45 protein-coding genes (1 of these 45 running past the window's edge) are annotated in these 47,694 nt (G+C 62.0%); 18 read left to right on the forward strand and 27 right to left on the reverse strand.

Translation table 11 applies throughout. The features are described from left to right. Positions 1-745: the final stretch of a SulP family inorganic anion transporter gene (locus tag IFT57_RS24585; protein WP_192152983.1), read on the forward strand. The gene continues 785 nt to the left of window position 1, outside the view; the window shows 745 of its 1,530 coding nt (coding positions 786-1,530); the start codon falls outside the window, past its left edge; the stop codon is at positions 743-745. A 66-nt stretch (positions 746-811) separates the two neighbouring features. Here IFT57_RS24585 and IFT57_RS24590 read toward each other — a convergent pair whose 3' ends face one another. Further along, complete coding sequence (locus IFT57_RS24590; RefSeq protein ID WP_192152984.1) at positions 812-1,459, reverse strand: hypothetical protein; 648 nt, start codon at positions 1,457-1,459, stop codon at positions 812-814. Between the two features lie 174 nt (positions 1,460-1,633). Between IFT57_RS24590 and IFT57_RS24595 the strand changes: the two genes are divergently transcribed. Further along, positions 1,634-2,266, forward strand: a complete 633-nt coding sequence (locus IFT57_RS24595; RefSeq protein WP_122796632.1) for an SCO family protein — start codon at positions 1,634-1,636, stop codon at positions 2,264-2,266. 26 nt (positions 2,267-2,292) lie between these two features. Here IFT57_RS24595 and IFT57_RS24600 read toward each other — a convergent pair whose 3' ends face one another. Genes IFT57_RS24600 through IFT57_RS24610 form a run of 3 tightly spaced genes read right to left on the reverse strand, consistent with a single transcriptional unit; the run spans position 2,293 to position 4,785 of the window. Continuing rightward, positions 2,293-3,066: a MetQ/NlpA family ABC transporter substrate-binding protein gene (locus tag IFT57_RS24600; RefSeq protein WP_192152985.1), complete on the reverse strand. Its 774-nt coding sequence runs from the start codon at positions 3,064-3,066 to the stop codon at positions 2,293-2,295. A gap of 40 nt (positions 3,067-3,106) precedes the next feature. Next, positions 3,107-3,778 (reverse strand): methionine ABC transporter permease, encoded by a 672-nt coding sequence (locus IFT57_RS24605; protein ID WP_122796630.1) that lies wholly within the window; start codon positions 3,776-3,778, stop codon positions 3,107-3,109. Then, positions 3,778-4,785 carry an ATP-binding cassette domain-containing protein gene (locus tag IFT57_RS24610; RefSeq protein WP_192152986.1) on the reverse strand — a complete coding sequence of 336 codons (1,008 nt, stop codon included), beginning with the start codon at positions 4,783-4,785 and terminating at the stop codon, positions 3,778-3,780. The genes IFT57_RS24605 and IFT57_RS24610 overlap by 1 nt, the downstream gene beginning before the upstream one ends. 284 nt (positions 4,786-5,069) lie before the next feature. Here IFT57_RS24610 and katE point away from each other — a divergent pair, with 284 nt between their 5' ends. Then, a complete protein-coding gene (gene katE, locus IFT57_RS24615; protein ID WP_122714858.1) occupies positions 5,070-7,208 on the forward strand; it encodes a catalase HPII in 2,139 nt (712 codons plus the stop codon). Here katE and IFT57_RS24620 read toward each other — a convergent pair. The 4 genes from IFT57_RS24620 to IFT57_RS24635 all read right to left on the reverse strand — a co-directional run bounded on the left by IFT57_RS24620 (position 7,205) and on the right by IFT57_RS24635 (position 10,127). Further along, complete coding sequence (locus tag IFT57_RS24620) at positions 7,205-7,912, reverse strand: PA5502 family lipoprotein (RefSeq protein ID WP_192152987.1); 708 nt, start codon at positions 7,910-7,912, stop codon at positions 7,205-7,207. The two genes, katE and IFT57_RS24620, sit on opposite strands and share 4 nt — an antisense overlap. Before the next feature lie 187 nt (positions 7,913-8,099). Continuing rightward, positions 8,100-8,882 carry a zinc ABC transporter permease subunit ZnuB gene (gene znuB, locus IFT57_RS24625; RefSeq protein ID WP_122796627.1) on the reverse strand — a complete coding sequence of 261 codons (783 nt, stop codon included), beginning with the start codon at positions 8,880-8,882 and terminating at the stop codon, positions 8,100-8,102. Then, positions 8,875-9,645 (reverse strand): zinc ABC transporter ATP-binding protein ZnuC, encoded by a 771-nt coding sequence (gene znuC / locus IFT57_RS24630; protein WP_192152988.1) that lies wholly within the window; start codon positions 9,643-9,645, stop codon positions 8,875-8,877. Before znuC ends, znuB begins: the two co-directional genes overlap by 8 nt. Then, on the reverse strand, positions 9,645-10,127 hold the full coding sequence (locus IFT57_RS24635) for a Fur family transcriptional regulator (RefSeq protein WP_122480095.1): 483 nt from the start codon (positions 10,125-10,127) through the stop codon (positions 9,645-9,647). Before IFT57_RS24635 ends, znuC begins: the two co-directional genes overlap by 1 nt. A 111-nt stretch (positions 10,128-10,238) precedes the next feature. Between IFT57_RS24635 and IFT57_RS24640 the strand changes: the two genes are divergently transcribed. After that, positions 10,239-11,114 (forward strand): zinc ABC transporter substrate-binding protein, encoded by an 876-nt coding sequence (locus IFT57_RS24640; protein ID WP_244657426.1) that lies wholly within the window; start codon positions 10,239-10,241, stop codon positions 11,112-11,114. Positions 11,115-11,257: 143 nt separating this feature from the next. On the opposite strand, the gene IFT57_RS24645 is transcribed toward IFT57_RS24640, so the two are convergent. Together IFT57_RS24645 and IFT57_RS24650 are read right to left on the reverse strand one after the other, a co-directional pair. Then, the gene (locus IFT57_RS24645; RefSeq protein WP_192152990.1) at positions 11,258-12,208 is read right to left on the reverse strand and encodes a homoserine kinase; all 951 of its coding nucleotides are present in this window, start codon (positions 12,206-12,208) and stop codon (positions 11,258-11,260) included. Positions 12,209-12,272: 64 nt separating this feature from the next. After that, a complete protein-coding gene (locus IFT57_RS24650) occupies positions 12,273-12,560 on the reverse strand; it encodes a DUF2782 domain-containing protein (protein WP_122480096.1) in 288 nt (95 codons plus the stop codon). An 89-nt stretch (positions 12,561-12,649) separates the two neighbouring features. Here IFT57_RS24650 and polA point away from each other — a divergent pair, with 89 nt between their 5' ends. Continuing rightward, on the forward strand, positions 12,650-15,415 hold the full coding sequence (gene polA / locus IFT57_RS24655; protein ID WP_192152991.1) for a DNA polymerase I: 2,766 nt from the start codon (positions 12,650-12,652) through the stop codon (positions 15,413-15,415). A 416-nt stretch (positions 15,416-15,831) separates the two neighbouring features. Here polA and yihA read toward each other — a convergent pair whose 3' ends face one another. Further along, positions 15,832-16,470, reverse strand: coding sequence for a ribosome biogenesis GTP-binding protein YihA/YsxC (gene yihA, locus IFT57_RS24660; protein ID WP_122480098.1), 639 nt, complete (start codon positions 16,468-16,470; stop codon positions 15,832-15,834). A 178-nt stretch (positions 16,471-16,648) separates the two neighbouring features. Here yihA and IFT57_RS24665 point away from each other — a divergent pair, with 178 nt between their 5' ends. From IFT57_RS24665 to IFT57_RS24685, 5 genes are all read left to right on the forward strand, one after another. Continuing rightward, positions 16,649-17,254, forward strand: a complete 606-nt coding sequence (locus tag IFT57_RS24665; protein WP_192152992.1) for a c-type cytochrome — start codon at positions 16,649-16,651, stop codon at positions 17,252-17,254. Positions 17,255-17,466: 212 nt separating this feature from the next. Further along, on the forward strand, positions 17,467-18,102 hold the full coding sequence (locus tag IFT57_RS24670; RefSeq protein ID WP_122714865.1) for a thiol:disulfide interchange protein DsbA/DsbL: 636 nt from the start codon (positions 17,467-17,469) through the stop codon (positions 18,100-18,102). 83 nt (positions 18,103-18,185) lie between these two features. Continuing rightward, the gene (locus IFT57_RS24675) at positions 18,186-20,144 is read left to right on the forward strand and encodes a GGDEF domain-containing protein (RefSeq protein WP_192152993.1); all 1,959 of its coding nucleotides are present in this window, start codon (positions 18,186-18,188) and stop codon (positions 20,142-20,144) included. Between the two features lie 134 nt (positions 20,145-20,278). After that, the gene (locus tag IFT57_RS24680) at positions 20,279-21,052 is read left to right on the forward strand and encodes an N-acetylmuramoyl-L-alanine amidase (RefSeq protein WP_122480102.1); all 774 of its coding nucleotides are present in this window, start codon (positions 20,279-20,281) and stop codon (positions 21,050-21,052) included. An 88-nt stretch (positions 21,053-21,140) separates the two neighbouring features. Beyond that, on the forward strand, positions 21,141-22,760 hold the full coding sequence (locus IFT57_RS24685; protein ID WP_192152994.1) for an EAL domain-containing protein: 1,620 nt from the start codon (positions 21,141-21,143) through the stop codon (positions 22,758-22,760). 26 nt (positions 22,761-22,786) lie between these two features. Here IFT57_RS24685 and IFT57_RS24690 read toward each other — a convergent pair whose 3' ends face one another. Both IFT57_RS24690 and algB read right to left on the reverse strand, forming a co-directional pair. Beyond that, positions 22,787-24,574, reverse strand: a complete 1,788-nt coding sequence (locus tag IFT57_RS24690; protein WP_192152995.1) for a KinB sensor domain-containing domain — start codon at positions 24,572-24,574, stop codon at positions 22,787-22,789. Further along, complete coding sequence (gene algB, locus IFT57_RS24695; RefSeq protein WP_049860524.1) at positions 24,571-25,917, reverse strand: sigma-54-dependent response regulator transcription factor AlgB; 1,347 nt, start codon at positions 25,915-25,917, stop codon at positions 24,571-24,573. The genes IFT57_RS24690 and algB overlap by 4 nt, the downstream gene beginning before the upstream one ends. A 210-nt stretch (positions 25,918-26,127) precedes the next feature. Here algB and IFT57_RS24700 point away from each other — a divergent pair, with 210 nt between their 5' ends. The 6 genes from IFT57_RS24700 to IFT57_RS24725 all read left to right on the forward strand — a co-directional run bounded on the left by IFT57_RS24700 (position 26,128) and on the right by IFT57_RS24725 (position 31,560). Further along, positions 26,128-27,003 carry a BON domain-containing protein gene (locus tag IFT57_RS24700; RefSeq protein ID WP_192152996.1) on the forward strand — a complete coding sequence of 292 codons (876 nt, stop codon included), beginning with the start codon at positions 26,128-26,130 and terminating at the stop codon, positions 27,001-27,003. 182 nt (positions 27,004-27,185) lie between these two features. Then, the gene (locus IFT57_RS24705) at positions 27,186-27,470 is read left to right on the forward strand and encodes a hypothetical protein (protein ID WP_122714871.1); all 285 of its coding nucleotides are present in this window, start codon (positions 27,186-27,188) and stop codon (positions 27,468-27,470) included. 60 nt (positions 27,471-27,530) lie between these two features. After that, positions 27,531-27,695: a DUF1328 domain-containing protein gene (locus tag IFT57_RS24710; protein WP_043191899.1), complete on the forward strand. Its 165-nt coding sequence runs from the start codon at positions 27,531-27,533 to the stop codon at positions 27,693-27,695. A gap of 2 nt (positions 27,696-27,697) precedes the next feature. After that, on the forward strand, positions 27,698-28,168 hold the full coding sequence (locus IFT57_RS24715; RefSeq protein ID WP_192152997.1) for an inhibitor of vertebrate lysozyme family protein: 471 nt from the start codon (positions 27,698-27,700) through the stop codon (positions 28,166-28,168). Positions 28,169-28,789: 621 nt separating this feature from the next. Next, entirely contained in the window at positions 28,790-30,103 is a 1,314-nt protein-coding gene (gene gltP, locus IFT57_RS24720) for a glutamate/aspartate:proton symporter GltP (protein WP_122714873.1), read from the forward strand. A gap of 215 nt (positions 30,104-30,318) precedes the next feature. Then, on the forward strand, positions 30,319-31,560 hold the full coding sequence (locus IFT57_RS24725) for a nucleoside recognition domain-containing protein (RefSeq protein ID WP_122714874.1): 1,242 nt from the start codon (positions 30,319-30,321) through the stop codon (positions 31,558-31,560). On the opposite strand, the gene IFT57_RS24730 is transcribed toward IFT57_RS24725, so the two are convergent. The 13 genes from IFT57_RS24730 to gcvA all read right to left on the reverse strand — a co-directional run bounded on the left by IFT57_RS24730 (position 31,530) and on the right by gcvA (position 44,923). After that, complete coding sequence (locus IFT57_RS24730; protein ID WP_122714875.1) at positions 31,530-32,570, reverse strand: DUF5924 family protein; 1,041 nt, start codon at positions 32,568-32,570, stop codon at positions 31,530-31,532. The genes IFT57_RS24725 and IFT57_RS24730 overlap by 31 nt on opposite strands. A 57-nt stretch (positions 32,571-32,627) precedes the next feature. Continuing rightward, positions 32,628-34,061, reverse strand: a complete 1,434-nt coding sequence (locus tag IFT57_RS24735) for a M16 family metallopeptidase (protein WP_192152998.1) — start codon at positions 34,059-34,061, stop codon at positions 32,628-32,630. 119 nt (positions 34,062-34,180) lie between these two features. Next, a complete protein-coding gene (locus IFT57_RS24740; RefSeq protein ID WP_122480112.1) occupies positions 34,181-34,924 on the reverse strand; it encodes a TerC family protein in 744 nt (247 codons plus the stop codon). 107 nt (positions 34,925-35,031) lie between these two features. After that, on the reverse strand, positions 35,032-36,339 hold the full coding sequence (locus IFT57_RS24745) for a CitMHS family transporter (RefSeq protein WP_122480113.1): 1,308 nt from the start codon (positions 36,337-36,339) through the stop codon (positions 35,032-35,034). Between the two features lie 363 nt (positions 36,340-36,702). Then, positions 36,703-38,664, reverse strand: coding sequence for a DUF7844 domain-containing protein (locus IFT57_RS24750; RefSeq protein WP_192152999.1), 1,962 nt, complete (start codon positions 38,662-38,664; stop codon positions 36,703-36,705). Then, a complete protein-coding gene (locus tag IFT57_RS24755; RefSeq protein ID WP_122714879.1) occupies positions 38,661-38,981 on the reverse strand; it encodes a DUF2388 domain-containing protein in 321 nt (106 codons plus the stop codon). The genes IFT57_RS24750 and IFT57_RS24755 overlap by 4 nt, the downstream gene beginning before the upstream one ends. A gap of 25 nt (positions 38,982-39,006) precedes the next feature. Beyond that, entirely contained in the window at positions 39,007-39,294 is a 288-nt protein-coding gene (locus IFT57_RS24760; protein WP_192153000.1) for a DUF2388 domain-containing protein, read from the reverse strand. Positions 39,295-39,421: 127 nt separating this feature from the next. Then, on the reverse strand, positions 39,422-39,739 hold the full coding sequence (locus IFT57_RS24765; protein WP_122796611.1) for a DUF2388 domain-containing protein: 318 nt from the start codon (positions 39,737-39,739) through the stop codon (positions 39,422-39,424). Positions 39,740-39,992: 253 nt separating this feature from the next. Further along, entirely contained in the window at positions 39,993-40,205 is a 213-nt protein-coding gene (locus IFT57_RS24770) for a DUF1127 domain-containing protein (RefSeq protein ID WP_122714881.1), read from the reverse strand. A gap of 497 nt (positions 40,206-40,702) precedes the next feature. Continuing rightward, positions 40,703-42,136, reverse strand: a complete 1,434-nt coding sequence (locus tag IFT57_RS24775) for an NAD(P)(+) transhydrogenase (Re/Si-specific) subunit beta (RefSeq protein WP_122714882.1) — start codon at positions 42,134-42,136, stop codon at positions 40,703-40,705. After that, positions 42,133-42,459, reverse strand: coding sequence for an NAD(P) transhydrogenase subunit alpha (locus IFT57_RS24780; protein ID WP_122714883.1), 327 nt, complete (start codon positions 42,457-42,459; stop codon positions 42,133-42,135). Before IFT57_RS24780 ends, IFT57_RS24775 begins: the two co-directional genes overlap by 4 nt. Before the next feature lie 11 nt (positions 42,460-42,470). Then, the gene (locus IFT57_RS24785; RefSeq protein ID WP_192153001.1) at positions 42,471-43,592 is read right to left on the reverse strand and encodes a Re/Si-specific NAD(P)(+) transhydrogenase subunit alpha; all 1,122 of its coding nucleotides are present in this window, start codon (positions 43,590-43,592) and stop codon (positions 42,471-42,473) included. 407 nt (positions 43,593-43,999) lie between these two features. Then, positions 44,000-44,923, reverse strand: a complete 924-nt coding sequence (gcvA, locus tag IFT57_RS24790; protein WP_192153002.1) for a transcriptional regulator GcvA — start codon at positions 44,921-44,923, stop codon at positions 44,000-44,002. Positions 44,924-45,072: 149 nt separating this feature from the next. Between gcvA and IFT57_RS24795 the strand changes: the two genes are divergently transcribed. Both IFT57_RS24795 and IFT57_RS24800 read left to right on the forward strand, forming a co-directional pair. Then, positions 45,073-46,245 carry an acyl-CoA dehydrogenase gene (locus IFT57_RS24795; protein WP_192153003.1) on the forward strand — a complete coding sequence of 391 codons (1,173 nt, stop codon included), beginning with the start codon at positions 45,073-45,075 and terminating at the stop codon, positions 46,243-46,245. A gap of 12 nt (positions 46,246-46,257) precedes the next feature. Beyond that, positions 46,258-47,478, forward strand: a complete 1,221-nt coding sequence (locus IFT57_RS24800) for a CaiB/BaiF CoA transferase family protein (RefSeq protein ID WP_192153004.1) — start codon at positions 46,258-46,260, stop codon at positions 47,476-47,478. 9 nt (positions 47,479-47,487) lie between these two features. Here the strand turns inward: IFT57_RS24800 and IFT57_RS26880 are convergent. After that, the coding region (locus IFT57_RS26880) for a hypothetical protein (RefSeq protein WP_207106058.1) at positions 47,488-47,694 on the reverse strand (207 nt) is incomplete at its 5' end.

Raw genomic sequence — 47,694 nt, forward strand, 5'->3', positions numbered from 1 at the left:
GCTGTCGGCGGCTGCGGTCGACCGCATGCACAACGGCCAGCGCTCCGATTTCGACCGCGAGCTGTCGGCACAGGGCGTAGGCAACATGCTCTGCGGCATTCTGGGCGCGCTGCCCATGACTGGGGTAATCGTGCGCAGCTCGGCCAATGTCCAGGCCGGTGCACAAACCCGCATGTCGGCAATTCTGCACGGTGTCTGGCTGCTGGGGTTCGTGGTTCTGTTGTCCAGCCTGCTGCAGAGCATCCCGGTCGCAAGCCTGGCGGGTGTACTGGTCTTCACCGGCGTCAAGCTGGTCGATTTCAAGGCCTTCAAGGGCCTGGGTCGCTACGGTCGGATGCCGATGTTCACCTACGCAGCCACGGCGCTGGCGATCGTCTTCACCGACCTGCTCACCGGTGTGCTGCTGGGTTTCGCCCTGACCTTGCTGAAGCTGGCCTTCAAGGCCGCACGCCTGAAGATCACCCTGATCGACCAGGCACCGGGTGAAGTGGAACTGCGCATGGTGGGCTCGGCGACCTTTCTCAAGGTACCGGCCCTGACCAAGGCCCTGGCGAGCATTCCGGAAGGTACCACCGTGCACGTGCCACTGGCCGGGTTGAACTACATCGACCACTCGTGCCTGGAGCTGCTGGAAGACTGGGGTCGGGCGAACCAGAGCAAGGGTTCGCGAATGATCATCGAAAGCCGCGGGCTGAAGCGGCGTATCGAGGGTCGGCTGCGTACCACGGCAGGCTTCGGCAGCTAGCACGATAGCGCAGACCGGCTGCACGGGGCCTGGCGAAGAACGCTCGCCAAGCCCCGGCGCAGGCTCTCAGGAGCTGGCCGCGTTCAAGTCCAGGCCAATGCCCAGGCGTCGTGACATGCACGGCCATTGCTGCCAGGCCGCGCCGGTTTCAGGGCTGATCAGCTTGTCGCGATAGGCTTGCACCGACGGCAGCTCGAAGCGCTCGTCACAGAGCATCTGATCCACCGAATGATGCACCACCTCATCCAGCTGGTTGGCGAACGTTTCGCCGATCAACTGGTGAGCGATGAGGTTGGCCACGGTCATGTCCAACGGTATCAGCGGCTGGCCCAAATGGCGGATGTACAGGTCGTTGACTTCCTCGACCAGACGATGGGCCAGGTAAGCTTCGTCGAGCAGGCCATCCAGCCCCTCCTGGCCGGCCAGAATTTCGGGCGGTTGCAGGAAGTACTCTTCGGCTATCTTCAATACCGGCTTGATCTGCGACTCGATTCCGGCCTTGCCGGCGACTTCGCTGGCCGCATCGAGCAACTGCGGGACTTCCTCGATGTAGGCGCTGACGAAGCGCCACAAAGCGATACCGCCGCCCTCTGCCAGGTCGATGGCCGGGTGCAGCTGCGGCAATTGTTTTTCCAGACGTTGATGCAGGTGGCCGGTGGCGGCCTCGTGTTCGGTTGCACGTTGAATCTGCTCGCGCAATGCGGCGGTATTCATGAAGGCTCCAGGCGAGTGTCACGCAAGTGTAGTGGGAACGATAGCTGGCCCATCGGGAAGGCTAAGACGCATTTGTCATAGTAAGGACACATTTCATAACGGCGCGTGACCACTACCCTCCCGGGGATCGGCCTGCTAACGTCGCTCACTTCCACATGCACTGACCCCGAGCCCATGACCACAGCGCAGAAAATCGTCTTTACCGTTGCCGGTGCCCTTGCCTTGCTGATCGGATTGAGCGTTCATCACCTGCTCAAGGGGCAACCCCAGCCCGACCGCGCCGGGCTGGTCGATGCGGGCATCATCCTGTTGGCGCAGAGCCGGGCGATGCCAGTGCTGCAGATGACCGATCAGAACGGCTCGGTCGTCCACGTCGACCAGCTCGAAGGCAAGTGGTCGCTGCTGTTCTTCGGCTACACGTTCTGCCCGGATATCTGCCCGACCACGCTGGCCAATCTGCGCGATGTGCAGAACCAGCTACCGGACGCCACGCGCGAGCGCCTGCAGGTGGTGCTGATCAGTGTCGATCCGCACCGCGACACGCCCGAGCGGCTCAAGCAATACCTGGGTTATTTCAAGGCGGGATTCCAGGGGTGGGTGGCGCCGGTCGACACCTTGCAGACGCTGGCCAGCGCCATCAGCATCCCCTTCATTGCGGCCGACACGCGCAAGCCCAATTACCTGGTGGAACACAGCGCCAACCTGGCGTTGATCGGGCCGGATGGGCGACAGCGCGGGTTCATCCGCGGGCCCATCGACAATGCCAAGATGATCGCCCAGCTTCCGGGGCTGGTCGCGGGCGATTGAGGGGCGCGGGTCAAGCCGTCACTGGCCTAGAAGGCCGGCAATACCGCACCCTTGTACTTCTCGGTGATGAACTGCTTGAGCTCGGGGCTGTGCAGCGCGGCTGCCAGCTTCTGCATGGCAGGCGAGTCTTTGTTGTCAGGGCGTGCGACCAGAATGTTCACGTATGGTGAGTCGCTGCCTTCGATGAACAGTGCGTCCTTGGACGGATCCAGCTTGGCTTCCAGGGCATAGTTGGTGTTGATCAGGGCCAGGTCGACCTGGGTCAGCACGCGCGGGATGGTCGCTGCCTCCAGCTCACGGATCTTCAGGCCCTTGGGGTTCTCGACGATGTCCCTGGTGGTCGCCAGGATGTTGCTCTGGTCCTTGAGGCGAATCAGCCCGTACTTCTGCAACAGCAACAGCGCGCGGCCGCCGTTGGTGGCGTCGTTAGGCACCACCACGTTGGCACCGTTGGCCAGCTCGCCGAGCTCCTTGATCTTGCTCGAATAGGCGCCCAGCGGCTCCAGATGCACGCCGGTCACGGCGACCAGGCCGGCACCCTTGGCTTTGTTGAACTCATCCAGATATGGCTGGTGCTGGAAGAAATTGGCGTCCATTTTCTTCTGCTCGACCTGGACGTTGGGCTGAATGTAGTCGGTGAACACCTTGATGTTGAGGTCCACGCCCTGTTCGGCCAGCTGCGGCTTGACGAATTCGAGAATCTCCGCATGAGGCACCGCAGTGGCTGCCACGCTCAGGGTTTCGTTGGCCTGGGCGGACAGTGCAGCGACGGCGGCCATGGCGGCCAGTAGTCTTTTCATTTTCGATTTCCTTGTCGGCCCTCGGGAGCCTGACCTTGAATTATTTGCGCGAGAAGTGCACGACCAGACGGTCGCCGAGCATCTGCAGCAGTTGGACCATCAGAATCAGAATGATCACCGTGACGTACATCACGTTGTCCTGGAAGCGCTGGTAGCCGTAGCGAATCGCCAGGTCGCCCAGGCCTCCGGCGCCTACGACGCCGGCCATCGCGGTGTACGAGACCAGGGTGATGGTCGTCACGGTGATGGCTGCGATGATCCCCGGCATGGCCTCGGGCACCAGTGCCCGGGTGATGATCTGCCGCGTGGTCGCCCCCATGGCCTGGGTCGCCTCGATGATGCCGCGGTCGACCTCGCGCAGGGCGGTTTCCACCAGGCGCGCAAAGAACGGCACGGTGCCGATGACCAGTGGCGGAATCGCCCCGGCAACGCCCAGCGAGGTGCCCACCAACACCACCGTGGCGGGAATGAGCAGGATGATCAGGATGATGAACGGCAGCGAGCGCACCACGTTGACGATGAACGAGAGCACCGCATACAGCCGTGGCTTTTCGAACATCTGCCGTGGGCTGGTGAGAAACAGCAGGACACCCAGCGGCAGGCCCAAAAGGATGGTGAACAGCAGCGAAGCGCCCAGCATGACCAGCGTATCCAGGGTGGCCTGCCAGATTTCGCTCCAGTCGACGCTGGCAAAGAAGTTGATCAGGTCCATCAGCGCAGCACCTCCATGTGAACGTCCGCAGCGGTGAAGCGGGCGAAGGCCGCGTCCATGTCGCCGCCGGTGATAGCCAGGGTCAACTGGCCATAGGGGGTGTCCTTGATGCGGTCGATACGACCGGCCAGGATGCTGTAGTCGACACCGGTCTCGCGTGCCACCGTGCCCAGCAGAGGCGCATAGGTGGCCTCGCCCTGGAACGTCAGGCGCACAATGCGCCCCGCCACGTGGGCGAAGTCGCTGCGCTGTTCGTTCTCGTCCACCTGCTCGTCTTCCTGGACGAAGCGGCGCGTGGTCGGATGCTGCGGATGCAGAAACACATCGGCTACCGGGCCCTGTTCGACGATGCGCCCGGCGTCCATCACCGCGACCTGGTCGCAGACCCGACGGATCACGTCCATTTCATGGGTGATGAGCACGATGGTCAGCTGCAGTTCGCGGTTGATTTCCGCCAGCAGTTGCAGCACCGAGGCCGTGGTCTGCGGATCCAGGGCACTGGTGGCCTCGTCGCAGAGCAGGATTTTCGGGTTGGTCGACAGCGCGCGGGCGATGCCGACGCGCTGCTTCTGACCGCCCGACAGCTGCGCCGGGTACTTGCGTGCATGGTCGGATAGGCCGACGCGCTCGAGCAACTGGGCCACGCGCTGGTCGATCTCCCTGCGCGACAGGCGGCCGGCCAGGTTCAGCGGCATCGCCACGTTGTCGGCGACGGTCTTGGAGGCCAGCAGGTTGAAGTGCTGGAAGATCATGCCGACCTGCTGCCGGAAGCCGCGCAGGGCATCGGCATCGAACGCGGTGACGTCTTCGCCGTCGACGATGATGGTACCGCCGCTAGGGTTTTCCAGCCGGTTGATCAGGCGCAGCAGCGTGCTTTTGCCCGCGCCGGAGTGGCCGATGAGGCCGAACACCTGGCCTGCCGGCACGATGAGCCGGGTGGGGTGCAGCGCGGGAATCTCCCTACCGGCCACGCGGTAGGTCTTTTGGACATCTTGGAACTCGATCACGTAGCGAACCTTGTGGGGCGCATGAATGGGGGCAGCGGGTAGCCGGGCGCGCATTTTAGCCCAGCCGTCCAGCGGCATTTAGCATTTATTTTCGCAACGACCTGTCATTTGGCAATAACGCGACTAAAGGTTGGATGGACACACCGTTCGCGAAAAAAAAGGAACGCCCGTGCAATGTGTCCGGTCACTTGCTGAGTATCCCTGGCCCATGCCTGCCGTGATCAGGTGAGGGTACTTATCAAAGTCCGTGAACGGACTGCCGTAAACCAAGGAGTTAAGGCCCGATGAGCAACAAGACCCCCCCTACCGGCAAGAGCGAAGCCGCTGGCACCGATACGCCGGATCGTCAGAACACCAACGCCAAGCTCGAATCGCTCGAGCAGTTCCGTGCCGATGGCACCGGGCAGGCGCTGCGCACCAACCATGGTGTGAAAATCAGCGACAACCAGAACACGCTCAAGGCGGGTCCACGCGGTCCGTCGCTGCTCGAAGACTTCATCATGCGTGAGAAAATCACGCACTTCGACCACGAACGTATCCCGGAGCGTATCGTCCACGCCCGCGGCACTGCGGCCCATGGTTTCTTCGAAACCTACGAAGACCACTCGGCGCTGACCAAAGCCGGTTTCCTCCGTGACCCGTCGAAGAAGACCCCGGTCTTCGTGCGCTTTTCCACCGTGCAGGGCCCGCGTGGCTCGGGCGACACCGTGCGCGACGTGCGTGGTTTTGCGGTCAAGCTCTACACCGACGAAGGCAACTTCGATCTGGTCGGCAACAACATGCCGATCTTCTTCATCCAGGACGCGATCAAGTTTCCCGACTTCGTTCACGCCGTGAAGCCTGAGCCGCACAACGAGATCCCGACCGGCGGCTCCGCCCACGACACCTTCTGGGACTTTGTCTCGCTGGTGCCGGAATCGGCGCACATGGTGCTTTGGACCATGTCCGACCGGGCGATCCCGAAAAGCCTGCGCACCATGCAGGGTTTCGGTATCCATACCTTCCGCTTCGTCAATGGCGAGGGCAAAGGCACATTCGTCAAGTTCCACTGGAAGCCCAAGTTCGGTACCTGCTCGCTGGTCTGGGACGAGGCGCAGAAACTGGCCGGCAAGGACACCGATTTCCACCGCCGTGACCTGTGGGAGTCCATCGAGATGGGCGACTACCCGGAATGGGAACTGGGCGTGCAGATCGTGCCGGAAGAAGACGAGCACAAGTTCGAATTCGACCTGCTCGACCCGACCAAGATCATCCCTGAAGAGCTGGTCCCGGTCACCCCGCTGGGCCGCATGGTGCTGGACCGTAACCCGGACAACTACTTCGCCGAGACCGAACAGGTTGCGTTCTGCCCAGGCCACATCGTGCCCGGCATCGACTTCAGCAACGACCCACTGCTGCAGGGCCGTCTGTTCTCCTACACCGATACCCAGATCAGTCGTCTCGGCGGGCCGAACTTCCACGAGATCCCGATCAACCGTCCGATCGCGCCGAACCACAACGGTCAGCGCGATGCCCAGCATCGCACCCGTATCGACAAGGGCCGTGCTTCCTACGAGCCGAACTCGATCGACGGCGGCTGGCCGAAGGAAACCCCATCGGCACCGATCGATGGCGGCTTCGAGACCTACCCGGAGCGCGTCGATGCGCACAAGGTCCGCGAGCGCAGCGAATCGTTCTCCGACCACTTCTCCCAGGCCACGCTGTTCTTCAACAGCATGAGCCATGCCGAGAAAGAGCACATCATCGCGGCCTACAGCTTCGAATTGGGCAAGGTCGAGCGCGAGTACATCCGTGCCCGTCAGGTCAACGAGATTCTGGCCAACATCGATCTGGAACTTGCTTCGCGCGTTGCGGCCAACCTGGGTCTGCCGGCGCCTGCCAAGGGCACCGTATCGGTCAAGCCTTCCTCGCTGAAGGAATCGCCTGCGCTGAGCCAGATGAACCTGCTGTCCGGTGACATCAAGAGCCGCAAGGTGGCCATTCTGGTTGCCAACGGCGTGGACGGCAATGCGGTTGCTGCGCTGCAGAAGGCCCTCAAGGCCGAAGGCGCGCATGCCAAGGTGCTGGGCCCTACCAGCGCACCGGTCAAGACGGCTGATGGCAAGACTCTGGCCGTCGACGCATCCCAGGAAGGCCTGCCTTCGGTGGCCTTCGACGCAGTATGGGTACCGGGTGGTGCCGATTCGATCAAGGCATTGAGCGCCGATGGCGTGGCACTGCACTACCTGCTCGAGGCCTACAAGCACCTCAAGGCAATCGGTATCAGCAAGGATGGCAAGGCGCTGCTCGAAGCGCTGCGCCTGAAGGAAGATGCCGGCCTGCTGGTGGGTGACGATGACAGCACCATCAAGGCGTTCATCGCCGCCATCGCCAAGCACCGCGTGTGGGATCGCGAGCCGGCCGCCAAAGCCATTCCGGCTTAACGGCGCGGTATAAGCACCATCTGGGTCGGTTGTCCGTGGACCACACGGCGACCGACCTTCAGTTGCATTTCCGGCAACTGTTCGCTGACGCGCTGCTTGAGCAGCGCTTCCAGCCGGCGATACTCGCCCGGTTGGGCCACCTGAATGATCACATCGCATTGGTAATGAACGACGTCGGTCGCGATGTCGTGCATTTGTGCGCGCAGCTGTGGCGCGCTGTGCATCTTCAACGGCACCGCTGAAACGCTGGCGTTCGGATCCAGCACCAAGGCCTTGGGTCGGGCTTCGGCAGCTTTAAGGGCGGCTTCGGCTTTTTCCAGTTCGGCCTTGCGGGCCTGGGCGATGGCGCCATTGACGCCACCGGTGAGCGCCGGTGCCTGGGGCATCAGCACGCGGGCACGGCCCAGCGCAGTGGCAGCCGCGTTGACGTCACCTTTCTGCAGCATCACCTGGCTGCGCTGCAGGTAGGCTTCGGCCAGCTGCCGCTGCGCCTCGGTGAGGCGTGGATCCTGCGGTGCCTGCGCCTGCAGCTTGACCAGTTGATCCTCGGCCGTGGCCAGTTCACTGCTGGCAATGTTTGTTTCCAGCTGCTGCCAGGCATCCGGACCCGCATCAGCGGCGTGGTCGGCCGGTGAGGTCTGGCAAGCGGTCAACACCAGGGAAAGTGTGGCAAGTAGCAGGTAACGGGAGACGAACGGCTTCATTGCTACGACTCTCTATTTGCCCAAAAAACGGCCAAGTCTACACCGTGGGGGGGTCGGCGAAAATATGGACGCCGAAAATCGCTGAAGCCACCACTCTTTGCCCGAGGAAAGCGGGGTCTGTGCCTGTCCACAGCTGGGCGATCGACGCGAGGTGTACAGATAACAGCGACTCGCGCCAGACACTCCACTACCGCTTGGGCAACGCAAAACTCAGCAGAAACAACACCGCCGCACTGACCACGATCGAAGGCCCGGCCGGCGTGTCCTTGAACCACGAGAGCGCCAACCCGGCACACACCGCGATCACCCCCAGCACACTGGCGCCCAGCGCCATCTGCTCGGGCGAGCGCGCATGCCGTTGTGCGGCGGCTGCCGGAATGATCAGCAATGAGGTGATCAGCAACACCCCGACGATCTTCATTGCCACCGCGATCACCACCGCAATCAGCAGCATCAAGGCCATGCGCAGCCCCACCACGGGCAGGCCTTCGATCCGTGCCAGCTCTTCGTGAACGGTGATCGCCAGCAGCGGCCGCCACAAGGCGATCAACAGCGCCAGCACCGCCACGCTGCCACCGATGATCCAATACAAATCGGTCGGGCTGATCGCCAGCAGATCACCAAACAGATAACCCATCAGGTCGATGCGCACGTCGTGCATGAAGCTCAGTACCACCAGACCCAGCGACAGGGTGCTGGGGGCGAGAATCCCCAACAGGGTGTCCGAGGCCAGCGGCTGGCGTTGTTGCAGGGTCACCAGCAGGATCGCCAGCAGCAGGCAGCCTACCGTGACTGCCAGTGCCGGGCTGATGTCGAGTACGAAGCCCAGGGCCACGCCCAGCAAGGCCGCATGGGACAAGGTATCGCCAAAATAGGCCATGCGCCGCCACACCACGAACGAGCCCAGCGGTCCCGCCACCACTGCCAGGGAAAGCCCCGCCAGCAAGGCATACAGTAAAAAATCAGCCATGCTTGCAGCTGTCTCCGTGTACATGAGTGTCACTGACCACGCTGCCGTGCAGGTCATGGGCGTGATCGTGATGGTGGTGATAGATGGCCAGGCTGGGAGCGTGGCTGCCGAACAGCTCGACGAATGCGGGATCACCGCTGACCTGCGCAGGGTGCCCGGAGCAGCACACATGCCGGTTCAGGCAGACCACCTGGTCGGTGGTGCTCATGACCAGATGCAGGTCGTGGGACACCATCAGCACACCGCAGCCGTGGCGTTCGCGCAGGCGCGTGATCAGGGCATACAGTTCGGCCTGGCCGGCCACGTCGACGCCTTGCACCGGCTCGTCGAGCACCAGCAGTTCAGGCTCGCGCAACAGTGCCCGCGCCAGCAGTACGCGCTGCATCTCACCGCCGGACACCGTCTGGATCGGGCTGTCGATGGTCTGCGCGGCGCCGACCTCTTCCAGCGCCGCCAGAGCCCGGGCGCGGTCCACACCTGGCATCAGGCGCAAAAAGCGCAGGACCGACAGCGGCAGGGTCGGATCGACGTGCAACTTCTGCGGCATGTAGCCGATGCGCAGCCGCGGCTTGCGCCAGACGCTCCCCGAATCGGGCTTGAGCAACCCGAGCACGGCACGCACCAGGGTGGTCTTGCCGGCGCCATTGGGGCCGATCAACGTCACGATTTCGCCGGGCTGCACGCACAGGTGGATGTCATCGAGCACTCGCTGGCCGGCGAACGCCACCGTGACCTGGTCCAGGCGGATCAAGGCTTCGCTCATCACGCCCCCTGACAGGCCGCGCACAGGCCGACCACTTCCACGGTTTGCCCCTCGACGACAAAGCCGACGCCCAGGGCGCTTTCGACGATGGCGTCGCTGATGGTCTTGTGCTCCAGCTCAACGGCCACATGGCAGGCGCGGCAGATCAGGAATTGGCCCTGATGGGCATGCTCGGGATGGTTGCAGCCGATGAAGGCGTTGAGCGAGGCAATGCGGTGCACCAGGTTGTTGTCGAGCAGAAAATCCAGGGCGCGGTAGACCGTGGGCGGTGCCGCGCGGCGGCCGTCCTGTTCGCTGAGCACGGCGAGGATGTCGTAGGCACCCAGTGGCTTGTGGCTTTGCCAGACCAGTTCCAGCACGCGACGACGCAAGGCGGTCAGGCGCAGGCCCTGTTTCAGGCACAAGGCATCGGCTTCGCTCAGCGCGTGGTGCACGCAATGCGAGTGGTCGTGGGGACGGCTGGCCAGCGGTGTTTTGGACATGAGCGGCGACGAATTCTGATAGAGACGTTATTATGTTACCTGTTCTTGCCCCCGAGAGTGTTCATTGTGGTTCGTATTTTTGCTCTTTCCATCGGTTTGCTCGCCGCTTGCATGACCGCCCTGCCGGCACAGGCCCAGGTGCGGGTACTGACCAGCATCAAGCCGGTGCAGCTGATCGCCGCCGCCGTGCAGGACGGTGTCGGCCAGCCCGAAGTGCTGCTGCCGCCCGGTGCCTCCCCGCACCACTACGCGCTGCGGCCATCGGACGTGCGGCGGGTGGCCGACGCCGATCTGCTGTACTGGATCGGTCCGGACATGGAAGGTTTTCTGCCGCGCGTACTGCAGACCCGGCAGAAGCCGACGGTCACGATCCAGACGCTGCCGGGGCTGCACCTGCGGCATTTTGCTGAAGACAGCCATTCCCATGCCGAGGAAACGTCGGACCACGATCACGACCACCGCCCTGGCACGCTGGACGCCCACCTGTGGCTCTCGACGGTCAACACCCGGGTGATCGCCACGCGCATGGCCGCCGACCTGTCTGCTGTCGACCCCGCCAATGCGTCGCGCTACCAGGCCAACCTGGCCGCCTTCACGCAACGCCTGCAGGTCCTGGACACACGTCTGGCCGCTCGGGTCGCCGGCATTCAGGGCAAGCCTTATTTCGTCTTCCACGAAGCCTTCGATTATTTCGAGGAGGCCTACGGCCTCAAGCATGCGGGGGTTTTTGCCGTGGCTGCTGAAGTGCAACCTGGCGCGCAGCATGTCGCCGCAATGCGTCAGCGCCTGCAGGAAGTAGGCAAGACGTGCGTGTTCAGCGAGCCGCCGATGCGCCCCAAGCTGGCGCAGACCCTGACGGCCGGCCTGCCGGTGACCCTGGCCGAACTGGACGCCCTGGGCAGCTTCGAGGACGCCACGGCAACCGGCTACGAGACCTTGCTGGGCAATCTGGCCGACAACCTTGCCGGCTGCCTGGAAAAACTCTGACGCTCCTCCCACATGCCTGAACCCTTGCCCTGTGAGAGAAGGTTCATGCCAGAAGCAGGTTCCTGTGAGAGAGGATTCATGCCAGAAGCAGGTTCCTGTGGGAGCGGGCTCTGCCCGCGAAGGCCGCGCCACGATCTCAAGCCCTAAAAAGCAAACGGCAACGGCACCCCAACCTTCTGCCGCAGCGCCAGCCGGTCCTGGAACTCCTTGGGGTCATGGATCAACACATCCATCCCGGCAAACGACTGCGCCGCGATCAGGCGTGACAGCCAGAACCGCACGCAAGCCACGCGCAACATCAGGGGCCACAGCTGCGCCTCCGCCGCAGTGAACGGCCGCAGGGCTGCGTAGGCGCCCAGTAACGCCCGCGCGCGCGGCGCATCCAGGGCACCCCGCTCATCCGAGCACCAGTCGTTCACGGTAATCGCCAGGTCATACAGCATGGGCCCGGAGCACGCATTGTAGAAGTCGATCACACCCGTCAGGTGCGTGCCTTCGAACATCACGTTGTCACGGAACAGATCGCCATGCAGGTTGGCCTGCGGCAGCGCCAGGATCTGCGCGTGCTGCGCCTGGATCTCGGCCAGGGCCGGACGCAGTAACGCCGCGGCCGCCGTATCCAGGTCGGCGACCAGCTTCTGGCCCTCCTCCAGCATCCAGTCCAGGCCACGGTCGGTGCGGCGCACCAGCGGCGCGTCGAGGGTGGCGGTATGAATGTGCCCCAGCAACTCGCCCACCTGCACACAGTGCTGGTTGTTCGGTGCCTGCACATGGCGGCCATCCAGACGTGGCTGCAGCAGGGCCGGCTTGCCCGCCAGCGTGCGCAGCGCCACGCCCTCGGTGGTGCGCAAGGCATAGGGCACCGACAGCTGAGCGTCGTGCAGTACATCGAGCAGTTCGATGAAGAACGGCAAATCCTGGGTCGGCCCGCGCTCGACCAGCGTCAGCACGTATTCACCTTGCTCCAGGCTGATGAAGAAGTTGCTGTTCTCGGTACCGGCGGCAATCCCCTGGAAGTCCCGCAGACGGCCAAGGCCATAGGGGGCCAGAAAGGTTTCGAGCTCGGCGCGGGTCAAGGGTGTAAACACAGACATGTCGTAGATTTGCCCATACTGGCGCCGCAAGGGACGGCGCCCGGTTGAATTGAAGGTTACAGCCTCACCACTCGAAGATCTTCCAGGCCGGGATCAACATGTCCGGCTGGTCGGAGCGGATGAAATTGTCATCGGTGCCATCGGCGCGCACCAGGAAATACGGCTTGCCGTGTTTCGGAGTGATCTTGATGGCGTACAGGAAGCCGTTCTGGCGGTACTCCTGGATGGTCTTGTCGCCGTCCTGGCGAATGGTCACGTCCGGATCGGCCGAAGGCGCGTCGTCCGCGGCCAGGGTCATCAGCGGGCTGGTCAGCAGCAGAGCCGCGAGCAACAGGTGTTTTACGTTACGCATGATAACCTTGTCCCTTTGTTGTCACAGTTCTCGTTGTCACAGCTCCGCGCATTCTAACGCCGGGCTCGCCGAAAAGGTTGATTCTGCTCATGAGCAAAGCTCCCCTCGTCCTGGTGGACGGTTCTTCCTATCTGTACCGGGCGTTCCATGCACTGCCGCCGCTGGCCACCTCAAAGGGCATGCCCACGGGTGCGGTGAAGGGCGTGCTGAACATGCTCAAGAGCCTGCGTCGGCAGTACCCGGACAGCCCGTTCGCGGTGGTCTTCGACGCCAAGGGCGGAACATTCCGCGATGCCCTCTACGGCGACTACAAGGCCAACCGACCCAGCATGCCCGACGACCTGCGGGTGCAGGTCGAACCGCTGCACGCGTCCGTCCGCGCCCTGGGCTATCCACTGCTGTGCGTGGACAACGTCGAGGCTGACGACGTCATCGGCACCCTGGCCCGCAGCAGCGCGGCAGCCGATCGCCCGGTGGTCATTTCCACCGGTGACAAGGACATGGCGCAACTGGTCGACGGCCACATTACTCTGGTCAACACCATGACCGGCAGCGTGCTGGACATCGCCGGCGTCAAGGAAAAATTCGGCGTCGGCCCCGAGCACATCATCGACTTCCTGGCCCTGATGGGTGACAAGGTCGACAACATCCCCGGCGTGCCGGGCGTGGGCGAAAAAACCGCTCAGGGCTTGCTGACCGGCATTGGCGGCGGCCTCAAGGAGCTCTACGAGAACCTCGACAAGGTCCCGGCCCTGGCCATTCGCGGCGCCAAGTCGCTGCCTGCCAAGCTGGAAGAGCACCGGGCAATGGCCTTCCTCTCGTATGAACTTGCCACCATCAAGATCGACGTACCGCTGGACGTCGAAGTCGACCAATTGATGTGCAGCGAGCCGGATCGCGATGCACTGCTTGCCATCTACAGCGAGCTGGAGTTCCGCAGCTGGATCGAAGACGTCGAGCGTGAAGCCCGGCGCGCCGGCGAAGAGCTGGCCCCGGTGCAGGAGCCGGTCGCGGCCATCGAGGTGCGCTACGAGACGATTCTCGACCAGGCCCGCTTCGATGTCTGGCTCGACAAGCTCGAGCAGGCCAGCCTGTTCGCCTTCGATACCGAGACGACCGGCCTGGATGCACAGCGCGCGCAACTGGTGGGCATCTCCTTCGCGGTCGAGCCGCACGAAGCTGCGTACATCCCACTGACGCACTCCTACATGGGCGTGCCCGAACAGCTCGACCGCGATACCGTGCTGCTGGCGCTCAAGCCGCTGCTCGAAGATCCGCGCAAGCTCAAGGTCGGCCAGCACGCCAAGTACGACATGAATATCCTGGCCAACTGTGCCATCGGCGGGGTGCAGGAAAACGGCATCGAGGTTCGCGGCGTGGCCTTCGACACCATGCTCGAATCCTACGTGCTCGACTCCACCGCCACTCGGCACGACATGGACAGCCTGGCCTTCAAGTACCTGAACCACACCACGATCAAGTTCGCCGACATCGCCGGCAAGGGCGCCAAGCAGCTGACCTTCGACCAGATCGCGCTGGAGCAGGCCGGCCCCTACGCCGCTGAAGATGCCGACATTACCCTGCGCCTGCATCAGCTGTTCCTGGCCAAGCTGAACGCGGTGCCCAGCCTGCTGCCCGTGCTGCAAGACATCGAAATGCCGCTGGTGCCGGTGCTGGCGCGGATCGAGCGCCAAGGTGCTCTGGTCGATGCCAAGCTGCTGGGTATTCAGAGCGTGGAGCTGGGCGAAAAGATGGTTGCCCTGGAGCGCGAAGCGTTCGAGATCGCCGGCGAGGAATTCAACCTGGGATCACCCAAGCAATTGGGGGTGATTCTCTACGAGAAGCTCGGCCTGCCGATCATCTCCAAAACGGCCAAGGGTCAAGCCTCGACGGCCGAAGCGGTGCTCGCCGAACTGGCCGAGCAGGACTATCCGTTGCCCAAGGTGCTCATGCAGTACCGCTCCATGAGCAAGCTCAAGAGCACCTACACCGACCGCCTGCCCGAGCAGATCAACCCGCGCACCGGGCGCATCCACACGTCCTACCATCAAGCGGTCGCCGCCACTGGACGCCTGTCATCCAGTGACCCGAACCTGCAGAACATCCCGATCCGCACCGCCGAGGGTCGGCGCATCCGTCAGGCTTTCATCGCGGCGCCCGGGTATCGCCTGCTGGCGGCCGACTACTCGCAGATCGAGCTGCGCATCATGGCCCATCTGGCCAAGGACGAAGGCTTGCTGCATGCCTTCCAGAACGATCTGGACGTGCACCGGGCCACGGCTGCGGAAGTGTTCGGGGTAGACCTGGCGCAGGTCACCACCGACCAGCGGCGCAGTGCCAAGGCGATCAACTTCGGCTTGATCTACGGCATGAGCGCGTTCGGCCTGGCCAAGCAGATCGGTGTCGACCGCAAGCAGTCGCAGGCCTATATCGACCGCTATTTCGCCCAGTATCCAGGCGTGCTCGAGTACATGGAGCGCACCCGCGCCCAGGCCGCCGAACAGGGCTTCGTCGAAACCCTGTTCGGGCGTCGCCTCTACGTGCCGGACATCAACGCCAAGAACCCGGCCCTGCGCCGGGGCGCCGAACGCACCGCGATCAACGCGCCGATGCAGGGTACGGCTGCCGATATCATCAAGCGGGCCATGGTCGCGGTGGACAACTGGCTGGCCGAGAGCGGGCTGGACGCACGGGTCATCCTGCAGGTGCACGATGAATTGGTGCTGGAAGTGCGCGAGGACCTGGTCGAGCAGATCGGCACCCAGATCCGCCCCTACATGAGCGGCGCCGCGCAGCTCGACGTGCCCTTGCTGGTGGAAGTCGGTGTGGGTTCCAACTGGGACGAGGCGCACTGATTCGAAACCGGGTTGACGGCTTCGCGGCCGCTGACCGCTCCTACGGGCTTTTGCGCACTGGTTCGGCGCGGTGTTGCTGCTTCGCGGCCGCCGACCATGCCTACGGATGCTCATGCTTTCTGTAGGAGCGGTCAGCGGCCGCGAAGGGGCACACGCCGAATCCAGGCCAGATGAAAAACCTGAACCCCACATGAAACCAACGACTTATCGCAAATAGTTTGCATCTGCCAAGGAACTCCCACGGCCTCCCCCAGTCAGAGATTGGGATTGGCTAGTGAAGCCTTTCGATGCTCCTATGTTGTGTTAAGTGTTGGCAGATATCCGGACCCTCAGCGGTTCGGACCTTGAGCCCCAGACTTCCCCCTCCCCATACGAAGTCCGGGGTTTTTTTTGTCCGAATTTTCTTCACGGCAGGCTCAGGCCTCGGCCGTGTTCTTGTCCGGCAGCTCCATCCAGCGTGCCAGCACCGTGTAGGCGTCTTCCAGGCCAAGGCGCTTGGGCGCGGAGAACAGCTGGATACTGACTGCGTCGCCCCACCCCTTGTGAATCTCCGCCTGAACCTTGAGCAGGGTGTTCTTGGCTGCGCCGTAGGTCAGTTTGTCGGCCTTGGTCAGCAGAATGTGCATGGGCATGTGGCTGGCCACCGACCAATCGAGCATCAACAGGTCGAAGTCGGTCATCGGATGGCGGATGTCCATCATCAGAATCAGCCCCTTGAGGCTTTCACGACTGCCCAGATACGCTTCCAGGTGACGCTGCCAGTGCAGCTTGAGCGGGATCGGCACCTTGGCGTAGCCGTAGCCAGGCAGGTCGACCAGGCGCCGCTCCTCGTCCAGATTGAAGAAGTTGAGCAGCTGCGTGCGCCCTGGGGTCTTCGAGGTCCGTGCCAGGCTGGCGTGGGTCAGGGTGTTCAAGGCGCTGGACTTGCCGGCATTGGAACGGCCGGCGAACGCGACCTCGAACCCTTCGTCATCGGGGCACTGCTCGACCTTGGCGGCGCTGAGCGAAAAGGTAGCCTGTTGGCACAGGCCCAGGATGGGGTTTTTGAGTTGCATGTGATTTCCGGTAAAGGCAGGGCCCGATGCAGCGGCCGCAAGAACGATGCAGCGAAGTATATAGGGCTGGACAATATGTGGGTGATTTTGCCGGCAATGGCCTGCTTGCAGGCATAATGCGCCCAGGCCTGCCGCACAGTGCGGTTGGCTGCGAACTTCACCCTGGTTGGATCAGTCGATGAGCGCGATGCGTGTGATGGGCCTGCTCTGCGTGCTGCTGGCCAGCAGCGCGGCAAGTGCTGCCGGCACGGTGGGCGACAGCGCCCGAGGGCAGCCACTGACGACACTGTGCGCGGCGTGCCACGGCCCGAACGGCAACAGCCTGGTGCCGATCTTTCCGAAGCTGGCCGGCCAGGGCGAGCGCTACCTGAACGAGCAGTTGCTGGACATCCGCGAAAACCGTCGCGTGGTCCCGGAAATGGCCGGTACGCTGGCTGAGCTGAGCGACCAGGATCTGCTCGACATCGCCGCCTGGTACGCCGAGCAGACGCCCGCCCCCACGGAAGTCGACGCCGGCTTGGCGCAGCGTGGGCAGGACCTCTACCGCAGTGGCGACCCGGCGCTGGGTGTACCTGCCTGCAGCGGCTGCCACGCTCCCGAGGGTGCCGGTACCGCACTGGCCGGCTTTCCACAGCTGCGGGGTCAGCATGCAGCGTACCTGATCAAGCGGCTGACCGCTTTTCGCCAAGAGGGCGATGCCGCCGCGATCATGCACGACATTGCGGGCAGGCTCAGCGATGACGACATTGCAGCCCTGGCCACTCATATTCAGGCACTGCGCTGAAAACGATCGGGCGTGGGCCAGGTGCAGGCCAGGCGCCAGACCTTCGCGGCCGTCTTACGCCTGGTTACATCTATTGGGCCATGAAAATAGCGCAAAGCCCCTCCTCGTCCACCCTTTTTTGACATCACTGCCGTTACACTAGCGGCCTCGATCAGGCGGGTCCGGTGCTGTCACCGATCCCTCCCTTGTATGAAACTGCTCAGGAGTCACGCATGCGTAATCTGATTTTCGGCGCCTTCCTCGTTGTCGCCAGTGCCATGGGCGTGACTGCCCAGGCGGCGGATGTGCCGCTGGAAGCCGGCAAAACCTACGTTCAACTCAATGCCCCCGTCCCTGTGGCCGAGCCTGGCAAGATCGAAGTGGTCGAGATGTTCTGGTACGGCTGCCCGCACTGCTACGCGTTCGAGCCGACCATCAACCCTTGGGTCGAGAAGCTCCCGGCTGACGTCAATTTCGTCCGTATTCCAGCCATGTTCGGCGGCCCGTGGGACGCCCACGGCCAGTTGTTCCTGACCCTGGAAGCCATGGGTGTGGAGCACAAGGTGCACAACGCCGTGTTCAATGCCATCCAGAAAGAACACAAGCGCCTGACCGACCCTCAGGAAATGGCCGATTTCGTCGCCACCCAGGGCGTGGACAAGGACAAATTCCTGCAGACGTTCAATTCCTTCGCCATCAAGGGCCAGATCGCCAAGGCCAAGGAGCTCGCCAAGAAATATGAGATCTCCGGCGTGCCGACCATGATCGTCAACGGCAAGTACCGTTTCGACCTGGGCACCTCCGGCGGTCCCGAGCAGACCCTGAACGTGGCCGACCAGCTGATTGCCAAGGAACGTGCCGCCAAGTAAGCGGCATCACCCGCGATACGACGTTTTCGCAGCGCACCCATCGCGGGTGGGTGTGAGCTGCAGGTCAACGAGCAATCCTTGTCATGAGTGACGACAGCCAGCGCTGGAAAGAGAAATACCTGCAAAGCATCGACCAGCAGGAAAAGCTCGAGCGGCGCTGGAGCGCCCGTCTCGACCTGTTGCGTCGTGGCCTGGTGCGCAGCAGCCTGGCGGCCGAAGGCAGCGATCGGTCGGTGGATGCGTGCATGAAGGAGATGCGCGAGGTGTTGCGCGGCGACGACATGGATGCTCGGTTGGCCGCGCTTATACCGCGTCTGGAAATCGCCGTGCTGGAATCCGAGAAGCGTCGGCAGTCCCGGGTTCAGCAGATAGGCACCGCGCTGGGTTCTTTGGTCACGCAACTGCAGTCGCTGCCGTTGCCGCGCGATGTCAGCAAACCTTTGAAAAAGCTCGCCCAGGGCCTTGAGGAACGGGCCGGCCAGGCGCGCGAGATGCCCTTGCTGCTCAGTGAGCTCAGTGGTTTGCAGGAGCAGGCGCTCAATACCCTCGACCGACCCTTGCGCGCACAGCGCGCGGGCCTGCTGCAGCGCTTGTTCGGCAGTCCCGATCCGGCCGACGCCAGTCCTGTACAGCCCATACCTGTGCCCGCAGCGCAGGATGAACCGGCAATGGCCGTTCCGGTCCCTGCCCCCGTGATTTCTGAGTCCGATACTCGAGCGGCGCAAGTGTCCACTGTGGACGAGCCCGTATTGCAACCTGCCCCGCTCGCCGTTCCGCTGCCAGAGCCAGAGCCAGAGCCAGAGCCAGAGCCAGAGCCAAGCCTGCCGGCGAGCAGCACTGCCAGCGACGCCCCTGCCCTCGCCGCTGCCAACCCCGTGGCATTGCCCATGATCGACCCGCCCAGCGAGAATGCCGCTGAACAGTTGCAGGTGCTCGACAGCAGCCTGACCGATGAGCAAGCTTTCTACGCCCTGCCGGCCAGCCTTGAACCACCCTACAGCAGCGTTGCCAGCCACATCGAAACCACCCTGCTCGAGCTGCTCAGCGAGCTGACCCTGCCCGAGCGCTACATGGCCCAGGCCCAGGCCATGCATGCGCGCATCCAGCGCGGGTTGAACTGGTACGAACTGTTGCCGGTTCTCGATGAGCTCGCCGTATTGATGCTCGCCGTCAACGACGGCAGCCAGCAGGAGTTCGAACGCTACCTGCAACAGCTCAACCAGCGCCTGGAGAATTTCCAGCGCCAGTTGCAGCTGACTCATGGCGACCATGCAGACTCGCGCAGCGCCGCCCTGGCATTGGACGACGTGCTGCGTGAACACGTCGACGGGCTGCAGACGAGCATGCGTGGCGCTGTCGATATCGACGGCCTCAAGCAGGTGCTGGAAAGCCGTCTCGAAGGCCTGCTGGCGAGCATGGAGCAGCACCGCCTGCAGCGCGAGGCACGCGAACAGGAAATCACCGCGCGTCTGCAGGGCTTGGGCGAGCGTGTGACGAGCATGGAACGCGAGGCCCTCGACTACCGCGACAAACTCGAGCAGCAGCGCAACAAGGCCTTGCTCGATCCGCTCACAGGTCTGCCCAACCGGGCCGCCTGGAGCGAGCGACTGGTGCTGGAGCATGTACGCTCGCAGCAAACCGGCAATGGCCTGCTGCTGGCAATACTGGACCTGGATCACTTCAAGTCGATCAACGACACCTTTGGCCATCAGGCCGGCGACAAGGTCTTGAAGATCATCGCCAACGTGCTGCGCAAAGGCTTGCGTGGCGACGACTTCATTGCTCGCTTCGGTGGTGAGGAGTTCGCCCTGCTGATGCCCGGCAGCGATCTGGGCGGCGGCAGCCGCCTGCTCGAACGCCTGCGTGCAGCGGTCGAGCAATGCCCGTTCCATTTCAAGGGCGAGCGCGTCAGCGTGACGATGTCGGCTGGCGTGGCGGTGTTCAAGCCCGGTGAGAATGCCAGTCAGGTGCTCAAGCGCGCGGATCAGGCGCTCTACCGCGCCAAGGAAGCGGGACGCAACCAGATCGAACCGGCGCCCTGAGCCTCCCGATCCATCCCGCCACGAACGGGCGCGCGCAACATTCAGCAACGCGACGTCATGCATGCCGGCTGAATCCAGACAACCGGCTACGCTATGCTGACGCTCTTTTCCCGAAACCTGCATGTGATCTCCCTATGAAGTTGCTCCTCGTCGCCCTCTCCCTGCTGGTGCTGGCCGGTTGCTCCAATGGCTTGAGCATTGATCGCAGTCACCCGTCCGCGAACCACGACAACCGCGTGCAGTTCGTGGTGCTGCACTACACCTCGGCCGATTTGCCGCGTTCGCTGCAGTTGCTCACTCATGGTGAAGTCAGCAGCCACTACCTGATCGGCGACCAGCCGGCCACCGTCTACCAGTTGGTGGACGAGAGCCGCCGTGCCTGGCATGCCGGCGAAAGCCAATGGGACGGCCGCACCTGGCTCAACTCCAGTTCCATCGGTATCGAAATCGTCAACCCCGGCTACAAGGACACCCCTAACGGCCGGGTCTGGTACCCCTACAGCGAAGCGCAGATCCAGGCAGTGATCGCGCTGCTCAAGGATATCGTCCAGCGCAACGGCATCGCCCCGCGCAACATCATTGGCCACAGCGACATCGCGCCCTTGCGCAAGACCGATCCGGGGCCGATGTTTCCCTGGCAACGCCTGGCCGAACACGGCCTGGGCATGTGGCCCGATGCGAAGGCTGTGGCACGCTACCAGGCGCGCTTCCAGGCCAGCCCGCCGAGCATCGCGTGGTATCAGCAGCAGTTGGCCCGAGTGGGTTACGAGGTGGTCCAGAGCGGGGAGCTGGACGTCGCCACCCGACACGTGATCGCAGCCTTCCAGATGCACTTCCGTCCGCAACGCTTCGACGGCGAACCCGACGCGCAAAGCGCCGCGATCCTGCAGGCGCTCATCAGCAGGTAACAACCGATTTCACGTCGATATGCTCGAAAGCGCGGGCCAATCGCCATCTGGTTGCTATACATTGATGCCCCCGACTGGATGATCCTCGATGGCCGCCGTTTTCCCGCAGCTCCGCAGTCTTCTGTACCGCCCTTGGGCGCTGGCAACGCTTGCCGCCCTGGCCAGCGCGCTGCTGCTGTTCGCGGCCAGTTTCGCGTTGATCATGCACCAGGTTCAGCTCAACGAACGGCAGCAGATGAATGCCAGCGGCGAACGCTTCCTGGTCCGCCTGGAGCAGGTGTTCGGTCAACTGCGCGAGGGGGTCGATGCGCTGCAGGCTCAACCTGTACGCCACTGCGGCCCGCAGATGATGGATGCACTGGAAAAGATCGGCTTCGACAACCGCTTCGTCTTCGAAGCCGCGTTCATCGACGGCGCTCAGCGCTGCTCCAACCGTCGTGGCAAGGACGTCGCCAGCCTGGGTCGACCGCCGGACATCCAGGGTTCCACTTACAGTTACTGGCTCAACACCACCACTCAGCGCAATGACAACTGGGCCGCCCTGATGCTCGGTCGCGGGCCGTTCCGGGTTTCCACCTCGCGGGGGCATCTGAGCGACGTGGTCGATCTGCCCGCCGGAGGCAGCCTGCTGGTGGTGCTCGACCAGGGACGCCGGGCGATCCCGGTGCTGGGCTCCGAGCAGCCATGGCCGCCGGCGTCGGGCTGGCGTGCCGATGCGGTCGATGCCCTGCAGGTCACTTCGGACCGGTTGATCTACCGCATGTCGACCAAGTCCCCGGACTTCCAGTTGGTGCTGATCGCTCCGCGCAGCAAAGAGCTGCCGATATTCAATACCCCACTGTGGCTGCTGTTTCCCGTCAGCCTGGTGGTCGCACTGTGCATCGGCTGGCTGGTCCTGCAACTGATCACCCAGCGCCGCTCGATGGGCGGCGAGCTGCACGGCGCGTTGCGTCGCGGCGAACTGCAGGTGCTCTACCAGCCGATCTTCGACCTGAGCAACCGTCGCTGCGTCGGCGCCGAGGCGTTGGTGCGCTGGCGTCGCCCCGACGGTACGCTCACCAGCCCGGAACTGTTCATTCCGCTGGCGGAACACAGCGGCCAGATTCGCCAGATCACCGACTTCGTCCTGCAGCAGTCGCTCGAGCAGCTCAGCCACCTGTTGCGAGCCAACCCGCACTTGTATATTTCAGTGAATCTGGCGGCGTGCGATGTCACCGTGCCGCGCATCGGCGAGGTGGTGGCCCGGCTGCTCTCCATCTATCGCGTCGCGCCCGAGCAGATCGCCTTCGAGGTCACCGAGCGTTCACTGATCGACGTCGACGTGGCGCGGGAAAACCTTCAAGCCCTTCGCGATGTGGGCCATACGGTATTGATCGATGATTTCGGCACCGGTTACTGCAGCCTGGCGTACTTGCAGAGCCTGCCCGTGGACTGCCTCAAGATCGACAAGGCGTTCATCGACGCCCTGGGCGATGACGCAGAGAGCAGTGGCGTGGCGCCGCACATCATTCGCATGGCCCACGCCCTGGATCTGCGGGTGATCGCCGAAGGCATCGAGCACGAGGCACAGGCGCTGCTGCTCGAGAGCGAGGGCGTCGACTACGGTCAGGGTTGGTTGTTCGCCCAGGCGCTGAACGCGCGCCAGTTCAAGGAGCTGATCACCAAGGGCCGGCGCCGCGCTGGTCGGCGCGCCGGCGACGAAGCCTGAATGCGCATGGCACCCAGGCCATTGCGTTAGATCGACAGGGTCATGTAGAACTGCGTGCCTTGGCCGGGTCTTGAGTAGACGCCCATGCGCCCACCGTGCAACTGCACGATCTCCTTGCACAGGGCCAGGCCCAGTCCGGCGCCGCCCTTCTTGCGACCCACTTGTACGAAAGGCTCGAAAATCCGCCCCTGCTGGCCGTAGGCGATGCCCTCGCCGTTGTCCTCGACGCTGATGATCACTCGCTCGGCATGGCGACGTGCCTGCAAGCGAATATGGCCATTTTCCGCTGTATGCCGCAGGGCGTTTTCCAGCAAGTTGTCCAGAACCCGGTCCAGCTGCGCCGCGTCCACGTGTAGGCGTGGCAGCCCTTCGGCCAACTCGACGGTGAGCTGGATGCCCAGTTCATGGGCCCGACTGGCGAAGCGCTCGTAGGCGCGCTGCAACAGGTCATCCAGGGCGCAAGGCGCCAACACCAGTTTCTGCAGGCCATTCTGGTAACGCGAGAAGTTGAGCAGGTCGTTGATCAGCTGCATCAAGCGCTGCATCTCTTCGTTCACTGTCATGAGCAGATCTGCCTCGCGACTCTGCTCGGGGAAATGCACACGCTCCTGCAGCAGCCCAAAGGCCATGTGCATGCCCGTCACCGGCGTGCGCAGCTCATGGGAGGCCCGCAGGACGAATTCGCTGCGCACGCGTTCGAACGCACGCTGCTCGGTTACATCATGCAGCACCATGACCGCCCCGAGGATGTTGCCTTGGGTATGGGTCACCGGCGTCAGGCTGTACGACAGCAGACGCGCTTCACCATCGACTTCGAAGCTCAGGTCGTCCAGCGCGCGCTCCAGGCTGCCACCGCGCAGGATCAGGTTCAGCTGCTCGTCCAGATCAGGCCTGCCAAGCGCTTCGCCCAGACCCAGGCCCAGGCGGTGGTCTTCCCAGCCCAACTGACGCTGCGCTACCGGGTTCAAATGCTCCAGCTGGCCTTGTCGATCGATCATCAGCAGGCCGTCGTCGATGCTGTCCAGCACCGCTTGCAGACGCTGCTGCCCGGCGCGAAGCTCATCGACATTGGTGGCCTGATGCTGACGCAGCGCGTGGGCCATGGTGGCGAAGCGGCTGGCCAGCCGATTCAGTTCTGCTGCCGGTGAAACCGGCAGCTGCACATCGAAATTGCCTTGACTGATGTCGTCCGCGGCCTTGGCCAAGGCCTCGATGGGCCCACCGAAGCGGCGCGCGATACCGTGTGCGGTAAAAAAGCCGACAATCAACACCGCCAGGCCCACCAGGCCGAGCAAACCCGATACCCACATCGCCCGTTGGTGGGACTCGTGCTCCAGCGCGGCGATACTTTGCAGTGTGTTCTTGTACGAATCGATCAGGCCCGTGCGCAGCGTATTGAATGCCTGGCTCAGCGGCGGGTTATGGCTCAACGGCAGGTGTTGCGTGGCCGTGGCCCGGTATTGCTCCACAAAGGCCTGGAAGTTTTCGGCGGACTGGAGAAATCCGTAGTGAGCATTGTGGCTTTGCTCATGGGCGATGCCTTCATCGAGCAGCGCCTTGAATTGCTCCTGTGCCTGGCCGATGCCCGCGGCGTCCGGATCGGGCTCCAGCATCATGACCAATTGATCGCCCAGGCTCTGGCGCATCTTGAGTCCCAGGTCCAGTGTGGTGAAGTGGCTGCGCAGCATGCTTTCCTGCGAAGCAGCCATCTGCATCACGCTGACCAGACCCAGCACCAGCCCCAGCAACGCGACGGTAATCAGCGCTGAGATGCTGAGAAACAGCCGGGTGTGCAGCTTCATGGCCAGCTTCATAGGTTGTACTGTTTGCGTTTGCGGTAGAGCGTCGAGGCGTCGATACCCAAGGTTTTGGCAGCCTGATCCAAGGTGTCACTGGTGGCCAGCACGGCGCCGATGTGGGCCTTTTCCAGTTCGTCCAGGCTTAGCGCCGCACCAATGCGCGGTGCATTGTTGGCGGGCTGCTCGGCCATGCCCAGATGGCTGACCTCGACGCGCTCCTGAGGGCAGATGATGCTGGCCCGTTCGATCACGTTGCGCAGCTCGCGGATATTCCCCGGCCAGCGGTAGTTGAGCAGAGCCGCCCGTGCCTCTTCGCTGAAGCCTCTTGCAGGCCGCGCGTACTCCTTGACGAAGCGCGCCAGGAAACGATCGGCCAGGGTCAGGATATCCTCGCTGCGTTCGCGAAGTGGTGGCAGGTGCAGGGTGATCACGTTCAGGCGGTACAGCAGATCCTCGCGAAAACGGCCCTCGCGGACCATGTCCTCAAGGTTGAGGTTGGTCGCCGCCAGGATGCGCACATCGGCGCGACGCGTCACTGGGTCACCTACCCGTTCGTATTCCTTGTCCTGGATGAAACGCAGCAACTTTGGCTGCAAGGTCAGGGGAAAATCGCCGATCTCGTCAAGAAACAGGGTGCCGCCGTCGGCTTGGTTGACGCGGCCCAAGGTGCTTTCACTGGCACCGGTGAACGCGCCGCGGCTATGGCCGAAGAGTTCGCTTTCCATCAGCTCGGCAGTCAGCGACGGACAGTTGATGGTCACGCAGCTTTTCTTGGCCCGCTTGCTCCAGCCATGAATGGCCCGTGCCAGCTCGCCCTTGCCGGTACCCGATTCGCCGAGGATGAGGATGTTGGCATCGGTTACCGCCACCTGGCGCGCGGTTTCCAGCACGACCATCATGGCCGGGCTGTGGGAATCCAGACCGTCCTTGGGTTTGCGCACCTCGCCCTCGAGCGCTTCGAGCCGGGCCGACAACTGACGTACTTCCAATTGCTTGGCGGTTGCCAGGCGCAACTGATCGGGGCTGCAAGGCTTGACCAGATAGTCGGCGGCGCCAGCTTGGATCGCATCGACGGCGGTATCCACCGCCGAATGCGCGGTGACGATCACGACACGCATCCATGGCGCCTGCACACGCATCTGTGCCAGTACGTCCAAGCCGTTGTCTTCGCCCAGGCGCAGATCGAGGAAGCACAGGTCGAACACCTGGCGCTGCATCAAAGTGTCTGCCTGATTCGCACTGTTGGCTGTGGCCACGCTGTAGCCTTCGTCTTCCAGGCAATAGCGGAAGGTACGCAGGATGGCGGACTCATCGTCGACCAGCAGAATGCGGCCTTTATGCTCCGTGCCAGATTCCATGTTCCTACGCTCCTCAGAGAAAATTCTTGGTTAGTCCCGGAAAAATCGGGCAGGTTGCATGGTCAATTCTGATTGATTCGGCAGGCTGCATGGTAGCTATTAGCTGATTACATTTCTAACTGTATGAAATATCTGAGCTTTCAATAGGTAAAAAGTTTGGCATATGCCTTGCGATATCAACCGATTGTCTTGAATGGGAGGAGAGTACGAATGCGTGGTATCAAGCGACTCACATTGGCAAGCGTCATGGCCGGTCTGTTCGGTCTGTCGACACTGGCCTCAGCGGCGACCCCCGCCAATCCCGAGCAGCCTGCTCATGAACCATCCAGTCTCGAGGGCAAGCTGCAGGCAGCGCGCCAGGAGGGCTCGATCTGGACAGCCCTGGCCTTGAATCGACAGCTCAATGGCTTCGAGTTCGGCGTGCAGGTCAACGAGGGCACCGCCACCTTGACCGGCGTCGTTGAAGACCAAGTCGATCGCGAGCTTGCCGAGCAGGTAGCCCTCAATACCCAAGGCATCGACAAGGTCGATAACCGCTTGAGCCTGAATCCGGAACTGGTCGAGCACGTCAACCAGCGCCAGCAGTTCGCCCAGCATCTGGAAGACGCTACCCTGACGGCAATCATCAAGTCCAAGTTGCTGTGGAACACCAGTACCCAGGCATTGGACATCGTGGTCACCAGCAACGACGGTGTCGTGACACTCAAGGGCCAGGCCCAGACGGCCGACGCCAAGCAACTGGCCGGAACCTTGGCAACCAATACCGACGGCGTCTATCAGGTGAACAACCTGATCAGCCTGGGTGCAGCGGATACGGCGACGACGCGGGCCGAAACCAAGGCCAAGAAGACCGAAGAAGCCTTGAGCGATACGTGGGTGACCAGCAAGATCAAGGCGAGCTTGCTGCTCAATCGCGATCTGGATGGGTTGAGCATCGACGTCGAAACACGCACGGGCATGGTCACACTCAAGGGTGATGTAGCCAGTTCCGAACAGAAAACCCTGGCTGTAGAGGTGGCGCGCAACATCCGCGGTGTCCGTGGTGTGGATGCCGATCTGTTGAAAGTCTCCAAACCGATCCTGTGATCGTGCAAATCGCCCGAGCCTACACCGGCTATCGTGCAGGTTGCTATTCCGCATAGAACAGATTATCTATCAAGCTATTGATTATAAAGGGTTTTATTAGGAGTCCAAGGTTGGCATGCAGGCTGCAATACTTGTTTCAAGAACACGTATTCAGTCGCTACCCCAGTGCAAGGAGTCTCCGGATGAACCGTCCTCAAGCAGCTCAAGCGTCCGCTCTGTCCCAAACGATGCGTCAGGCATTGTTTCTGGTTCTGGCGGCGCTGGTGACCCTGCTGGCGGTGCAGCTGTATGCGAGCTGGGCATCCGCCCAGCAGCAGGGGCTTCTTCTCCCACCGCAAGTGCGTCTGGTCGACACTGCTCACCTCAATCCAGCCAGTGCGCACTGGGTTGGGAAGCAGCAATCCGGAAACATCGAACGCGTACAAACGAACGAACCGGTTGAACACATTCGCAGTTGGGTGTTCTGAGGTACTGGCAACGCATCTGATCAACCGATAAAACACGACAAATCGTAAAGGAGATACACCATGCTGAGTTGGGCAGTCACATTCCTGATCATCGCCATCATCGCCGCCGTCCTGGGCTTCGGTGGTATCGCCGGCACCGCAGCAGGCATCGCCAAGATCCTGTTCGTAGTCTTCCTGGTGCTGTTCGTCGTCTCGTTCATCTTCGGCCGTCGCGGTCGAGGCTGACCATGACCAGCATGACCCTCAAGGGTGTAGCCCTGGCGCTGTCGCTGGTCGGCAGCAGCATGGCGATGGCCGCCAATGACGGTCAGGCTCGCGTCAGCGAGCTATTGAGTTCGAGTACAAAGTACCGTGATACCTGGCAGTCGGTGATCAAGTCCGAGGAACGTGTTCCGGACTGGATCATCAATCTGTCAGGCACTTCGCCAGAACAGATGTCTGCGGTTCCCGAGGATGGCGACAACTATTTGGTAGGGCCGTTATGTGAAACCGCAGAGAGCTGCAAGAGCGGGCGACTGCTCGTGGCTTTCAGCATGGACAAAGACGATGCCTACGCATTGTATGTCCAGGTTCCCGCTGGCTTGCCTGCCGACAAGTCGCCTACGCGCCACGCGACTTATCGCTTTCTCGGCAAGCCCGACGAGGGTATGCAGCAGATGTTGATGGAGCAGTTGAAGAAAGACCCCAACTGGTACTGACTTCCTGCCATGCCGTAGCGGTTTGCACCACCACGGCAACGTGTCACTGATCTGAAGATTGGGCCGGGTCATCCTGGCCTGAATGGTCGGCACTCAGAAGGTGTCGGCCATGACCATGGGGTCGGGTTGTTCTGAATGCAGTCGGTTCGGAGTGACCTAGGGGTACAGGGAGGACCTCCGAACCGGGCCGGGTCAGGCAACAGCTGCTGTGCAAGCCGTGTACGATCATTACGTACTGCGGCTTGCACGGAGCCTATCTCAGCAGCGTCGAGCTGCCTTCCATCTTGTTTCATGTTTTTCCTGCAGAAAATTCCCTACGTTCGGTTTCGCGAACGTCGTTGGTTTTTTAGCACCCCCCTCTCGGCAAACCTGCCAATTCCCTTGGCATGGCTAGTCGCCTATCCGAACGCACATATCAAAGATAGAAAATCATTCAATTGCGTTATGCCGATCCTGCATGGGGTAGTCGTTTCCGGCATTAGACGCTGCTGCAGCGCATCGGAATAGTTGCGCCTTTTTTCGTTCGCCAAAGCGTTTCGCCACGGCGTGAAGAAACCTCTACGGATGACCGTTCGACTTGCGAACAGCCATCACGAGTTGACTTGGAAAAAGGGTAACGACATGAAGAAGGCAAAACTGAGCCTCGCCTGGCAAATACTCATCGGCCTGGTACTGGGCATCGCACTGGGTGCAGTGCTCAACCACTTCAGTGCCGAGAAGGCCTGGTGGATCAGCAACATCCTGCAGCCCGCAGGCGACATCTTCATCCGCTTGATCAAAATGATCGTGATCCCCATCGTGATCTCTTCGCTGATCGTTGGCATCGCTGGCGTGGGCGACGCGAAGAAGCTCGGCCGTATCGGCGTGAAGACCATCCTCTATTTCGAGGTGGTGACCACCATTGCCATTCTGGTTGGCCTGGGCCTTGCCAACCTGTTCCAGCCCGGACTGGGTATCGACATGAGTACCTTGGGCACCGTGGATATCTCGCAGTATCAGAAAACCACGGCTGAGGTGCAGCATGACCATGCGTTCGTCGCCACCCTGCTCAACCTGATTCCGTCAAACATCTTTGCGTCGATCGTTCGTGGCGACATGCTGCCGATCATCTTCTTCTCGGTACTGTTCGGCTTGGGCCTATCGAGTCTGCCGGGCGAAACGCGTGAGCCTCTGGTCAAGGTTTTCCAGGGCGTATCGGAAAGCATGTTCAAGGTCACTCACATGATCATGAACTACGCCCCGATCGGCGTCTTCGCGCTGATTGCCGTGACGGTGGCCAACTTCGGCTTCGCTTCGCTGCTGCCCTTGGCCAAACTGGTGGTGCTGGTGTATGCGGCGATCCTGTTCTTCGCCATCGTCGTGCTGGGCGTGATCGCACGCTTGTTCGGCTTCTCGGTCTTCAAGCTGTTCCGTATCTTCAAGGATGAGCTGGTGCTGGCGTACTCCACGGCCAGTTCGGAAACCGTCCTGCCGCGCGTGATCGAGAAGATGGAAGCCTACGGCGCCCCGAAGGCCATCAGCAGCTTCGTGGTGCCTACCGGCTACTCGTTCAACCTCGACGGCTCGACCCTCTATCAAAGCATCGCGGCGCTGTTCATTGCCCAGCTGTATGGCATCGACCTGTCGATCGGGCAACAACTGATGCTGGTGCTGACCCTGATGGTCACTTCCAAGGGCATCGCAGGCGTGCCTGGCGTGTCGTTCGTGGTCTTGCTGGCCACTCTGGGCAGTGTCGGTATTCCCCTCGAAGGCCTGGCCTTCATCGCAGGTGTCGACCGCATCATGGACATGGCCCGTACCGCGCTCAACGTCATCGGCAATGCCCTGGCCGTGCTGGTGATCTCGCGCTGGGAAGGCATGTACGACGATGCCAAGGGCGAGCGCTACTGGAATTCTCTGCCGCACTGGCGCAACAAGGACCGCGTCGCCCCCTGACGCGGCTCTGTGGGAGCGGGCTCTGCCCGCGAACGGCGCGCTGCGATGACACCTGCATCCGCAGCCTACCCGGCGACGCGGCTCGTACCCTGTAGCAGCGGTGCAAGCCGCGTCCGGCCTCACGCGAAAACCCTGACACACCACGCTACCCTGCGGGGCAGAATCCAATTTCGCTTTGGGCTATCATCCGCGCATCTTCGAACGAGGGAATACCCATGCTGAACGGCCTGTGGCTCAGCTTCTTTCTGATTGCCGCGATATCGGCCTTCGGCCAATGGCTGGTAGGGGGCAACGCCGGTATCTTCGCGGCCATGGTCGAAAGCCTGTTCGCCATGGCCAAGCTGTCGGTAGAAGTAATGGTCCTGCTGTTCGGCACCCTCACCCTGTGGCTGGGCTTCCTGAAGATCGCCGAGAAGGCCGGTATCGTCGATTGGCTGGCCAAGGTCCTGGGGCCGCTGTTCAGCCGACTGATGCCCGAGGTGCCACGCGGCCACCCGGCACTGGGCCTGATCACCATGAACTTCGCTGCCAACGGCCTGGGCCTGGACAACGCCGCGACCCCGATCGGCCTCAAGGCCATGCGCTCGTTGCAGGAGCTCAACCCCAGCGCTACCACTGCCAGCAACGCGCAGATCCTGTTTCTGGTACTCAACGCCTCGTCGCTGACCCTGCTGCCGGTGTCGATCTTCATGTACCGCGCTCAGCAGGGTGCTGTCGACCCGACGCTGGTCTTTTTGCCGATCCTGCTGGCCACTTCTGCCGGTACGCTCGTGGGCCTGCTCGCGGTGGCCGTGATGCAGCGCCTGCGCCTATGGGATCCGGTCGTTCTGGCCTACCTGATCCCCGGTACGCTGCTGCTCGGTCTGTTCATGGCGTTTCTGGGCACCCTCTCGGCAACGGCCCTGGCAGGCCTGTCATCGATTCTCGGCAACCTCACGCTGTTTGGCCTGATCATCCTGTTCCTGGTCATCGGCGCGCTGCGCAAGGTGCAGGTCTACGAGGCCTTCGTCGAGGGGGCGAAGGAAGGGTTCGACGTTGCCAAGAGCCTGCTGCCGTATCTGGTCGCCATGCTCTGCGCAGTGGGCGTGCTGCGCGCCTCGGGCGCCCTGGAGCTGGGTCTGGATGGCATTCGTCACCTGGTCGAGTGGCTGGGCATGGACACCCGTTTCGTCGACGCCCTGCCGACCGCGCTGGTCAAGCCGTTTTCCGGCAGTGCTGCGCGCGCGATGCTGATCGAAACCATGCAGTCCCATGGCGTGGACAGCTTTGCGGCGTTGGTCGCAGCGACCATCCAGGGCAGTACCGAGACGACTTTCTACGTACTGGCCGTGTACTTCGGCGCCGTGGGCATCCAGCGTGCGCGCCATGCCGTGGGCTGCGCGCTGCTGGCGGATCTGGCCGGGGTCATCGCAGCCATCGTGGTCTGCTACTGGTTCTTCGGGGCCACGGCGGCCTGAGCTGCGTCGTCGGTCACCGTGAAGCGCAGCACGCCGACGATCTGACCGTCCTCGGTCAACACCCGCACCTGCCATTTCCCCGCGACGTTGCCGGGGAAATTCTGCTTGTGGCTCCAGGCGCGATAGCCCTCCTTGCGCCCGCCGTGGATGTCCAGGGCGATGCGATCGACCTCGGTGCCGTTCTGCTGCCACACATGATAGATACGCTCGTCCAGGCCTCGTGGAGCATTGATGGCGGTGTAGGCGTAGAGCCCGCTGCTGCGCAATTGCGCCGCGCTGACCGTATCCAGGCTGTCGCCATGGGTACGGCTGCGGTTGTCCAGCTCGGTGGTCACCGCCACCTCGGTCAGCCATAGCGTGGCAGGCGGCACCCAGGAACGCAGCAGCCATCCAGCGCCGCCGATCATCAAGGTCGCCAACAGCAGCGCCACGCCTCGACGCCAATGGTTGATCGGGAAACTGACGGCAAGGCTCGGAAAGGCCAGCAGCATGGCGATGGCCAGCGCCAGCTTGAAACTTTCATCCGTGGTCAGGTGCAGGATGATCGGCAGTGCCGTGAGCAACGCCGCGAACAGCGTGAAGGTGTGCAGCGCCATGAACAGCCAGCGCCGGGGCGCTACCCACTTGTAGTACAGCGGGTCGATGATCGACACCAGCCCGGCCAGGGTCAGCAGCCCGGTAAACACCAGCTGGCCGCTGTTCCAGGTGGTAGTGACATAGAAGAAAGGCAGGACAAAGAACAGGCTTTCCTGGTGAATCATCTGGGTCGCGTAGCGCAGCACCGGCGTGGGTATCTCACGCTTGAACAGGCGCGTGAACAACTGGGTGAAGGTGTTCTCCAGCATCAACCAGATCCAGGTCAGCAGCATCACCACCGCGATCCAGCTGGCCAGGCCCGCCTGTCGATCGACCAGCACGAAGCTGCCGATCCCGGACAGGAAACCGCCCAGTGCGATCACCCCAGGGTAGCGTTTGATGAGCTCGATGAGGCGCTGAACGATGTACGGCATGGTCTTCCACACGAAAAAGGCGATGAAACGGTGCTCAGGATACCGGCTCGGCAGGCGTCAGCGTCGTTTGGCACGCCGCCAGACGATCAGACCCACCAGCAATACCGCCAGGCAGATCAACACTGCCCAGGCGATCCGATAAAGCTCGTCATAACTGAGCAGGGGTTTTTCGACACGGACATACCCCGGTGTCCCCAACATTTGACGCAAGGCAGTGTTGGCGTCCTCCACGGTGACCTGCCCCAACTGGCGCGCCGGGCTGGCGAAGCGGCCGTCGGTATAGTCGGCCAGCGCTCCCCAATAGTAGTCGGCCAGCGCCACGTTGCCCTGCGCCGCCCAGGCTTGCCGGGCGATCGCAAGATTCTTCAGACGATTGAAGGTCGTCGCATCCACACCCTCGTCGCGCAAGCGCGCGATCATCTGCCCCATGACCAGGCCGGTCTGACCTATATCGGCCTGATCCACCTCGGCGTTCAGGCTCATCAGGCCGCTGTCGCCGTACGACTCGCGAGCCACCCAAGGACCATACGAAAGGCCGTGGGCCAGCCGCAGTTCGCGGTAAAGCTCCCATTCCAGATAGGCCTGCAGCAGGTCCAGGGTAGCCGGGTGGGCGGTTTCAAGCACCGGTTCGAGGAAGTACAGATGAAGCTTGGCATCGTCGCCCAGCCACCCCTGAATCAGGTCGGCCTGCGGCTCGGCCACATGGGTCACCGAACGAAGGTCCTGATGTTCGCTGGGTTCCACCGCATCCAGCGCACCCCAGGTACGCTCCAGATAGGCCGGCAGCAGCTTATCCAAGCCTCCTACCACGATCAGGCTCATGTTGTTCGGTGCATACCAGTTTTGCCGGACATCACGCACCTGGGCGAGAGTCAGGTCGGCGACTTCGGCAGGTTGCGGACACTTGAGGCCCAACTCGATGGCCAACTGACTGCTGGCATCGCTGTCCCGAGCGGGCTTGTCGAGCAAGCGCTGCAGGTGGGAATGATGGCCGCCATCTTCGTGCTCGATGATGCGCTTGGCGCTGGCCAGGGCTTTTTCGTCGATGGTGGTCTGGGTGACGGCAGCCAGCAGCAGGTCAAGCACCTTGCGCTGGTTGCGTGCTGGCGCCTCGATCACGAAGGTGGTGTCGGCACTGCTGGTGAACGCATTCCATTCGCCGCCCAGCGCCTGCATGCGTTCTTCGAGGCCGCCTTCGCCGTGCTCGTCGATACCGCTGAACAGAAGATGCTCGAGCAGGTGAGGCAATTCCTGATCGGTGCAGGAAAAGTCGTCGAAACCGACGCCTACGACCAGTCGAATCGACACGTGGGCGCGCTCGTCGCCAGGCTTGAGAAGCAGCTGCAGGCCGTTGGGCAACAGATACCCTTCGACCTGGAAGCGGTCCAGCGCCACGGCTTCACGGCCGGCGCACAACAGCGTCGCCGCCAGGAGCCACAGGCACAGCAGGCGATGCTGCGTGCCGGGAGCGCTTTTCACCCGCTCGTGCATGAATCCCTTCCATCGAAATTGACCAAGTCAATGGAACAGACTCCCTGGCCGGTCAGTCGTTCATAGCACATTGCTGGCCACTGCCGCGCGCTGTCTAGGCAGCGCGCGGCTTTAAGGGCTCAGGACTCTTCCTGGGACTCGCGACGTTTGCGGGCCATGGCGGTACGCATCTTGATGTTCACGGCTTCCACAGCCAACGAGAAAGCCATGGCGAAATACACGTAGCCCTTGGGTACATGCACGTCGAACGCTTCGGCGATCAGTACGGTACCCACCACCAACAGGAATGACAGCGCCAGCATCTTCAGCGATGGATGCTGGTCAATGAAGCGACTGATGGTGCCCGAAGCGACCATCATCACCAATACCGCAACGACGATGGCAGCGACCATGACCGGTACGTGGGACACCATGCCCACTGCAGTGATGACCGAGTCCAGCGAGAACACGATGTCGATGATGGCGATCTGGATAATGGTGTAGATGAAGTTGCCACCCTTGCCTGCAACCTCGTCACCGCCCTCTTCCTCGCCTTCCATGCCGTGGTAGATCTCTTGCGAGCTTTTCCACAACAGGAACAGACCACCGAAGAACAGAATCAGGTCACGCCCGGAGATACCCTGGCCGAACACCACGAACAGGTCGGCGGTCAGACGCATGACCCAGGTGATCGAAAGCAGCAGCAGAATGCGCGTGACCATGGCCAGTGCCAGGCCGAAAATCCGTGTGCGTGCCTGCATGTGCTTGGGCATGCGGCTCACCAGGATCGAGATCATGATGATGTTGTCGATGCCCAGTACGATTTCAAGTGCCGTCAGGGTCAAGAAAGCAACCCAGATTTCCGGGTTGGTGAACCATTCCATGTGAAGTCCTTCGTGTTGAATGTCAGGGCGGCGCAAGGCCGGATGCTAAAGCGCCGCTACCATGGGGTAGCGGCGCGACGGCGTCCGGCCTGGCTCGCGAATAGAATTTATAGACTGCTGAACAGAGGAAAGATCCCCATTGCCAGCGCGGCGAACATTATGCACAGGCAAACCAGTACTGCCCACTTGAGGGTGAAGCGCTGGTGATCACCGAACTCGATACCGGCCAGGGCAACCAGCAGGTAGGTAGAGGGTACCAGTGGGCTCAGCAGGTGTACGGGTTGTCCGACGATCGAGGCACGGGCCATTTCCACCGGCGAGATGCCGTAGTGCGCTGCGGCTTCGGCCAATACCGGCAATACGCCGTAGTAGAAGGCATCGTTGGACATGAAGAAGGTGAACGGCATGCTGACCAGCGCCGTTATCACGGCCAGGTACGGGCCCATGGCATCCGGAATCACTGCCAGCAGGCTCTTGGACATGGCATCGACCATGCCGGTGCCGGTCAGGATGCCGGTGAAGATACCGGCGGCGAAGATCAATCCGACCACGGCCAGAACGCTGCCGGCGTGGGCCGCGACACGTTCCTTCTGTGCTTCCAGGCACGGGTAGTTGACGATCATGGCAATACTGAACGCGACCATGAACAGCACCGGCAGAGGCAGCAGGCCCATGATCAGAGTGATCATCAGCAGCAGGGTCAAGCCGCCGTTGAACCAGATCAGCTTGGGCCGGCGCGCGTCGGGGAACTGCGACACGCTGATTTCGCTATGGTCGATCTCGTCGCCTGGCAGGTGCAGCTCGCCCAGACGAACGCGCTCGCGCTTGCCGTACATGTAGGCAATCACCAGGATGGCGACGACACCGACCGCCATGGCCGGGATCATCGGCACGAAGATGTCCGAAGGGTCGACATGCAGGGCACTGGCAGCGCGCGCGGTCGGACCACCCCAGGGCGTCATGTTCATGACCCCGCCTGCCAGAATGATCAGACCGGCCATGATCCTTGGGCTCATGCCAATGCGCTGGTACAGCGGCAGCATGGCGGCAACGCAGATCATGTAGGTGGTCGCACCGTCACCGTCCAGCGAGACGATCAGCGCCAGTACGGCCGTGCCGACCGAGACTTTCAGCGGGTCGCCCTTGACCAGCTTGAGGATCTTGCGCACTGCCGGGTCGAACAACCCCGAATCGATCATCAGGGCGAAATACAGGATGGCGAACATCAGCATAACGCCGGTCGGCGCAAGCTTGGTGATGCCCGCAAGCATCATCGGGCCGATTTCCGGTGCGAAACCACCGAACAGCGCGAACAGGATAGGCACGATGATCAAGGCGATCAGCGCAGAAAGGCGCTTGGTCATGATCAGGAACATGAACGTGATGACCATGGCAAAGCCAAGGAATGTCAGCATGGGAATACTCCAGGCACAGCGCGGCTAAGGACGAAGAACGAGAGGTTCAGCGAGGAATGGCAAGAGCCGGGAGTATGGGAAGGGAGGTACTGCGGGTAGGGATCATCAAGGACATCGGTTTCACCATTGTTGTTGTTCAAGAGGCCGAAAGCGCACCTGAGTGCTGCCATCTGGCCGGCCGGTCTTACGCCGGGGGTGAGTCGATCCTATGTCGGCAAGCTTTCAACAACCTTTCGCCATTCAAAACGATACAATTGTCCTTGTGGGAGCGGGCTCTGCCCGCGAATGCTCGTGCCCTGCTGCCCAAGACGACGCCGTCCCCTGTGGGAGCGGGCTCTGCCCGCGAATGGCGCCCCCTCAATCTCAAGGCAACACCAACCCACCCGCCGCCTTGTGCAGCTGGCGCAGGTGTTCCCCCACCTGTTTCAGATTCGCCTCACTGGCCGCAATCTCCGCAGCCCGCTCAGGGGTCAGCAGCGCCCTCACCTCCTTGTCCAGATCGGTACTCAGACGCTGCAACCGTTGCTGACGCTGACTGCTTTCCGATTCCAGCCGCTGCCACTCCGCCGTCTGCGGCAACCCGTAGCCACCGTTGTCGAGCAGCTCCGCCGGCCGGCTGAGAAAACCACTGTTGGCCAGGATTTCCTGCAGCATCTGGTTGGCATTGGCCACGCTGCCATCCCCCAACTCGCGGGCACCCAGATAGCGTTGCTTGACCTCATCCTGCGCCAACAGCAACTGGCGCCGGTAACTGGCCTGCTCCAGCAGCAACAGCGCAGCACTGGTGCGCAGGTCGGCCTGGGCAAACCACGGCCGTCGCTGCTGGGCGTCCTGCGCCAACCAATCCTCGACGGTTTGCTGGGGGATGGGCAGGTGCTTGCGCAGCACCTCGAACATGGCCTGGTAACGATCGCGATAAGAATCGAACCGATACCCCAGCCGCAACGCTTCACGCGGATCGTCGAGCACACTGCCATCGGCCAGCCCGCGCCCTTCCAGCACCTCGAGCAAGCCGTTGGGCAAGATACTGTCGATACCCTGAAGCCTTGGGTCATGGGTACCGCTGCGCAGCAGCTTGAGGTTTTCCACTGCACAATTGTTGGACAGGAAGTAATAGCTGCCGTCGTAGCTCCAATGCATTTCCGCGGCATGGCGCACCAGCGACTCGATCTCGCCGCGGTCCAGCTTGAGCGGCACCGAAGCCAGGCTGCGCAACTCGGTCTTGGTGTACTCGTCGATCACCTGGGACAGCGGCAACACGAACAGTCGCGACGGATATTGCCCCATCAGACCGCCCCAGGTGGACAGCTGCACGTCATTGACGAATGCCCGATACGACAGCACCAGGTGCTGCTCCAGATCCAGCCGGCAGTCCGGCCCCCGCGGACGTCCCGGCGCACAGATGACCAGGCGCAGCATGCTGTGCCCCCAGCGGCTGGCGAGGTTCTGATTGGCTTCGGCAAGCAGGTAGTCCACTGCGTAGACACGTTGCGGATCGATCTTGCCCAGGGGCGTCTTGGCGAAGTCACTGCCGGCATTCAGGTAAGGCAGGCCTTCGGCGCAGCGTTGCTGGCGCGCGGGCGCCCAGCCGAAACGCGCCTTGAAGTACTCGAACAACGCCGGCCGACGGCAGGCATAGGCCGGGTCGAGGAGAAAGTACTCCATGTTGACCGCGACGAATTCCTTCGGACTGCTGACTTCGTAAATGTCGGGACTGCGTACGATCTGACGGTTCTGCTCTTCGCGCTCACCTCGGCGTCCGACATATTGCTGCCAGCCGGCGAGGTCCAGCAGGCGTGGGTCGTCGCTCAGGGTAAAACGCCGCATACCCTGGCCACGGCACTCATTGGGCAAGCCAACCTTGCCCAGGCTGGCATTCTGACGGCTGCAGCGGTTGATCAGCGCCCGGTCCGCAGGCGTCCACAGGCGCGCCCGATCATAGATATGCGTGAGCTCGTGCAGCACGGTGGCCAGCAGCTCTTCGCGCACAGTGCCATGGGGGCGATTGGTCTGCCGCTGAGCGGAAGAGCCATCGGCCAACCCGTGCAATTGATTGAGGTTCAATTCCAGACTGGATACCAGAGATGCCTGGCCATAGGCATTGTCGGGCATGCGCGACGACCAGCTGACGTCGATACGCCGGTCCAACTGCTCGACGAACTGTGGTGGCAGGGCGGCCATTGCATCGTCGAGCAGTGTTTGGCTGGCATCGGCCTGCCGAGCATCCAGCCCGCTGCGGTCCAGCACCAGCTGCAAGCCGGCAGCAGCCTGCGCCGCCGTCAGCAGAAGACCTGCCGCCAGCAGCCAGCGGGCCAATCGCCTCACAGTGCGAGAATGGCTTCGGCGAGGTCCTGGTCACTGGCGGCCCGCGCCTGTGGAACACGCTCACGCAGCGCATTGAAGGCGGCTTCCAGTTGCGCGCCACGGATGTTGCCCTGGCTGGCCACATAGCTGGCCGCGTCGTCCCGCGCTTCCAGGACCACCTTGGCGTCGCGGATCGAGGTCGTGGTGTCGGAAGTGAAATCGATCGACCGGCCAAATGCACGGACGATGATATTACTGGTGGCCACGACAGTTTGGGCCTGTGCCACATCGGCCAGCAAGAACAGGCCGAGGGTAGCGGCAATCAGCGGGGTACGCATGGAGCTTCTCCGTAATACGAGGTGTTTATTGGACGAGTATTGCCTGCGCCAGTTCAAGGTCGTCGGCGGCAATCCGAGGGTGCGCCCGGCGAATGACGGCCATGGCCGCTTCGAGCCGTGCGCCACGGCTCTGCCCGCCGCTGGCGACGAAGCAGGCAGCATCGTCCCGGGCAGACAGAATCAACTTGCGATCGAACGGTGCCGTGGTGACCTGGCTGGTCACGTACAAGGTGATTACCGACGACTGCAGGCTCACATCGAAGGCCGCAGCCGACGACGTCCAGAGGGCGAGCAAGAATGGCAAATAACGCATCAGGTTTCAGGTGTCGAGCGGTCGGGTCGGCAAGGCTAGCCCAATGCCTGCGCGAGGACCACCTCCAATGTCCGGCGGCCAGTAGCCTGCCGGATGTTTCATCTCGGGCAGTGCTCGCTGCAGCGCATCAGATGGCAAGAATCGCCTGTGCCAGTTGGGCGTCGCTGGCTTGCATCTGAGGTGCAATCTTGCGGATGTGGGCAAAGGCACTTTCCAGTTTCACGCCACGAATGTCGCCTTGGCTGGCCACGAAGCTTGCAGCGTCATCCCGCGCTTCACGGACGATCTTGTCGTCACGCAGCGAGGAAGACAGATCGGAGGTGGCGTTGGTCGACGCGTTGACGCCACGCACCAGTGCATCGGTAGTGACGACGAAGCTTGAGGCCTGTGCGCCACTGGCCAGAGCCAACAGTACGGCGGCACTCAGCAAATGATTACGGGTCATGATGAATCTCCAGGTCTGAACGAGGTTTGAGCGCTATAAAGCTTATTAGAGCGCCTGGAAGCCTCGGGCGCCAGCACTCCGACCACGCCAACCGAGCAATGACTCAACTGTTATGGTTATAAATCAATAACCAAAAACTGTACTTGTCCTGTTTCACGCAGGCGAAAAAAAACCCGTCAGCGTAGACCGCGACGGGTTTCTTGAATTCGGTGCTGGTTCGGCCTTCAGGCTCTGTTACCAGCGGGGCGTTGCATCAACGCCAGAACGGCTTGCTCAACTCTTCGCAACGCTGGGCTTCGCTGATACCGGCATCGGCCAGCAGACGAGCATCCAGACGAGCCAGTTGATGACGGCTGGCGATACGGCGCTGCCAAAGCATCAGGTTGGCGAAGAAACGCAAAGGAGCCGAAGTTTGGGCAGTTTGGGTGTTGGCCTGGAACAGGTCGGAACTGAGGGTACGTTCCATGATGTACATCCTTCCGCTTGTGGCGGGGCTGAGTAGTGGTTTATCTGGTACCCATTTTCCACGCTCGCCGTCCATAACAGTAGGCACAGTTCACCTGTATTGTGTGCAGTCAGTTAGCTGTTAAACCCAACTGTCTTGCTCTCGAATGAGGCAACTGTATGGGTCTGCACCAATTTAATGCATTTTACGTGAATTTCGGGTGCCGAGTTGCCTTGATTCTCATTTCTTTACCAGTACAGTAGTACAGTTGAGTTTATTCGGTGCGATCTCTGCTCATGTTGCACAAAAACTCAGTTACTGCAGCCCGCAACTGTATGTGTGGGTAAGCAACCCGGTACTCATTTCACCCAGATCGGTGCGCCATTGCAGTGCTGAGCGCCTACGGGTCCGCAGCGCTCGTTTGGCTCTGCCAGCTGTTCTCCTTCTCCAATGAAAAACCCCGCCATGGGGCGGGGCTTTTCAGTACGGCAGCCCATCGGGTGCGTGGGCTTGGAATGCTATTCCACGGCCTTTACCATGTCTTCGATGACCTTCTTCGCGTCACCGAATACCATCATGGTCTTGTCCAGATAGAACAACTCATTGTCCAGGCCCGCGTAACCACTGGCCATCGAGCGCTTGTTGACGATGATGGTCTTGGCCTTGAACGCTTCCAGGATCGGCATACCGGCAATGGGCGACTTCGGATCGTTCTTGGCCGCAGGGTTGACCACGTCGTTGGCACCCAGCACCAGCACCACATCGGCCTGGCCGAATTCGGAGTTGATGTCGTCCATCTCGAAGACCTGGTCGTAAGGCACTTCGGCCTCCGCCAACAACACGTTCATGTGTCCCGGCATGCGCCCGGCCACCGGGTGGATCGCATACTTGACGGTCACCCCGGCATGGGTCAGTTTTTCCGTCAGTTCCTTCAACGCGTGTTGCGCGCGGGCCACTGCCAAACCATAGCCCGGCACGATGATCACGGTGTCGGCGTTGGTCAGCAGGAACGTGGCGTCATCTGCCGATCCCGATCTCACCGGCCGCGCCTCCTTGGCGCCCGCCGGGCCCGCGTCTGCAACGGCGCCGAAGCCACCGCCGATGACATTGAAGAACGAGCGGTTCATCGCCTTGCACATGATGTAGGAGAGAATCGCCCCGCTGGAGCCCACCAGCGATCCGGCGATGATCAGCATCGAGTTGTTGAGCGAGAAACCGATACCCGCCGCCGCCCAGCCCGAATAGCTGTTGAGCATCGACACCACCACCGGCATGTCCGCCCCGCCGATCGGGATGATCAACAGCACGCCCAGCACGAACGCCAATGCCAGCATCAGGCCGAAGGCGGCATAGCTGCCGGTGAACATGAAGATCAGGCCGCACAGCAAGGTGCCCAGACCCATCAGCAAGTTCAGCTTGTGCTGCCCGGAAAACTGCACGGGCGCACCCTGGAACAGGCGGAACTTGTATTTTCCGGACAGCTTACCGAAGGCGATCACCGAACCGGAAAAAGTGATGGCGCCGATTGCCGCGCCGAGGAACAGCTCCAGGCGATTGCCAGTCGGGATCGGGTCGCCGAGCTGCGCGACGATGCCCAGGGATTGCGGCTCGACCACGGCGGCGATGGCAATGAACACCGCTGCCAGTCCGATCATGCTGTGCATGAACGCCACCAGTTCCGGCATCTTGGTCATTTCCACGCGCTTGGCCATGATCGACCCGGCAGTACCGCCAACCAGCAGGCCGACCAGCACGTAGCCGATCCCGGCGGTGGCCAGTTCTGCGCCCAGCTTGTAGATCAGGCCGACCGTCGTAAGCACGGCGAGCGTCATGCCCAGCATGCCGAACAGATTGCCACGGCGGGACGTGGTCGGATGGGACAGGCCCTTCAATGCCTGGATGAAGCAAACCGATGCCACCAGATAAAGAAGCGTAACCAGGTTCATGCTCATTGTTTGGACGCCTCATCCTTCGCTTTCGGTGCTTTCTTCTTAAACATCTCCAGCATCCGTCGGGTCACCAAGAACCCACCGAATACGTTCACCGCTGCCAGCGCAACCGCAAGCGTGCCCATGGTCTTGCCCAGGGGCGTCACGGTGAGCGCTGCGGCGAGCATGGCGCCAACGATGACGATGGCCGAAATGGCGTTGGTCACGGCCATCAGGGGAGTATGCAGCGCCGGTGTCACGTTCCAGACCACGTGGTAGCCAACGTAGATGGCCAGCACGAAAATGATCAGGTTGTAGATACCGTGGGAGATCAGCATGTCTTCCATTGTCGTTGTCCTCAGCCGTTCTTGCGCACGATCTGCCCATCGCGGCACATCAGGCATGCCGCGACGATGTCGTCTTCCAGGTTGATGGTGAACTGCCCGTCCTTGTCGAACAGCAGCTTCATGAAGTCCAGCAGGTTGCGCGCATACAGGGCCGAAGCATCGGCGCCGACCTGCGCCGGAAGGTTGGTCGGGCCGACGATGGTCACGCCGTTGTGCACCACGACCTGATCGGCCACGGTCAGCGGGCAGTTGCCGCCTTGCAGCGCCGCCAGGTCGATGACCACCGAGCCCGGCTTCATCTGCGCCACTGTCTCGGCAGCAAGCAGAGTGGGTGCCTTGCGGCCGGGAATCAGCGCGGTAGTGATGACGATGTCAGCCTGTTTGGCGCGCTCGTGAACCGCTTGCGCCTGACGCTGCATCCAGCTGGCAGGCATGGGTCGGGCGTAGCCGCCGGTACCGACGGCGCATTCACGCTCCTCGTCGGTTTCATACGGCACATCGAGAAACTTCGCGCCCAGCGATTCGATCTGCTCCTTGACTGCCGGGCGCACGTCGGAGGCCTCGATCACCGCGCCCAGGCGCTTGGCGGTGGCGATGGCCTGCAACCCCGCCACGCCAGCGCCCAGAATCAGCACGCGAGCCGCTTTGACGGTACCGGCGGCAGTCATCAGCATCGGCATGAAGCGCGGATAGTGATGAGCGGCCAGCAATACCGACTTGTAGCCGGCAATGTTGGCTTGCGAAGACAGCACGTCCAGGCTCTGTGCACGTGAAGTGCGAGGGGCCGCTTCCAGGGCAAAGGCGCTGATGCCTCGCTCGGCCATCTTGGCGATCAACGCGTTGTTGAACGGGTTGAGCATGCCCAGCAGTACTGTACCGGTAGGCATGTGCAGCAACTCTGCGTCGTTGGGCGCATTGACCTTGAGCACCAGTTGCGTGGCAAATGCCTGGGCAGCACTGCCAATGGTCGCGCCAGCGGCCTGGTAGGCATCGTCGGTCACGCTGGCGAGAACCCCCGCACCATGTTCGACCGTCACCGCATGGCCTTGAGCGACCAGCTTCTTGATGGTCTCCGGGGTAGCGGCTACACGTGTTTCGCCCTGCTGCGTTTCGAGAGGAACACCAATGTGCACGTTATATCTCCTGCTGGATCTTTTTCCTGGTCGTACCCAAGCCCTGGCCATGGCCATCGTGCCAGAGCGCCATCAGCGCGATACCGCCTGAGAGCGGCGGGCCGCGGCATTTTGCAGGCCCCGACGAGCGGCTTCAACAGGTTATGGAGCGATACGCAAAAAGCACTACAAGTCACGCTGTGACCGAATGTCACGCCGACACCGCCTCAGGCCCTCTGGCCCGGGCATTACAGGCAGAACAGGATAGCTAGAAATATTTTGCGAAATATTTATTGGCTGCAGTCCGTGGCGCGTCAAAAACACGCCATATGCAGATCTAGCAAAGGCTCGAGAGGAAAAAAGACCGTTTTCATAAGGTTTCATCAACGCGCCAGAAACGTATATCTGTAGGTTCCTATGGATCACCACTACCGGCTTTCACGCACTGGATGTGGCGGGGGTTGGTGATAATCCTCTGCTTGCTGCATCAACCAGTCGCGAAAGATCCGCAGCGCCGCCAGCTCGCGATGCCTTTCCGGTATGGCCAGGTAGTAAGCCTTGGGGCTGCGCAACTCATGGGTATTGGCAATGACCAGGCTGCCCTCACGCAACTCACGCTGGATAAGGAACGGCGGAATGAGCGCAAGCCCCATCTCGTGGACCGCAGCCTGTGCCAGCATGGCGAATAGTTCATAGCGCGGCCCGCCGAGGTCACGGGACACGTTCAACTCAAGGCTCGCAAACCATTGCCGCCATGCATAGGGACGTGTGCTTTGTTGCAACAGTGCAAGCTCGGCAATGCGTGCCGGCGCCAGCGCCGGCTGCCCTTCCAGCAAGGCCGGGCTGCAGACCGGCACAGGGTGCTCCTCCATCAGCCTGCTCGTCTGTGTCCCCGGCCACTCACCATCGCCAAAGTAGATCGCCGCGTCGAAGTCGGTGTCGGCAAACAGGAAAGGTCGTGTTCGGTTGGTCAGGTTGACCGTGATCTGCGGGTGATGCCGCTGGAAGTCCTTCAGGCGCGGCAACAGCCACTGCGTACCGAAGGTCGGCACCACGGCCAACTCCAGGGTACTGGCACCTTGCTGCCCCATCACCGCCAGTGTCTCGCGCTCCACGGCATCGAGCTGCGCGGCCACCCGGCGGCTGTATGACAGCCCGGCCTCGGTGAGCTTCACGCCACGCTTCGAACGCCGGAACAGTCGCACGTCGAGAAATTGCTCGAGGTTGGCGATCTGCCGACACACTGCGCCTTGGGTCAGGAACAGCTCCGTGGCTGCTTTGGTAAAGCTCTCATGGCGTGCCGCCGCTTCGAAGCAGATCAGTGCCGCGGTACTGGGAATTCGTCTGCGCATGTAACTGTTCCTCACTCCATTATCGGCTGTCCTTGCCACAGCATGTTCACGGAGTGAGAAATTATCACAAGCTCATGCTTAATCCTCCTTTGCTCGCCACAGCGTGGACACCTACTCTCATCTCATACAGCTTTCCCGAGGACGCGCACATGGCAAGCTTCAACTGGATCGACCCACTGCTGCTGGACCAACAACTCACGCAGGAAGAGCGCATGGTGCGCGACTCTGCCGAGCAATACGCTCAAGGCAAGCTGATGCCGCGAGTACTGGAGGCCTTTCGCCACGAAACCACCGACCCTGCCATCTTTCGCGAGATGGGCGAGATGGGTCTGCTCGGCGCGACCATCCCCGAAGAGTTCGGCGGCAGTGGCCTCAACTACGTGTGCTACGGCCTTATCGCCCGTGAGGTCGAGCGGGTGGACTCTGGCTATCGTTCGATGATGAGCGTGCAGTCGTCGTTGGTCATGGTGCCGATCAATGAATTCGGAACTCAGGCGCAAAAGCAGAAATACCTTCCCAAATTGGCCAGCGGTGAGTGGATCGGCTGCTTCGGCTTGACCGAGCCCGACCATGGCTCAGACCCTGGCGCGATGGTTACGCGGGCGCGCAAGGTCGAAGGCGGCTACCGCATGAGCGGTAGCAAGATGTGGATCACCAACAGTCCGATTGCCGACGTATTCGTGGTGTGGGCCAAGGACGATGCGGGAGATATCCGCGGCTTCATTCTGGAAAAAGGCTGGGCCGGGCTCAGTGCACCTGCGATCCACGGCAAGGTCGGCCTGCGCGCGTCCATCACTGGCGAGATCGTCATGGACAACGTGTTCGTGCCTGAAGAAAACATGTTTCCCGATGTGCGTGGCCTCAAAGGTCCGTTCACGTGCCTCAATTCGGCGCGCTACGGCATCTCGTGGGGGGCGCTCGGCGCTGCCGAGTTCTGTTGGCACGCCGCCCGGCAGTACACTCTGGATCGCCAGCAATTCGGTCGGCCACTGGCGGCCAACCAGCTCATCCAGAAAAAGCTGGCTGACATGCAGACCGAGATCACCCTGGCCCTGCAAGGCTGCCTGCGTTTGGGCCGCATGAAGGATGAAGGCACGGCGGCGGTAGAGATCACCTCGATCATGAAGCGCAACTCCTGTGGCAAATCCCTGGATATCGCGCGCATGGCCAGGGACATGCTGGGCGGCAACGGTATTTCCGATGAATTCGGCGTGGCCCGTCATCTGGTCAATCTGGAGGTGGTCAATACCTATGAGGGTACTCACGACGTGCATGCCTTGATCCTGGGGCGGGCGCAAACCGGCCTCCAAGCCTTCTATTGATAGGAGGTCGTCATGGGCGCCCTTTCGCATCTGCGTGTTCTCGACCTGTCGCGGGTACTCGCCGGGCCATGGGCCGGGCAAATCCTGGCCGACCTCGGCGCCGAGGTCATCAAGGTCGGACGCCCGGGCCGCGGTGACGACACCCGGGCCTGGGGGCCACCGTTCCTCGCTGATCAAGCAGGTAACAGCACGGGTGAAGCGGCCTATTATCTCGCGGCCAACCGCAACAAGCGCTCGGTCACCATCGACTTCACTCGGCCCGAAGGGCAGCAGTTGGTGCGCGATCTCGCTGCCGGCTCCGACATTCTCATCGAGAACTTCAAAGTAGGCGGGCTCGCCGCCTACGGCCTGGACTACGCATCACTCAGCGCTGTGAACCCGCAACTGATCTACTGCTCCATCACTGGTTTCGGTCAGACCGGCCCCTATGCAGCGCGCCCCGGTTATGACTTCATGGTGCAAGGCATGGGTGGCCTGATGAGCCTCACCGGCAAGGCGGACGGCGAACCCGGAGCCGGGCCTGCCAAGGTGGGCGTGGCTCTGACCGATATCCTCACCGGCCTGTACTCAACCGTTGCCATGCTGGCCGCGCTGGCGCATCGCGACAAGGGCGGCGGCGGACAACAGATCGACATGGCCCTACTGGATGTGCAGGTAGCCTGCCTGGCCAACCAAGCCATGAACTACCTCACGACAGGGGTGGCGCCTGAGCGTCTGGGCAATGCCCATCCCAACATCGTGCCTTACCAGGATTTTCCCACGGCCGATGGCGACTTCATCCTGACCGTGGGCAACGATAGTCAATTCGCCAAGTTCGCGCGGGTAGCGGGTCACCCGGAATGGGCAAGCGACCCCCGATTCGCTTCCAATCAGCAGAGAGTCGCCAACCGCAAGCAACTGATTCCTCTCATCCGTCAAACGACCGTGTTCAGGACCACCGAGCAGTGGGTGGCCGAGCTGGAAGTTGCCGGTGTGCCCTGCGGGCCTATAAACGACCTGTCCCAGGTATTTGCCGACCCCCAGGTAGTGGCCAGGGAGCTTGCGATCCATATGCAGCATCCGCTGGCTGGCACCGTACCGACGGTTGCCAGTCCCCTGCGGCTCAGTGCCAGCCCTGTGGAGTATCGGCATGCGCCGCCTCTGCTGGGCGAACACACCAGGGAAGTACTGCAACAGCTGCTGAACATGGACGCCCTTACCTATGACCAGCTTCACGCCGCGGGTGTGGTGTAGTCGTTCTTCTTATAGAGAAGAACGCTTGTAAGTGGAGTTATGACGGTTTTTTGAATTGGGGGTTGACGGCAGATCTGTAGTGTCTATAATTCGCCCCACTTCCGGCGCAGCCGAAACGATAAACTCCTTGTTAATCAATAAGTTGAGCGTTTCAGATGAGTTGGAAGGGTTTCGATCTTCAAGGTCGGAAGCGGTGAAAAAGGCAGTTGACAGCGG

The sequence above is a fragment of the Pseudomonas sp. CFBP 13719 genome (assembly GCF_014842095.1).
Classification (GTDB): Bacteria; Pseudomonadota; Gammaproteobacteria; order Pseudomonadales; family Pseudomonadaceae; genus Aquipseudomonas.

Excerpts from the sequence above, each read along its gene's own strand:
- IFT57_RS24590 (WP_192152984.1), bottom strand. The coding sequence starts at position 1,459 with ATGAATACCGCCGCATTGCGCGAGCAGATTCAACGTGCAACCGAACAC.
- IFT57_RS24595 (WP_122796632.1), top strand. The coding sequence starts at position 1,634 with ATGACCACAGCGCAGAAAATCGTCTTTACCGTTGCCGGTGCCCTTGCC.
- IFT57_RS24600 (WP_192152985.1), bottom strand. The coding sequence starts at position 3,066 with ATGAAAAGACTACTGGCCGCCATGGCCGCCGTCGCTGCACTGTCCGCC.
- IFT57_RS24605 (WP_122796630.1), bottom strand. The coding sequence starts at position 3,778 with ATGGACCTGATCAACTTCTTTGCCAGCGTCGACTGGAGCGAAATCTGG.
- katE (WP_122714858.1), top strand. The coding sequence starts at position 5,070 with ATGAGCAACAAGACCCCCCCTACCGGCAAGAGCGAAGCCGCTGGCACC.
- IFT57_RS24620 (WP_192152987.1), bottom strand. The coding sequence starts at position 7,912 with ATGAAGCCGTTCGTCTCCCGTTACCTGCTACTTGCCACACTTTCCCTG.
- znuB (WP_122796627.1), bottom strand. The coding sequence starts at position 8,882 with ATGGCTGATTTTTTACTGTATGCCTTGCTGGCGGGGCTTTCCCTGGCA.
- znuC (WP_192152988.1), bottom strand. The coding sequence starts at position 9,645 with ATGAGCGAAGCCTTGATCCGCCTGGACCAGGTCACGGTGGCGTTCGCC.
- IFT57_RS24635 (WP_122480095.1), bottom strand. The coding sequence starts at position 10,127 with ATGTCCAAAACACCGCTGGCCAGCCGTCCCCACGACCACTCGCATTGC.
- IFT57_RS24640 (WP_244657426.1), top strand. The coding sequence starts at position 10,239 with ATGACCGCCCTGCCGGCACAGGCCCAGGTGCGGGTACTGACCAGCATC.
- IFT57_RS24645 (WP_192152990.1), bottom strand. The coding sequence starts at position 12,208 with ATGTCTGTGTTTACACCCTTGACCCGCGCCGAGCTCGAAACCTTTCTG.
- IFT57_RS24650 (WP_122480096.1), bottom strand. The coding sequence starts at position 12,560 with ATGCGTAACGTAAAACACCTGTTGCTCGCGGCTCTGCTGCTGACCAGC.
- polA (WP_192152991.1), top strand. The coding sequence starts at position 12,650 with ATGAGCAAAGCTCCCCTCGTCCTGGTGGACGGTTCTTCCTATCTGTAC.
- yihA (WP_122480098.1), bottom strand. The coding sequence starts at position 16,470 with ATGCAACTCAAAAACCCCATCCTGGGCCTGTGCCAACAGGCTACCTTT.
- IFT57_RS24665 (WP_192152992.1), top strand. The coding sequence starts at position 16,649 with ATGAGCGCGATGCGTGTGATGGGCCTGCTCTGCGTGCTGCTGGCCAGC.
- IFT57_RS24670 (WP_122714865.1), top strand. The coding sequence starts at position 17,467 with ATGCGTAATCTGATTTTCGGCGCCTTCCTCGTTGTCGCCAGTGCCATG.
- IFT57_RS24675 (WP_192152993.1), top strand. The coding sequence starts at position 18,186 with ATGAGTGACGACAGCCAGCGCTGGAAAGAGAAATACCTGCAAAGCATC.
- IFT57_RS24680 (WP_122480102.1), top strand. The coding sequence starts at position 20,279 with ATGAAGTTGCTCCTCGTCGCCCTCTCCCTGCTGGTGCTGGCCGGTTGC.
- IFT57_RS24685 (WP_192152994.1), top strand. The coding sequence starts at position 21,141 with ATGGCCGCCGTTTTCCCGCAGCTCCGCAGTCTTCTGTACCGCCCTTGG.
- IFT57_RS24690 (WP_192152995.1), bottom strand. The coding sequence starts at position 24,574 with ATGAAGCTGGCCATGAAGCTGCACACCCGGCTGTTTCTCAGCATCTCA.
- algB (WP_049860524.1), bottom strand. The coding sequence starts at position 25,917 with ATGGAATCTGGCACGGAGCATAAAGGCCGCATTCTGCTGGTCGACGAT.
- IFT57_RS24700 (WP_192152996.1), top strand. The coding sequence starts at position 26,128 with ATGCGTGGTATCAAGCGACTCACATTGGCAAGCGTCATGGCCGGTCTG.
- IFT57_RS24705 (WP_122714871.1), top strand. The coding sequence starts at position 27,186 with ATGAACCGTCCTCAAGCAGCTCAAGCGTCCGCTCTGTCCCAAACGATG.
- IFT57_RS24710 (WP_043191899.1), top strand. The coding sequence starts at position 27,531 with ATGCTGAGTTGGGCAGTCACATTCCTGATCATCGCCATCATCGCCGCC.
- IFT57_RS24715 (WP_192152997.1), top strand. The coding sequence starts at position 27,698 with ATGACCAGCATGACCCTCAAGGGTGTAGCCCTGGCGCTGTCGCTGGTC.
- gltP (WP_122714873.1), top strand. The coding sequence starts at position 28,790 with ATGAAGAAGGCAAAACTGAGCCTCGCCTGGCAAATACTCATCGGCCTG.
- IFT57_RS24725 (WP_122714874.1), top strand. The coding sequence starts at position 30,319 with ATGCTGAACGGCCTGTGGCTCAGCTTCTTTCTGATTGCCGCGATATCG.
- IFT57_RS24730 (WP_122714875.1), bottom strand. The coding sequence starts at position 32,570 with ATGCCGTACATCGTTCAGCGCCTCATCGAGCTCATCAAACGCTACCCT.
- IFT57_RS24735 (WP_192152998.1), bottom strand. The coding sequence starts at position 34,061 with ATGCACGAGCGGGTGAAAAGCGCTCCCGGCACGCAGCATCGCCTGCTG.
- IFT57_RS24740 (WP_122480112.1), bottom strand. The coding sequence starts at position 34,924 with ATGGAATGGTTCACCAACCCGGAAATCTGGGTTGCTTTCTTGACCCTG.
- IFT57_RS24745 (WP_122480113.1), bottom strand. The coding sequence starts at position 36,339 with ATGCTGACATTCCTTGGCTTTGCCATGGTCATCACGTTCATGTTCCTG.
- IFT57_RS24755 (WP_122714879.1), bottom strand. The coding sequence starts at position 38,981 with ATGCGTACCCCGCTGATTGCCGCTACCCTCGGCCTGTTCTTGCTGGCC.
- IFT57_RS24760 (WP_192153000.1), bottom strand. The coding sequence starts at position 39,294 with ATGCGTTATTTGCCATTCTTGCTCGCCCTCTGGACGTCGTCGGCTGCG.
- IFT57_RS24765 (WP_122796611.1), bottom strand. The coding sequence starts at position 39,739 with ATGACCCGTAATCATTTGCTGAGTGCCGCCGTACTGTTGGCTCTGGCC.
- IFT57_RS24770 (WP_122714881.1), bottom strand. The coding sequence starts at position 40,205 with ATGGAACGTACCCTCAGTTCCGACCTGTTCCAGGCCAACACCCAAACT.
- IFT57_RS24775 (WP_122714882.1), bottom strand. The coding sequence starts at position 42,136 with ATGAGCATGAACCTGGTTACGCTTCTTTATCTGGTGGCATCGGTTTGC.
- IFT57_RS24780 (WP_122714883.1), bottom strand. The coding sequence starts at position 42,459 with ATGGAAGACATGCTGATCTCCCACGGTATCTACAACCTGATCATTTTC.
- gcvA (WP_192153002.1), bottom strand. The coding sequence starts at position 44,923 with ATGCGCAGACGAATTCCCAGTACCGCGGCACTGATCTGCTTCGAAGCG.
- IFT57_RS24795 (WP_192153003.1), top strand. The coding sequence starts at position 45,073 with ATGGCAAGCTTCAACTGGATCGACCCACTGCTGCTGGACCAACAACTC.
- IFT57_RS24800 (WP_192153004.1), top strand. The coding sequence starts at position 46,258 with ATGGGCGCCCTTTCGCATCTGCGTGTTCTCGACCTGTCGCGGGTACTC.